The 57671-nt window shown below is 44.8% G+C and carries 52 protein-coding genes (2 of these 52 only partly in view); 28 read left to right on the forward strand and 24 right to left on the reverse strand.

The genetic code is table 11. The features are described 5' to 3' along the window. The 6 genes from R7Q39_RS04085 to pheT all read left to right on the forward strand — a co-directional run. Nucleotides 1-633, forward strand: partial view of a TetR/AcrR family transcriptional regulator gene (locus R7Q39_RS04085; protein WP_005377913.1) — the 3' portion only. It extends 156 nt beyond the left edge of the window; the window shows 633 of its 789 coding nt (coding positions 157-789); its start codon lies off the left edge, out of view; the stop codon is at nucleotides 631-633. A gap of 249 nt (nucleotides 634-882) precedes the next feature. After that, nucleotides 883-3261, forward strand: a complete 2379-nt coding sequence (locus tag R7Q39_RS04090; RefSeq protein WP_017634848.1) for an efflux RND transporter permease subunit — start codon at nucleotides 883-885, stop codon at nucleotides 3259-3261. A gap of 18 nt (nucleotides 3262-3279) precedes the next feature. Beyond that, a complete protein-coding gene (locus R7Q39_RS04095) occupies nucleotides 3280-4071 on the forward strand; it encodes an outer membrane lipoprotein-sorting protein (protein WP_025766823.1) in 792 nt (263 codons plus the stop codon). A 10-nt stretch (nucleotides 4072-4081) separates the two neighbouring features. Next, nucleotides 4082-5257, forward strand: a complete 1176-nt coding sequence (locus tag R7Q39_RS04100) for a hypothetical protein (protein WP_411979162.1) — start codon at nucleotides 4082-4084, stop codon at nucleotides 5255-5257. Between the two features lie 191 nt (nucleotides 5258-5448). Continuing rightward, on the forward strand, nucleotides 5449-6432 hold the full coding sequence (gene pheS / locus R7Q39_RS04105) for a phenylalanine--tRNA ligase subunit alpha (RefSeq protein WP_005385470.1): 984 nt from the start codon (nucleotides 5449-5451) through the stop codon (nucleotides 6430-6432). 18 nt (nucleotides 6433-6450) lie between these two features. Then, entirely contained in the window at nucleotides 6451-8856 is a 2406-nt protein-coding gene (pheT, locus tag R7Q39_RS04110; RefSeq protein WP_149191888.1) for a phenylalanine--tRNA ligase subunit beta, read from the forward strand. 213 nt (nucleotides 8857-9069) lie between these two features. Here the strand turns inward: pheT and R7Q39_RS04115 are convergent, their stop codons facing one another. Further along, nucleotides 9070-9951, reverse strand: a complete 882-nt coding sequence (locus R7Q39_RS04115; protein WP_149191887.1) for an AEC family transporter — start codon at nucleotides 9949-9951, stop codon at nucleotides 9070-9072. Nucleotides 9952-10485: 534 nt separating this feature from the next. On the opposite strand from R7Q39_RS04115, the gene ihfA reads away from it, so the two are divergent. Further along, a complete protein-coding gene (gene ihfA / locus R7Q39_RS04120) occupies nucleotides 10486-10782 on the forward strand; it encodes an integration host factor subunit alpha (protein WP_005377899.1) in 297 nt (98 codons plus the stop codon). A gap of 121 nt (nucleotides 10783-10903) precedes the next feature. Here the strand turns inward: ihfA and R7Q39_RS04125 are convergent, their stop codons facing one another. Further along, on the reverse strand, nucleotides 10904-11683 hold the full coding sequence (locus R7Q39_RS04125; protein WP_213972298.1) for a phosphoribosylglycinamide formyltransferase: 780 nt from the start codon (nucleotides 11681-11683) through the stop codon (nucleotides 10904-10906). A gap of 315 nt (nucleotides 11684-11998) precedes the next feature. Between R7Q39_RS04125 and R7Q39_RS04130 the strand changes: the two genes are divergently transcribed. Next, the gene (locus R7Q39_RS04130; protein WP_213972299.1) at nucleotides 11999-12649 is read left to right on the forward strand and encodes a thiopurine S-methyltransferase; all 651 of its coding nucleotides are present in this window, start codon (nucleotides 11999-12001) and stop codon (nucleotides 12647-12649) included. 72 nt (nucleotides 12650-12721) lie between these two features. On the opposite strand, the gene purT is transcribed toward R7Q39_RS04130, so the two are convergent. The 7 genes from purT to R7Q39_RS04165 all read right to left on the reverse strand — a co-directional run bounded on the left by purT (nucleotide 12722) and on the right by R7Q39_RS04165 (nucleotide 20310). Further along, nucleotides 12722-13897, reverse strand: coding sequence for a formate-dependent phosphoribosylglycinamide formyltransferase (gene purT, locus R7Q39_RS04135; protein ID WP_085569562.1), 1176 nt, complete (start codon nucleotides 13895-13897; stop codon nucleotides 12722-12724). 143 nt (nucleotides 13898-14040) lie between these two features. Then, nucleotides 14041-14928, reverse strand: coding sequence for a cytidine deaminase (cdd, locus tag R7Q39_RS04140; RefSeq protein WP_017633940.1), 888 nt, complete (start codon nucleotides 14926-14928; stop codon nucleotides 14041-14043). Nucleotides 14929-15358: 430 nt separating this feature from the next. Then, on the reverse strand, nucleotides 15359-16036 hold the full coding sequence (locus tag R7Q39_RS04145; protein WP_005377888.1) for an LrgB family protein: 678 nt from the start codon (nucleotides 16034-16036) through the stop codon (nucleotides 15359-15361). 1 nt (nucleotide 16037) lies between these two features. Further along, nucleotides 16038-16412: a CidA/LrgA family protein gene (locus tag R7Q39_RS04150; RefSeq protein ID WP_005397786.1), complete on the reverse strand. Its 375-nt coding sequence runs from the start codon at nucleotides 16410-16412 to the stop codon at nucleotides 16038-16040. A 55-nt stretch (nucleotides 16413-16467) separates the two neighbouring features. After that, on the reverse strand, nucleotides 16468-17889 hold the full coding sequence (gene sbcB, locus R7Q39_RS04155; protein ID WP_085569561.1) for an exodeoxyribonuclease I: 1422 nt from the start codon (nucleotides 17887-17889) through the stop codon (nucleotides 16468-16470). Nucleotides 17890-18046: 157 nt separating this feature from the next. After that, entirely contained in the window at nucleotides 18047-19420 is a 1374-nt protein-coding gene (locus R7Q39_RS04160) for an L-cystine transporter (protein ID WP_005377885.1), read from the reverse strand. Between the two features lie 200 nt (nucleotides 19421-19620). After that, the gene (locus R7Q39_RS04165; RefSeq protein ID WP_318075796.1) at nucleotides 19621-20310 is read right to left on the reverse strand and encodes an NAD(P)H-binding protein; all 690 of its coding nucleotides are present in this window, start codon (nucleotides 20308-20310) and stop codon (nucleotides 19621-19623) included. Nucleotides 20311-20558: 248 nt separating this feature from the next. Between R7Q39_RS04165 and cobT the strand changes: the two genes are divergently transcribed. The 8 genes from cobT to btuD all read left to right on the forward strand — a co-directional run bounded on the left by cobT (nucleotide 20559) and on the right by btuD (nucleotide 28626). Next, entirely contained in the window at nucleotides 20559-21602 is a 1044-nt protein-coding gene (gene cobT, locus R7Q39_RS04170) for a nicotinate-nucleotide--dimethylbenzimidazole phosphoribosyltransferase (protein ID WP_005377883.1), read from the forward strand. Continuing rightward, nucleotides 21602-22408, forward strand: coding sequence for an adenosylcobinamide-GDP ribazoletransferase (locus tag R7Q39_RS04175; protein WP_053306937.1), 807 nt, complete (start codon nucleotides 21602-21604; stop codon nucleotides 22406-22408). Before cobT ends, R7Q39_RS04175 begins: the two co-directional genes overlap by 1 nt. Further along, nucleotides 22405-22938, forward strand: a complete 534-nt coding sequence (gene cobU / locus R7Q39_RS04180) for a bifunctional adenosylcobinamide kinase/adenosylcobinamide-phosphate guanylyltransferase (RefSeq protein WP_005389806.1) — start codon at nucleotides 22405-22407, stop codon at nucleotides 22936-22938. Before R7Q39_RS04175 ends, cobU begins: the two co-directional genes overlap by 4 nt. 11 nt (nucleotides 22939-22949) lie before the next feature. Further along, the gene (gene cobC, locus R7Q39_RS04185; protein ID WP_017820880.1) at nucleotides 22950-23564 is read left to right on the forward strand and encodes an alpha-ribazole phosphatase; all 615 of its coding nucleotides are present in this window, start codon (nucleotides 22950-22952) and stop codon (nucleotides 23562-23564) included. A 128-nt stretch (nucleotides 23565-23692) separates the two neighbouring features. Next, nucleotides 23693-25489, forward strand: coding sequence for a M3 family oligoendopeptidase (locus tag R7Q39_RS04190; RefSeq protein WP_054729866.1), 1797 nt, complete (start codon nucleotides 23693-23695; stop codon nucleotides 25487-25489). Between the two features lie 274 nt (nucleotides 25490-25763). Then, on the forward strand, nucleotides 25764-26792 hold the full coding sequence (locus R7Q39_RS04195; RefSeq protein ID WP_005377878.1) for a succinylglutamate desuccinylase: 1029 nt from the start codon (nucleotides 25764-25766) through the stop codon (nucleotides 26790-26792). Between the two features lie 84 nt (nucleotides 26793-26876). After that, complete coding sequence (gene btuC, locus R7Q39_RS04200; protein WP_042521936.1) at nucleotides 26877-27872, forward strand: vitamin B12 ABC transporter permease BtuC; 996 nt, start codon at nucleotides 26877-26879, stop codon at nucleotides 27870-27872. Further along, nucleotides 27859-28626 carry a vitamin B12 ABC transporter ATP-binding protein BtuD gene (gene btuD, locus R7Q39_RS04205; RefSeq protein ID WP_082245220.1) on the forward strand — a complete coding sequence of 256 codons (768 nt, stop codon included), beginning with the start codon at nucleotides 27859-27861 and terminating at the stop codon, nucleotides 28624-28626. The genes btuC and btuD overlap by 14 nt, the downstream gene beginning before the upstream one ends. A 69-nt stretch (nucleotides 28627-28695) precedes the next feature. On the opposite strand, the gene R7Q39_RS04210 is transcribed toward btuD, so the two are convergent. The 3 genes from R7Q39_RS04210 to R7Q39_RS04220 all read right to left on the reverse strand — a co-directional run bounded on the left by R7Q39_RS04210 (nucleotide 28696) and on the right by R7Q39_RS04220 (nucleotide 31266). Next, nucleotides 28696-29271, reverse strand: a complete 576-nt coding sequence (locus R7Q39_RS04210; RefSeq protein WP_005377875.1) for a nucleoside triphosphate pyrophosphohydrolase family protein — start codon at nucleotides 29269-29271, stop codon at nucleotides 28696-28698. A 109-nt stretch (nucleotides 29272-29380) separates the two neighbouring features. Further along, complete coding sequence (locus tag R7Q39_RS04215) at nucleotides 29381-29953, reverse strand: DUF1415 domain-containing protein (RefSeq protein WP_017633946.1); 573 nt, start codon at nucleotides 29951-29953, stop codon at nucleotides 29381-29383. Nucleotides 29954-30042: 89 nt separating this feature from the next. Continuing rightward, nucleotides 30043-31266: an MFS transporter gene (locus R7Q39_RS04220; RefSeq protein WP_114322429.1), complete on the reverse strand. Its 1224-nt coding sequence runs from the start codon at nucleotides 31264-31266 to the stop codon at nucleotides 30043-30045. 106 nt (nucleotides 31267-31372) lie between these two features. On the opposite strand from R7Q39_RS04220, the gene R7Q39_RS04225 reads away from it, so the two are divergent. Then, nucleotides 31373-32242: a LysR family transcriptional regulator gene (locus R7Q39_RS04225; protein WP_136976270.1), complete on the forward strand. Its 870-nt coding sequence runs from the start codon at nucleotides 31373-31375 to the stop codon at nucleotides 32240-32242. 27 nt (nucleotides 32243-32269) lie between these two features. Here R7Q39_RS04225 and R7Q39_RS04230 read toward each other — a convergent pair whose 3' ends face one another. Further along, nucleotides 32270-32500, reverse strand: a complete 231-nt coding sequence (locus R7Q39_RS04230; RefSeq protein ID WP_005377871.1) for a glutaredoxin family protein — start codon at nucleotides 32498-32500, stop codon at nucleotides 32270-32272. A gap of 138 nt (nucleotides 32501-32638) precedes the next feature. Here R7Q39_RS04230 and R7Q39_RS04235 point away from each other — a divergent pair, with 138 nt between their 5' ends. Next, the gene (locus R7Q39_RS04235; RefSeq protein WP_005377870.1) at nucleotides 32639-33154 is read left to right on the forward strand and encodes a M48 family metallopeptidase; all 516 of its coding nucleotides are present in this window, start codon (nucleotides 32639-32641) and stop codon (nucleotides 33152-33154) included. Then, the gene (gene rlmF, locus R7Q39_RS04240) at nucleotides 33141-34220 is read left to right on the forward strand and encodes a 23S rRNA (adenine(1618)-N(6))-methyltransferase RlmF (protein ID WP_318075797.1); all 1080 of its coding nucleotides are present in this window, start codon (nucleotides 33141-33143) and stop codon (nucleotides 34218-34220) included. Before R7Q39_RS04235 ends, rlmF begins: the two co-directional genes overlap by 14 nt. Nucleotides 34221-34291: 71 nt before the next feature. Here the strand turns inward: rlmF and R7Q39_RS04245 are convergent, their stop codons facing one another. The 6 genes from R7Q39_RS04245 to R7Q39_RS04270 all read right to left on the reverse strand — a co-directional run bounded on the left by R7Q39_RS04245 (nucleotide 34292) and on the right by R7Q39_RS04270 (nucleotide 40821). Continuing rightward, the gene (locus R7Q39_RS04245) at nucleotides 34292-34612 is read right to left on the reverse strand and encodes a hypothetical protein (protein ID WP_318075798.1); all 321 of its coding nucleotides are present in this window, start codon (nucleotides 34610-34612) and stop codon (nucleotides 34292-34294) included. Nucleotides 34613-34682: 70 nt separating this feature from the next. Beyond that, nucleotides 34683-36278 (reverse strand): S41 family peptidase, encoded by a 1596-nt coding sequence (locus tag R7Q39_RS04250; RefSeq protein WP_042521927.1) that lies wholly within the window; start codon nucleotides 36276-36278, stop codon nucleotides 34683-34685. A gap of 365 nt (nucleotides 36279-36643) precedes the next feature. After that, nucleotides 36644-37408, reverse strand: coding sequence for a hypothetical protein (locus R7Q39_RS04255; RefSeq protein ID WP_005377865.1), 765 nt, complete (start codon nucleotides 37406-37408; stop codon nucleotides 36644-36646). 30 nt (nucleotides 37409-37438) lie between these two features. Continuing rightward, a complete protein-coding gene (locus R7Q39_RS04260) occupies nucleotides 37439-38113 on the reverse strand; it encodes a GntR family transcriptional regulator (protein ID WP_005377862.1) in 675 nt (224 codons plus the stop codon). 152 nt (nucleotides 38114-38265) lie between these two features. Next, complete coding sequence (locus R7Q39_RS04265) at nucleotides 38266-39798, reverse strand: aldehyde dehydrogenase (NADP(+)) (RefSeq protein ID WP_318075807.1); 1533 nt, start codon at nucleotides 39796-39798, stop codon at nucleotides 38266-38268. Nucleotides 39799-39819: 21 nt separating this feature from the next. Next, the gene (locus R7Q39_RS04270) at nucleotides 39820-40821 is read right to left on the reverse strand and encodes a 4-hydroxyproline epimerase (protein ID WP_017820891.1); all 1002 of its coding nucleotides are present in this window, start codon (nucleotides 40819-40821) and stop codon (nucleotides 39820-39822) included. A gap of 109 nt (nucleotides 40822-40930) precedes the next feature. Between R7Q39_RS04270 and R7Q39_RS04275 the strand changes: the two genes are divergently transcribed. The 7 genes from R7Q39_RS04275 to R7Q39_RS04305 all read left to right on the forward strand — a co-directional run bounded on the left by R7Q39_RS04275 (nucleotide 40931) and on the right by R7Q39_RS04305 (nucleotide 48739). Next, the gene (locus tag R7Q39_RS04275) at nucleotides 40931-42187 is read left to right on the forward strand and encodes an FAD-dependent oxidoreductase (RefSeq protein ID WP_318075799.1); all 1257 of its coding nucleotides are present in this window, start codon (nucleotides 40931-40933) and stop codon (nucleotides 42185-42187) included. A 123-nt stretch (nucleotides 42188-42310) separates the two neighbouring features. Then, a complete protein-coding gene (locus R7Q39_RS04280) occupies nucleotides 42311-43384 on the forward strand; it encodes a polyamine ABC transporter substrate-binding protein (RefSeq protein WP_033905158.1) in 1074 nt (357 codons plus the stop codon). 86 nt (nucleotides 43385-43470) lie between these two features. Continuing rightward, nucleotides 43471-44445 (forward strand): ornithine cyclodeaminase family protein, encoded by a 975-nt coding sequence (locus R7Q39_RS04285; protein WP_318075808.1) that lies wholly within the window; start codon nucleotides 43471-43473, stop codon nucleotides 44443-44445. Between the two features lie 56 nt (nucleotides 44446-44501). Next, the gene (locus R7Q39_RS04290) at nucleotides 44502-45416 is read left to right on the forward strand and encodes a dihydrodipicolinate synthase family protein (RefSeq protein WP_005377851.1); all 915 of its coding nucleotides are present in this window, start codon (nucleotides 44502-44504) and stop codon (nucleotides 45414-45416) included. Between the two features lie 73 nt (nucleotides 45417-45489). Continuing rightward, nucleotides 45490-46611 carry an ABC transporter ATP-binding protein gene (locus R7Q39_RS04295; RefSeq protein WP_005377849.1) on the forward strand — a complete coding sequence of 374 codons (1122 nt, stop codon included), beginning with the start codon at nucleotides 45490-45492 and terminating at the stop codon, nucleotides 46609-46611. Further along, entirely contained in the window at nucleotides 46608-47888 is a 1281-nt protein-coding gene (locus tag R7Q39_RS04300) for an ABC transporter permease (protein ID WP_318075801.1), read from the forward strand. The genes R7Q39_RS04295 and R7Q39_RS04300 overlap by 4 nt, the downstream gene beginning before the upstream one ends. Nucleotides 47889-47890: 2 nt before the next feature. After that, nucleotides 47891-48739, forward strand: coding sequence for an ABC transporter permease (locus R7Q39_RS04305; RefSeq protein ID WP_213872803.1), 849 nt, complete (start codon nucleotides 47891-47893; stop codon nucleotides 48737-48739). Nucleotides 48740-48859: 120 nt separating this feature from the next. On the opposite strand, the gene R7Q39_RS04310 is transcribed toward R7Q39_RS04305, so the two are convergent. Then, nucleotides 48860-49294: a hypothetical protein gene (locus R7Q39_RS04310; RefSeq protein ID WP_047100693.1), complete on the reverse strand. Its 435-nt coding sequence runs from the start codon at nucleotides 49292-49294 to the stop codon at nucleotides 48860-48862. A gap of 445 nt (nucleotides 49295-49739) precedes the next feature. On the opposite strand from R7Q39_RS04310, the gene R7Q39_RS04315 reads away from it, so the two are divergent. Together R7Q39_RS04315 and R7Q39_RS04320 are read left to right on the forward strand one after the other, a co-directional pair. Beyond that, nucleotides 49740-50273: a hypothetical protein gene (locus R7Q39_RS04315; protein ID WP_047100692.1), complete on the forward strand. Its 534-nt coding sequence runs from the start codon at nucleotides 49740-49742 to the stop codon at nucleotides 50271-50273. 351 nt (nucleotides 50274-50624) lie between these two features. Beyond that, the gene (locus R7Q39_RS04320) at nucleotides 50625-53069 is read left to right on the forward strand and encodes a collagenase (protein ID WP_318075802.1); all 2445 of its coding nucleotides are present in this window, start codon (nucleotides 50625-50627) and stop codon (nucleotides 53067-53069) included. A gap of 160 nt (nucleotides 53070-53229) precedes the next feature. On the opposite strand, the gene R7Q39_RS04325 is transcribed toward R7Q39_RS04320, so the two are convergent. The 4 genes in view from R7Q39_RS04325 to R7Q39_RS04340 are tightly spaced (at most 10 nt apart) and all read right to left on the reverse strand, a layout consistent with a single transcriptional unit that may run on beyond the window. Further along, nucleotides 53230-55026: an aminopeptidase P family protein gene (locus R7Q39_RS04325; RefSeq protein WP_017633962.1), complete on the reverse strand. Its 1797-nt coding sequence runs from the start codon at nucleotides 55024-55026 to the stop codon at nucleotides 53230-53232. Then, nucleotides 55026-56018, reverse strand: coding sequence for an ABC transporter ATP-binding protein (locus R7Q39_RS04330; RefSeq protein WP_017633963.1), 993 nt, complete (start codon nucleotides 56016-56018; stop codon nucleotides 55026-55028). The genes R7Q39_RS04325 and R7Q39_RS04330 overlap by 1 nt, the downstream gene beginning before the upstream one ends. 9 nt (nucleotides 56019-56027) lie before the next feature. Then, nucleotides 56028-57011 carry an ABC transporter ATP-binding protein gene (locus tag R7Q39_RS04335; protein ID WP_017633964.1) on the reverse strand — a complete coding sequence of 328 codons (984 nt, stop codon included), beginning with the start codon at nucleotides 57009-57011 and terminating at the stop codon, nucleotides 56028-56030. A 10-nt stretch (nucleotides 57012-57021) separates the two neighbouring features. Then, nucleotides 57022-57671, reverse strand: partial view of an ABC transporter permease subunit gene (locus R7Q39_RS04340; RefSeq protein WP_318075803.1) — the 3' portion only. The gene runs 283 nt beyond the window's last position; 650 of the gene's 933 nt are visible here — the last part of the coding sequence; the start codon falls outside the window, past its right edge; its stop codon occupies nucleotides 57022-57024.

The following is a 57671-nucleotide window of genomic DNA, read 5'->3' on the forward strand; positions in this document are numbered from 1 at the left end:
ATGGACAAGCTTACAGCGTCAAGCCCTTATTCTAAAGGGACGATCTACAATCATTTTTGCAGCAAAGAAGATGTGATTCTTGCGCTTTGTATTCATTCGCTGAAAAGCGAAGCAATATTTTTCGAACGTACCGCCAAATTTAATGGTAATACCAGAGAAAAAATCATTGCGATGCATGTAGGTTATCGTATTTACGCTCGTATGGAGCCAGTACTATCAACCTGTGCGATTGTTGCAAAGACGCCTTGGGTTCTAGAGAAGGCTTCGCCTAAACGTGTGAATGAACTGAATAACTTGGAAGAACAAGTAATAGATGGTGCTGATGCGCTGGTGAACAATGCGGTAGAATGTGGTGATCTTAAGTTTTCTCCCGCAATTGGTTCTGATGCTATTGTATTCGCCAACTGGTCTATTGCATTCGGTTCAAACGCTTTGGCGCAAAATGCATCGAACAGTCGATGTATTCAGCGAATTCAGGACCCATTCTCAGTACTGCACAACGCGAATATGTTACTTGATGGTTTAGGTTGGTCGCCTTTATCTACAGAATGGGACTACCGTAAAACCTGGCGTCGAGTGGAGCAGGAATTATTTAGTGAAGAGCTTGCTTATTTAGAGTCAGTGAATCGCTAATAAACTGGAAAGGCCAATCTGACGTTATGGTTGGCTTTTTTATCGCACTATTGTGACGAATCGTCATTAAATCTCGAAGGTTGGCGTTCAGCCAATGATCACGAGAAGCATAGGAAGTTACTAAAAACTAACTTATGTAGCCAAATTCATTCGATCTAAAGTTTGCATGTCGAGTTTGTCTGGTTATTTACAGCATTTGCTGTTTTTTTAGTTTTTAAATTTGACGAAACGTCACAAAAGGAGAGTGTGATGCCACATCACAACGTTCAACAATACGCCCGTTCAGGGTGGGGTAAGCTACCAACGAATTACAGTGTATTGGTGATGCTTGCTACCGTTTTATTGATTGTCATAGCAACTATTGGAGGAAAAAATCTTTACTTTAGAGGAGATTACGACATCTTCTTTGATGGAACAAATGAGCAGTTACTTGCGTTTGATGAAATTCAAACCACCTTTGCAAAATCTGACAGTCTTGCTTTGGTTATAGCGCCAAAGAGCGGCACTGTTTTTACTCCTAGCACATTATCTCTTATTCAGCAGATCACTGACGAGGCGTGGCAAGTTCCATACTCGACCCGCGTTGATTCCCTCGCCAACTACCAGCATACCGAAGCGTTTGAAGATGATCTTCTTGTCGAAGATTTACTGTATAGCGAATATGAATTGACACCTCAACGAATAGAGAAAGTCAAAAGTATTGCGTTGAGTGAGCCGGTTTTGAAAAGTTCACTGATTTCTGAAAAAGGAGATGTCACGGTCGTAAACATTACGGTCCAACTCCCTGAAATAGATAAAACTGCTGAAGTACAAGAGGTGGTTGCTTACATAAACGGAATGATTGAGCGTTATCAGCAAGTGTACCCAGACACGGAATTCCATAAGGCTGGTATTATTGCAATGAACTACGCGTTTATGACTGCAGCCCAAGATGATAGCGCAACATTAGTGCCTACTATGTTACTAGTGATATTGGTGTTTCTGACCATCATGTTGCGCTCATTGCTTAGCGTCATCGCGACACTCATCGTTATTATCGGCTCGGTTATGGTGACAATGGGCTTGTCAGGATGGGCTGGTATGTTCTTAAGCACGGCGACCGTTAATGTGCCTACCTTGGTGATGACGCTTGCCGTCGCAGACTGTGTACACATCATCGCGACAATGCGTCAGTCTATGCAAAACGGCTTTAGTAAAGCCCACTCTATTGAGCGAAGTATTGCGCTCAATTTCATGCCTATCTTGATTACCTCCATTACCACCGCGATCGGCTTTTTAATGATGAATATGTCGGATTCTCCAATCCTGAGAGATTTCGGCAACCTATCAGCCCTTGGCGTCATGGTTGCTTGTTTCCTTTCCATCACGTTACTTCCCGCCTTGCTTAATATCCTTCCGGTTACGGTGAAGTCGGATACTTCTGATGAAAGAAAGCACTTTATGGATCATTTAGGAGATTTCGTGGTGTCAAAGCGACATGCTTTATTGCCGTTGTCGGTGCTTGTTATTGTCGCGAGTGCGAGCTTGATTCCACTGAACAAAGTCAATGATGAATCCGTCGAGTACTTTGGCCATAGCAATGAATTTCGCCGAGCGGCTGATTTTATGGAAGAGCGAATCAGTGGCATGGCGAACATCAGTATCGCGATAAAAACCAACGAATCGCAGGGTATTGCGGATCCTAATTTTCTCAATACCGTGGGTAAATTTACTGACTGGCTAAGGTTGCAGCCAGAAACGGACCATGTTGCGACCTTGAGCGATGTTTATAAGCGCCTAAACAAGAACATGCATGGAGATGATCAGGCTTATTACTCGCTCCCTCAAGACAGAGAATTAGCGGCTCAATATCTGCTGCTTTACGAAATGTCACTACCGTATGGTTTAGATTTGAACAACCAAATCAATGTAGATAAGTCGTCGATCAAGATGGTTCTCACCGTGGAGAACTTGGGCAGCGTCGAGCTTGTTGATTTGGAAAATCGCATTTACCAATGGTTTAACGAAAACGCGCCTCAATATGATGTTGTTGCTTCTAGTCCTTCATTGATGTTTGCGCATATTGGTGAAACGAATATGGCCAGCATGCTGTCAACCTTGCCCATTACTCTTGTCTTAATCTCTGCATTACTGATCTTTGCCTTGCGTTCGTTCAAGCTTGGCTTAATTAGTCTTGTCCCGAATATTGCTCCTGCGCTTATTGGTTTTGGTATTTGGGCGCTGGTTTCTGGCGAGATTAACTTGGGATTGTCTGTCGTTGTGACATTAACGCTTGGTGTTGTTGTCGATGACGCCGTTCACTTTCTTTCTAAATATCAACACGCTCGTAAAGATGGCCACAGTGCGGAGCAAGCGGTTCGCTACGCCTTTCGCACCGTGGGGCGCGCGCTTTGGATTACGACTGTCGTGCTTGTTGCTGGTTTCTCTGTTCTGGCGATGTCGAGCTTCCGCTTAAATGCCGATATGGGACAGTTGAGTGCCATTGTTATCTTCATTGCTCTTGTTGTGGATTTCATCTTTCTACCGACTCTACTGATGTTGTTTGACAAAGGCGTTTACGACGAGGTGGAGCGCCGAAATAAGCTTAAATCAACTGACTCTCAAACCAAGACTGTTACTCAGTCATAACGAATTAAAGGATTGAACATGAATTTAGTAAAAAATGCCTTAAAAGTATCAGTACTTTCTGTCTCGCTTATTATGAGTCATGCGGTGTTGGCGGATGAAGCCAAAGGACTAGAAATTGCCCAAGAGCGCAAAGCCCGTGATGAAGGGTGGGGGGATTCTGTTGCTACGATGCAAATGATTCTGCGAAACGCGCAAGGAGAAAGCAGCACACGTTTAATGCGCTTACAATCACTCGAAGTTGATGGCGATGGTGACAAAGGGCTCACGATATTTGATGAACCGAGAGATGTAAAAGGCACGGCGTTTCTTAACCATTCTCATACGGTGGGTGCCGATGACCAATGGCTTTACCTTCCTGCACTGAAACGTGTGAAACGTATTTCCTCGCGTAACAAATCAGGTCCTTTTATGGGCAGTGAATTCGCGTATGAGGATCTCAGTTCCTTTGAGATTGAAAAATACCGTTTCAACTACCTAAAAGATGACAGCATAAACGGGCAAGATGTTTTCGTCGTAGAGCAAATTCCGACCGATAAGAACTCAGGTTATACCAAGCAAACGGTATGGTTAGATAAAGCGCATTATCGTCCACTTAAAGTTGAGTTTTACGACCGCAAAGGCTCTTTGTTAAAAACGCTTTCTTTTTCCGATTACAAGCAATATCTCAACCAATATTGGCGAGCGCACACTATGGCGATGACAAACCATCAAACAGGAAAAAGTACTGAGCTAACGACTAGCGAAATGCGTTTTAACACTGGATTACAAGACAATGACTTTCATAAGAATGTGTTGAAGCGAGTGAGGTAGTGGAGGAAAAATGAAGCGATTAAATGCTGGGTTGTTGCTTAGTGCAGCAGCTTTTTTTTACTCGATGCCTCTGACTGCCGTCGAGCTCGCAGGACAAGTCAATATTGAGCATCGTCAGTTTTTTGAAACGGGCTCTCAGGGTCAGAGCAAAGCGCAAACGTCATTGGTTTTGCAGCCAGAATTTTACTGGGAGATGCAAAATGGTGATGCAAACTTTACTTTCACACCTTTCTATCGTCTGGATGGTCTAGACGATGAGCGAAGTCATGGTGACATACGAGAGGCACTTTATCTGACTCATTGGGATGATTATGAGCTTCGAGTTGGGATTAGTAAGGTCTTTTGGGGAGTGACTGAATCAGCCCATTTAGTTGATGTAGTAAACCAAACAGATGCCATTGAAGCCGTCGATGGTGAAGATAAACTCGGTCAGCCGATGTTACATTTTACCTCTTTCAAAGACTGGGGCACCGTCCACGCAATGTTGTTACCTTACTTTAGGGAACGAACGTTTGCGGGTACAGATGGCCGCTTGAGAACCGACCCCGTTGTCTCTGATGATGCTATCTATGAGTCAAGCAGAGAAGAGAAGCACGTAGATGTGGCTTTTCGATATTCGAAAATGCTTGGCGATTGGGACGTAGGCCTGAGCTATTTATATGGAACAAACCGGGATCCTTACTTTCGTTTTGAGTACGGAGAATTAAAGCCTTACTACGCTCTGATGAGTCATGTCGGTCTGGATGTGCAAGGAATCGTTGGCGATTGGTTATGGAAACTGGAAAGTATTTATCGAGATAGTGCTGATAATCATGTCGGTCTTGTGACGGGTTTTGAGTATACCTTCGTCGGTGCATTTGACACGGTTTGGGATGTGGGGGTTATTGGTGAGTACCTCTATGACAGTCGTGGAAACAACGCACAAACTATCGGTCAAAATGATGTGTTTGCAGGTATTCGTTGGGCGCTCAATGATGAGGACGGAACGGAAGTATTGACGGGAATCACGAAGGATTTAGATAATGCTGATGTTTACAATGCTAAGTTAGAGGCGTCGAGCCGAATATCGAATCACGTTAAGTGGCAAATTGATGCTTGGTTGTTTAAAAATGAAACACCAAATGATTTGCTCTACTTCGCTAGAGATGACGATTTTATCGAGCTATCTATTCAATACTATTTCTAAAACAAAAGGGCACAACTAAACGGCAGATTAACTAAAGATGACATTTTTGACGTTTTTGTGCTCTTTTTATTCAATAACCTCTTCTTTTCGTAATTCAATTTGGCATTGGTGCCCGGTTTGGCTACTATGTACAGCTATCAAAAAACCAATCACTCCCTTATGGACACTACCTACAGGTAGATGAGGAAACGATGCAACATCTAGAAGAGATCATTGCTAGCGCGAGCACTGCAATTGAAGCTGCCGAATCGCTAGTCGCACTTGATGAAGTGCGTGTTCAGTATCTGGGTAAAAAAGGTGAGCTAACTGCTCAACTTCAAAGCCTAGGCAAACTACCACCAGAAGAACGCCGTGAAGCTGGTCAAGAGATCAACAAAGCGAAAGGCGTAGTTCAGCAAGCTATCGCAGCTCGTAAAGATGCACTACAACGTGCTGAGCTTGAAGCGAAACTAGCAGCAGAAACAATCGACGTAACACTACCAGGTCGTCGTATTGAAAACGGTGGTTTACACCCAGTAACTCGTACTGTAGAGCGTATTGAGAAGTTCTTTGGCGAACTTGGTTTTAACACCGAGGCTGGCCCAGAGATCGAAGATGCATTCCACAACTTCGATGCGCTAAACATCGCAGCTGATCACCCAGCGCGTACTGACCACGATACTTTCTTCTTCAACCCAGACTTGATGCTTCGTACTCATACGTCAGGCGTACAGATCCGTACGATGGAAAATGGTAAACCACCATTCCGTTTCATCGCACCAGGCCGTGTATACCGTAACGACTACGACCAAACGCACACGCCAATGTTCCACCAAGTGGAAGGCATGCTGGTTGATGAGAACGTAAACTTTGCTCAGCTGAAAGGCATCCTGCACGATTTCCTATGTAACTTCTTCGAAGAAGAAGTAGAAGTACGTTTCCGTCCATCTTACTTCCCATTCACTGAGCCTTCAGCTGAAGTAGACGTGAAAGGCAAAAACGGTAAATGGTTAGAAGTGCTAGGCTGCGGTATGGTTCACCCGAACGTGCTACGTAGCGTAGGTATCGATCCTGAAAAATACTCTGGTTTCGCATTCGGTATGGGTGTTGAGCGTCTAACAATGCTTCGTTACGGCGTGAACGACCTACGTGCGTTCTTCGAGAACGATCTTCGTTTCCTAAAACAGTTCAAGTAATCCAGAGGGTTCATCAACATGAAATTCAGCGAATCATGGCTTCGTGAGTGGGTAAACCCTGCGGTTACTACTGACGAGCTAACTCACCAAATTACAATGGCCGGTCTAGAGGTAGACGACGTTCTTCCTGTTGCTGGTTCTTTTACTGGCGTTAAAGTCGGTCACGTTGTTGAATGTGGTCAACATCCAGATGCAGACAAACTGCGCGTAACTAAAGTTGACGTGGGTGAAGAAGAGCTTCTAGACATTGTTTGTGGCGCACCTAACTGTCGCCAAGGTCTGAAAGTAGCAGTAGCAACAGTTGGTGCTGTTCTTCCAGGTGATTTTAAAATCAAAAAAGCGAAACTACGTGGCCAGCCATCTCACGGCATGCTTTGTTCGTTCACTGAACTAGGTATCGACGTTGAGTCAGACGGCATCATGGAACTAGCAGAAGACGCAGTAATCGGTACTGATTTCCGTGAATTCCTAGGTCTAGACGACGTAACAGTAGACGTAGACCTAACAGCAAACCGCGCTGACTGTTTCAGCATTCGTGGTCTAGCTCGTGAAGTTGGCGTACTAAACCGTGCTGACGTGACTGAGCCATCAGTAGAAGCAGTTGCCCCTTCAATCGACGATAAAGTGTCTATCGAAGTGAAAGCTCCTGCTGCGTGTCCTCGTTACCTAGGTCGTGTTATTAAGAACGTAAACGTTCAAGCTGAAACACCACTATGGATGCAAGAGAAACTGCGTCGTTGTGGTATTCGCTCTATCGACCCTGTAGTAGACATCACTAACTACGTTCTTCTAGAGCAAGGCCAACCAATGCACGCATTCGATCTAGCGAAGATCGAAGGTGGCATCGTAGTTCGTATGGCTGAGCAAGGTGAGAAGCTAACGCTTCTTGACGGCAACGAAGCAGAACTAAACGCAGATACACTAGTAGTTGCTGACCATAACAAAGCACTTGCAATCGCAGGTATCTTTGGTGGTGAAGAGTCTGGTGTAACAACTGAGACTAAAGACGTTCTACTAGAGTGTGCATTCTTTGCACCTGACCACATCCGTGGTCGCGCACGCAGCTACGGTCTGCACACTGACTCTTCAATGCGTTTTGAGCGTGGTGTGGATTACGCACTACAAGTGAGCGCAATGGAGCGTGCAACACAGCTTCTTGTTGAAATTTGTGGCGGTGAAGTAGCACCTGTTGTTGCAGTAGAGTCTGAAGCAGACTTACCTAAGCCAAACAAAGTTGCTCTACGTCGTACTAAGCTAGACAACCTGCTAGGTCACCACATTGCAGATAGCGACGTAGTAGAAATCCTAGAGCGTCTAGGTTTGACTGTTGAAGCTTCAGAAGAAGGTTGGATGGCAGTAGCGCCAACATGGCGTTTCGATATCGCTATCGAGCAAGACCTGATTGAAGAAGTTGGCCGTATCTACGGTTATGACAACATTCCTAACCAACACCCAGCAGCAGCACTTAAGATGCACAACCACGTTGAAGCGGATCTTCCACTGAAACGCGTTCGTGATCTTCTTGTTGATCGTGGTTACCACGAAGCAATTACATACAGCTTCGTTGAGCCTGAGCAACAAAAGCTAGTTGTACCTGGTGTTGAGCCTCTAGTGCTTCCAAACCCAATTTCTGCAGACATGTCAGCAATGCGTCTTGGTCTTATCCAAGGTCTGCTGAACACGGTTGTTCACAACCAGAAGCGTCAACAGCCACGCGTTCGTCTATTCGAATACGGCCTACGTTTCATCCCATGTGAAACTGCAGAAAACGGCATGCGCCAAGAGCCTATGCTTGCAGGTGTTATTGCTGGTACTCGCGGTGAAGAACATTGGGATATCGAAACTAACACGGTTGATTTCTTCGACCTTAAGGGCGATCTAGAAGCGATTCTAGAGCTATCTGCGAACGAAAAAGCGTACTCTTTCGCTGCACTGTCACCTGAAAGCAAAAAAGCTAACCCAGCTCTTCACCCAGGTCAATCTGCGGCAATCATCGTAGACGGCAAAGAAGTAGGCGTGATCGGTACCGTTCACCCTGAGCTTGAGCGTAAGTTCGGTCTAAATGGTCGCACTATCGTATTCGAAATCGAATGGTCTGCAATCAACAGCAAAGTGATCCCAGAAGCGGTAGCACTTTCTAAATTCCCTTCAAACCGTCGTGATATCGCGGTAGTAGTGGATGAAGCTGTTGCATCTGGTGACATCGTTAACGCTTGTCTAGAGCAAGGTGGCGAGTTCCTTAAAGATGCGAAACTGTTCGACGTTTACGTAGGTAAAGGCGTTGAAGATGGTAAGAAGAGCCTAGCAATCGCTCTGACTCTACAGTCACTTGAGCGTACGCTTGAAGATGCAGATATCGCTGGTGCGGTTGACGCTATCGTTGCTCACGTTTCTGAGAAGTTTGGTGCGTCTCTGCGTGACTAATCTCGCGTAACGTATCTTCTTAAGAAATGAAAACCCTGCCAGTTTGGCAGGGTTTTTTATTTTTAGGATTACCTTATCGTTGTTCAAGTTCCTTACTGCTCGCACCACCCCTCATTATTTTAAAATACTAGACCAAACTAGGGATGGCCCTTACCCGAGATTAGGAACGTATTGTTTTTCAGCTAATACACGCTAACGATAGCTTATTGGCGGTTAGGCAGCGAGTGAGAGGGTATAGCTAAGCAGAAGAGGCAGCGTAAGAATGCTGAAAAAGTTGCCAAATAGTACCATTGATGCCACCTTCATGGGTTCTATATTCAGTCTTTCCGCAAATAGGTAATTCATGACGGCTGGTGGCAGCATTGTGAAGAGCACCATCATTTGCAATTGCATCGTTGGAAGGGGAATTAACCAATAAATAAGTGCAAAAGCGACAGCACCAGTTGCCAGTGACTGCACGGTACACAACACACCAATCTTTAAACCGTCCAACCGTAAATGACACATTTGTGCCCCCAGAGATAAAAGCATCACGGGTACGGCCGCTTGCCCAAGTAGAGCAGTGGTTTCGTATAAAGGCGCCCATGCACCCACATTTGACACGTTGAGAAACAGAGCCAACGACGCTGCTAAAAAGATTGGCATCTTGACTATTTGCTTAAAAGGGTTGCCATGACTAAGCAGCATTACGCCTAAGCTGATATGCAAGCATGCTGACACGACAAATAAAAGCACTGCTGAGGACAGCGCAATTTCTCCAAACGTATAGGTAAACAAAGGAATAGCTAGATTTCCGCTATTGCGAAACATATGTGGTGGCGCCCAGGTTTTAAACGAGAGTGACGTCCATCGACATACCGGGAGCATGAGTAGTGCGGGAATTAAAACCGCGACAATTGCCGCCAAAAGAAGCGGCCCCTGATTTGAATCGAGCGGCATGCTAACGAGTGACGAAAATACCAGTGCTGGCGTAAATACCTCAATATTAATGCGGTTTATTGGGCGAAAGTCAGGCTTGATGTAACGACCGACCAAATAGCCAACTCCGACAAGAGCAAAAACAGGGAAAAGAATATTTATGATTTGATTAATCATGGTCGCCTAGAAGCAGTGTAAGAAGCTAATGAGGAAATACACGAACTTCCACATTATCAATCTTTGTATATGGCGTCATCGTTAAACAGCGAGAAGCGTGGGTTTAATCAAGCTTTCTAAGCACAGTTGCAAAGTACAGGTGGTCATACCTTTTAATCTAATTGTTACGTATCGAGTTACATACAAATCACTGAATTTACGACAAGTTCTATGTCAAGTGTCTGTTAAATAACCAATATCTGATATTTTTATTAAATAGTGTTTAATGTTGATATTTAAACTGATTTTAGTTTTATAGTCTGGATGTTTTTCCTGATAAAGATGAAACGAAAACAAAAATATCAAATTTCTGGCGTTTAACAATAATTTACGTAGTGCTATTCCTTTTGTTCGCCAAGAAAAAAGTTGGCGAAAATCATAAGCTTGTCATACACTTCCTGATGTAACCCCGATATGTTGTTGAATTGGTAGGGTAAAACTGCTCTGGCGCTACACTAACGTAGCATTGTTTAACATAGCTTTGAGGAAAGTTTTATGGCGCTCACAAAAGCCGAACTGGCAGAAAACCTGTTTGATAAATTAGGATTTAGTAAGCGGGACGCCAAGGAAACGGTGGAAGTGTTCTTTGAAGAGATTCGTAAGGCACTGGAAAGTGGCGAACAGGTAAAACTGTCAGGTTTTGGTAACTTTGATCTTCGTGACAAGAATGAACGACCTGGTCGTAACCCGAAAACTGGTGAAGATATTCCAATTACTGCTCGACGTGTAGTGACTTTTCGCCCGGGTCAGAAGTTAAAAGCTCGTGTAGAAAACCTGAAGAAAGTACAGTAAGCCGAATAAATGGATCACGCTAAGGCGTGGTCTTTTTTTGCGTAAAATTCGTGTGCATACAAATGAAAACCACCGCAATGCGGTGGTTTTTCTGTTTATGAGAGACGCTTAATGATATCGGTTACGCCGCTTCTAGATGCGTTGTTAAGTATGGTTGCCATGCTTGTTGGTACAAGTTCTTAGACTGTGTACGCATGTTGTGAATAGAGGCAAGCTCTATTTCGCTTAGCTCACGTTTTTCCAACATCGCTTGACGTTCTAGTTTCTGGATTTTTTCGTATAGGTCGTGTTCGGGACCGCTTTTTACATCTGCGATTGCTTTCAAGTGCAGTTGAACTTCGGCTACTAGGTTTGTTTTTGGTAAACGAACGAGCAAGTTCAAGTCTCTATATCCTGAAGGGCCAGGTTTTTTGAATCGATTTTTTACTTTCACAATCGTTGTTTCACGCTCTAACGTTTCATAAATGGAGACTAAGCTCGCGACGTCTTCAGCAACAATCGTTGCACGTGCTAGGTCAGTAATACGTTCAACTTTCCCATCTAACTCTAAAGCTATCTTTTCTTCTGCTCGTTGTTTGGATTTCACGCCTGCGAAGTATGGCTGAGCGTCATTAAGAAGTGCGGTACTCTTACAGATAGTTTCAAGTTCAAATTGTGCTTGGTGAGCTTTGCTGTAAAGAATGTCGAAGTCAGAATATGGCTGAGTTGGCGTGATGTCGATTGACTGAATGCCATATAAACCGCTAAGGCTGTGTTTAAAAAGTTTCGAACAAACTTCGTTTTGGCTGGTTGAACGATTTTGTTCGCCACTAGGCGCAGGGGTAATTGGAAGTGCGGCAAATGCCGGTGCACGGCTAAGTACCAAAAGCATCAATGCTGTAGTACGAAGAAATAAGCTCATTCACTCTCCTTAACTTGCTTGTACTTAGAAAATAGGGAACATAAAGGTCGCTAAGTTCGGCAAATCAGGTACTAACTTATAAATGGGGCCATTACGAAAGATTCCAAGGTTTTAGTTTTATCTTGAAGTAGAATCGTGCGTTAGATCACCATTTCTCTTTTCTTTATTCTGATTATCAGATAAAGGCGCGTCTCCTATGAGACCGATTACATCCTATCACCGCAGTATTAACCAAAGATGAACGGCATAGACAAATTGAAAAAAAACGTTAGTCTTACCTCTCAAAATGAAAACAGCCGACAAGTAGAAAGTAAAATGAGAGACCAAGAATTTTGGCATAACAAATGGGCCAGCAATCAGATCGGGTTTCACTTGGAAGATGTAAACCCGCTATTACCAGTATATTGGAAACACACTAATCCAAAGCGTGAAGATAAAGTGTTAGTTCCTTTATGTGGAAAGTCAGAAGACTTGATTTGGCTAGCGATGAAGCATGATTCGGTTGAAGGCGTTGAGCTAAGCCATATTGCTGTGCGTGCCTTTTTTGCTGAACATTTTTACACGCCAACGGTAACGCCTCTTAATGGCATGCACGAGCTTTATCAATTTGATGAGCTCTCTATTTATACTGGGGACTTTTTCACTGCACCAGTATCTCAAGCCGATATCATTTATGATCGCGCCGCGTTGGTTGCTTTACCGCAAGATATGCGAGAGGAGTATGTAGAGCGTCTCAAGCAACTTTTGAACCCAGGCGGTCGTATTTTGCTTGTTACACTCAATTATCCTCAAGAAGAGATGGCGGGGCCTCCATTTAGCGTGCCGGTCGGAGAGATTGAGCAGTTATTTTCAGGTTACAAAGTTACTTGTTTGAACGTAGATGAAGCTGACGAGAATCATCCTAAAATTGCGAAAAAAGGCTTAAGTCGCTTCTCTGAAGAAGTGTACTTAATCGAGAGTGAATAGGCTCTCTTCGGTTTGGAACACGAAATAGCGCAGCAATTTGAGCTGCGCTATTTTTGTATGAGTGGTTCGTATTTAATAAATGATATTCACTTTTGAAGCACTTTCAACAGCATCTTGAACGGCTTCTTCGGTGGTTTTTCGTCGCGTAAGGACAACACCTAAACGGCGGCGACCATCGATTTCTGGCTTACCGAATAGACGAACTTGTGTTTGAGGTTGAGCTAAAGCTTTGCTTAGGTTTTCAAAGCGAATGTTTGTGGAAGTCCCTTGTCCAAGAATAACAGCAGACGCAGATGGGCCATGTTGCACAATATTATTAATTGGCATTCCGGTAAACGCGCGCACGTGGAGAGCAAACTCAGACATTTCCTGCGAAATCATTGTAACCATACCCGTATCGTGAGGGCGAGGAGAGACCTCATTGAAAATGACTTTATCGCCTTTGACAAACAGCTCTACACCAAAGATGCCGTAGCCACCGAGCGCGTTTACCACTTTCTCAGCCGTGTATTCAGCTGCTTTTACTGCGTTTTCTGACATAGCTTGCGGTTGCCATGATTCGCGGTAGTCGCCATCTTCCTGACGATGACCAATTGGAGCACAGAAATGCACACCGTCAACGGCTCTGATGGTCAATAAAGTGATTTCGTAATCGAAGTCGATAAAACCTTCCACGATAACGCGACCTGCACCCGTACGTCCGCCTTCCTGAGCGTAATCCCATGCTTTTGTAACGTCGTCTTCGGTCTTGATAACACTTTGCCCTTTACCTGAAGAGCTCATCACAGGCTTCACCACGCACGGAATACCCACATGCTCAACCGCGGCTTTGAAGTCTTCAAAGTTATCTGCAAAACGATAAGGTGAAGTCGTCAATTCCAGTTCTTCTGCTGCCAAACGTCGGATACCTTCACGATTCATTGTTAGCCTGGTTGCCTTAGCGGTTGGAACAACATTCAGTCCTTTCTCTTCAAGCTCTACCAGTTTGCCGGTTGCGATGGCTTCAATTTCTGGTACGACGTAAGTAGGTTGTTCCTTCGTAATAACTTCTTCTAAGGCGTTCCCATCTAACATGTCGATAACATAACTACGGTGAGCGACTTGCATCGCTGGAGCATTGGCATAGCGATCACAAGCAATCACTTCTAAACCAAGTCTCTGGCATTCAATGGCGACTTCTTTACCGAGTTCGCCAGAGCCTAAAAGTAATACACGGGTAGCATTTGCGCTAGTTGCAGTGCCAAACATAGTGTTCCCTTACAAAATAGAGTGATGAGACAGAAATTGCAGGAGATCATACTGAAGTTTTATGACAAAGCAAACGTTTGCTTTTGGTTTTTAGGTAATAAAAAAGCTCTACATGTTGTAGAGCTTTTTGTTGAATTTGTCGTTTATACGTTGACAAAACTAAGCGGAATATCTGGATTCAACGCTTCCAACGTTGATTGCGTATCGGCTAAATGACTGATCTTACCTTCTGAGTTCTCTACCAATGCAGCGGCTTTGATGCTGTCAAAGGTTTCACCCGCAAGTAAAACTTGGATTAGCGCAACTTGTAACGGCGGCAAGCTAGGATTGAACGCTGCATTTTCTGCATAAGCGCCTTGGAATACACGGCCGCTAGTCATCTCTAATGCTAAACCACTCAAGTTGTTGGTGTATGGTGAGTGGCTCATGTTCATCGCTTCAACTGCACTTTGGATGAGTGCGCCTTCATCATCACATGAGAACTGGTGTTTAACTTCTGCCATTAAGCCGGACTCGATACCGAGATCGTTTGGTCCAAAGGCTTCAGGCAGGTATTCATGAAGTGACTTTTCTTCGCGTTCTGGGAGCTGGATTTTAAGCTCGTTTGCGGTAGATAACTCATTCATGAACTGGCGGCAGTGACCACATGGGCTGAAGTTGATAGTGATATCCTTAACACCACGTTCGCCTTTCATCCAAGCATGGCTAATCGCAGACTGCTCTGCGTGAACCGTTTGACCCAACTGTACACCAAAGAATTCCATGTTGGCACCGAAGTAAAGGCGACCTGAAAGACCACGAACGATAGCGCCGACATAAAAGTCAGAAAGGGGAGCATAGGAGTACGCTGCGGCAAAAGGAAGTAGCGCAACACGAAGCTCTTTGTCTGATAGACCGGTAGCTGAAAGCAACTGCTCAAATTGTTGAACTGAAAGCGTAGCATCAAAATCATCAGCTTGGATGATAGGAGCAAGTTGTTTGGAAAGTGCTTCTGGAGCGCCTGCTAGCGCCTGTTCAATGCGACTTTTCATGTTGAATCCTTGTTATTGCATGGACAGTTATTCTATGTGAAAGATAGAAATGTTCCGTGCGTTAGATCACGATAAATAATGCAATTGATAATTCTGTTACATAATTAGAGTGAGCTCACACATGTATTCGATTGCACAGGTGTGAAGCGTTATCTCCGTCTCACAATTAACCATATCAGTATATATTCATATGACCAAGGAGCAGGAGTATGTTACTAACGCGACTTTTACCGCTATGCTATTTTATACCTACGTAATCTAGAGCGAGTGGTAGCACCTAGAATGCTAACGCTATGAATGTATATCTCGATCAAGTCCCTTCACGATATTACTGGGTGAGGTTGATAGATAAGATAGGGTTTTGAAAAGGGTAAGGAAGAAGCGGAAAGGCTACGGCCTGCCGGAAGGAGGGCAGACCGAGAGCGCTTAACTATTGATATAGCCAGACAGCCAAAGCAAAAAAGCTTGGAGCCAAAATAGAAGTTATGATCCCACATAAAACCAATGCGAGTGATGAGAACGCGGCATCTATGGGCTGTTTCTCTGCACAAGTAGCGGTGCCTAAGGCATGAGAGACTGTACCCATTGTCAGACCACGTGCAATCGGGTGTTTAATTCCAATCAAATTGTAAATTGGGTATGCCAAAATTGCGCCCAATAAACCGACAATCAGAACCAAGATCGCTGCAACGGCGGCTTCACCACCGAGGTGACTCGATATTTCCATCGCTATTGGTGTAGTGACGGACTTACCCACTAGACTCGCGATTAAACTGATATCCGCTTTGAAAGCGACTGCGATCAAGGTGGTTGTCATCATCGACATCACACTGCCTACTGTGCAAGCAAAAGTGATGATTCGCCAGTTTGCTTTAATTTGTGGTAGTTGTTCATATAGTGGATAAGCCAGAGCAACTACGGCTGGTTGAAGTAAAAAACTGATCCCTTCGTTATCCGCATAATACGTTTCAAACGGTACATTTAAGTAAGTAAGCAAAGGAATGAGCACTGCAATACTGATCAGCAAAGGATTTGCTAGAGGATTATTCACTTTGATTGCAATTTGGCGCGCGACAAGAAAAACCGCAATGGTAACAACTAACCACATATCAGTGCTTCTCCTTTAACAAGTAGTCCAGCAGCCAAGCGAGGCTGACTAGTACAATGAGTGAGCCTCCAACTGCGCTAGCAATGATAGGGAGGGCATTAGCGAGTAGCATATCGAAATGTTGCATTAATCCCACGCTAATAGGAACGAACAATAAGATCATATAGCGGATAAATAGCGTGGCGCCCGGTTTGACCCAGTCGACTTTTACAAGCCCAAGAGTCATGGAGAAAAACAGTACGAGCATACCGATGACACTTCCTGGAACGGAAACGCCAGTGAACTTTTGAATGGTAATTCCGATGCCAAGTGCTCCCATGATGAGGAAGATTGAAATGAGCAGTTGGATCAGTTGTAAGAATCGTTCTTTAATCATTTTGACAGTATATAAACAACAAGCACACCATAAGGTGCGCTTGTATTAGGAGGAGTTAGGAAGCTAAGCTCTCTACATAACGGTACACGGATTTTAATATCGCAATCTTCTTTTCGTCACTTTCATGTTCGTGAACTAAGTTTTCTAAATTCAGCATGTACTCTTCAATTTGGCTTTCAAACACTTCTCGACAGTGTAGTGCCCAGCGTCTTTGTTCTTGCTCGTCTAATGTGCCTGGGAAGTTACGCGCACGATAGCGGAACAATAGAGGTTTAATACGCTTGTCATCAAATTCAATGTCTAATGCAGCAAGATTATTCGGGTCGGTTTCTCGAATGATATCCATAGCTGCGCGATCAGCCGGAGAAAAGAACCCGTCGTAAAGCTGTGTATCGACGTCATCACTTTTATCGAATTTACGCTCGACTGAAAAGAGGCTAATCAGCTTTTCTCTAATTTCAGGATGTTGGCGCAACAAAGCGAGATTAGCGAGACATTGCTGGCGATCAATGCCAATAGACTCCGCATTTTCAGCTGTTAACGTTTTTGCAGGGGCGAGAATAGGGCATTTGTTCAAATGAACTAGTTTAACTGGCACTGGTAGCAATTCACCAAGATCTTCGCGCTTAGTGTAGAGTCTTTCGTGCAGCTCTTCTGCGGATAGCTCAAGAATAGGTTGAGGGTCTTTCGCTAAATCGATGGTGATAACGGCGTTATTATTGGTTGGATGCCAAGCAACAGGCACAATCCAGCTAGTGTACTGGCATTCGCGCCCTAGCATGCCTGAAACGTGCATCAACGGTGTCATGTTGACGATGTCGACTAAATCATTGAGCTTGCGCTTTTGGCGCATAGAAAAAAAGTAATCAAACAATTTTGGTTGCGCTGCTTTTACTTTCTTTGCCATTTCGATAGTCGCAACCACATCTGCCATGGCATCGTGCGCGTTACTATGCTCTATGCCGTTAGCCACAGACAAGTGTTCTAATTTAAAGCTAGTGAAGCCATCTTCGTTTTCTGGCCATTCTACGCCTTCTGGGCGAAGGGCATGGCACGCGCGTAGTACATCGAGTAAATCCCAACGTGAGTTACCGTTTTGCCAACTCCATGCGTATGGATCGATAAAGTTGCGATAACAAGTATAACGGGTCACTTCGTCATCAAAGCGAATGCTGTTGTAGCCTAAACTGGTAGTATTTGGTTTCGCGAGTTCAGCGTGAATCTTAGCGATAAACTCTGGCTCAGAAAGGCCTTCTTGAACCGTTTTTTGCGGAGTAATACCAGTAATAAGTGCAGCTTCAGGAGACGGAAGATAATCAGCAGGTGGCTGGCAGTACATGACTAAAGGCTCGCCGATGATATTAAAGTTTTCATCTGTACGAACACCAGCAAACTGGCTTGGGCGATCTTTCGCGGGGTTGGTTCCCCATGTCTCATAATCAAAGAAGAAAAAAGTGGGCTGATTATCTTGGTGCATTCTGCTTACCGTTTACAAAACCGATGACAGTATTAGACCATTCAACGCCTTGACTAGCAACGAAAGATGCAAGTTGAATTTTTGAAAATGAAAAAAGCCGATGGCGAACCATCGGCTTGATATTTTACGTTTTATCGCTTTGGAAGGAATTTGAGTTCTATGCTCGTGTTTCTTCCAATGTTGCTTCACTTTCTGGTGACTTCAGCACTCGGCTAGCAATTGTACCCGCAGTCATTGAGCCTGAAACGTTTAGTGCGGTACGTGCCATGTCAATCAATGGTTCAATAGAGATAAGCAGCGCTGCGATGGTCACAGGTAAGCCCATTGCAGGAAGAACAATCAAGGCTGCAAACGTCGCACCGCCGCCGACACCTGCAATACCAAATGAGCTGATGGTGATAATCGCAATCAATGACAGGATAAAGTGTAGATCAAGTGGGTTGATGCCCATTGTCGGAGCTACCATCACTGCAAGCATTGCAGGATAGATACCCGCACAGCCGTTTTGGCCGATAGTGGCACCAAACGATGCTGATAGGTTTGCAATCGCTGGTGGTACGTTAAGCTTCGTGATTTGCGCTTCTACGTTTAGTGGAATTGTTGCTGCTGAGCTACGAGATGTAAACGCGAAGGTCAGTACAGGCCAGATTTTCTTAAAGTATTCCGCAGGGCTAACGCCGACAAAAGAGACTAATACGCCATGAACAACAAACATCAGTGCGATAGCAACATAAGACGCCACAATAAAGCCAAGTAGGTTTAGGATGTCGCCTGCGCTTGATGTCGCTACCACTTTTGCCATCAGTGCTGCGATGCCGTATGGCGTTAGGGCCATGATCATCTTCACTAGTCGCATAACGATAGATTGAGCAGCTTCTACGAAAGTACGAATCGGTGATTCCAACTCTGCTTTTTCCATCATCACTTTACGAGCGGCGATACCAGTTAACACGCCGAAAATCACAACAGCGATAATTGATGTCGAGCGAGCACCTGTTAGATCAGCAAATGGGTTGGTTGGAATGAAGCTAACTAGCATTTGAGGAATAGTTAAGTCACTTACTGTACCGGCACGGCTTTCTAAAACGGCGATACGAGCGGTTTCACGCGCACCTTCAGTTAACCCTTCTGCTGACAGGCCAAATGTCGTTGTCACCAAAATACCGATAAGTGCAGCAATTGCAGTCGTTACTAGAAGAACAGAGATGGTCAGGCCAGAAATTTTACCTAAAGATCCACCTTTCTCCAACTTAACAACTGCAGAGATCATCGATACCAATACTAGTGGCATGATGACCATTTTCAGTAGACCAACGTAGCCACTGCCTACAATGCCTACCCATTCAAGTGTTTGAGCAATTGCGCTGTTGCCTTCACCGTGAATGAGTTGCAAAGCAAGACCAAAAAGAGAACCGGTAACAAGACCGATCAAAACGAGACGTGAAAGAGTGTGTTTCTTTTGTTGCTGATTAAATAGAAAGAACAATATTCCAACAAAGACGGCTAGAGAGGCTATCACTGCAAAATTCATAATTTGACCTTATCAACCAGCCGAAGTGGCGGTTGTTTTTTATACGGGTTTTTATACGGATTTATTTATGGAGCGTAAGATAACGCTCGTGATATAACTTTAAAAATGACAAACGGGTATTAGCTAGATCTAAAATGAATATAAAAACGAGATCTAAGTCGCGTGAGAGTGTGAATTAGCACGTTAATTGTACAAAATGGTTATTCGTAGTGATGCAGTAATTCACGCATTTCTTTCCTTTGTAAGTAAACCACCGAGTCTTCTTGATAACTGAAAAGTTGATAAATCATCGCTTTGGCGACATCTTCTGCTCGAATAGGTAAAAAGTTGGACAGTTTGCCTAGCATAAGTGGGCGAATTACCTTAAACAGAGTTTGTACTAACTTCTCGTCCATTCTTGGGTTTTGACGTTGACCAACAAGCGGGCTTGGGCGAACAAATACGATTTCCTCAAAATCCATAGCTTCGATTCGTTGTTCCATTTGTCCTTTACAAGCTAAGTAATGGGATGGCGATTTACTATTTGCACCGAGGCTAGAAACAACCGCAAGGCGTTTGACTCCGATTGTTTTCATTTGTTGGGCGACTTTGCACACCAGATCAACATCTACTCTACGCAAATTATCCTTACTGCCTGCTTGCTTAAGGGTCGTGCCTAAACAGATAAAGCCGATGGTTGGTGTTGGTTGGTTCTCATCCCATTGGTGGATAGAAAGGTCTGCATCAATGAGAGGAATAAGCTTGTTGTCCACATCTAGGACGCCATCGAGTGGGCGGCGAGAAAGATAATATAATGTTCCAACACCTGATTGATTTATGAGGTTTGCAATGACTTTTGAGCCTACTAAGCCAGTTGCACCGGCGATGATTGCGCTGGTGTTGTTATCCATATCTTTTCTCCTATATGGGAACATAGTCTAAGCTATTGTAGCGGATTTCAACGAGTTACTTATAATCTCGTGCAAGAAAGGTGAGACGCACTGCGAACTCGGCAGACTATCCTGAGATAAACTTGATTAGCGCTGCCCCAATTGGATGCAAGTGTATACAATAGTGGGCGCGCAAAAACTGTCGCTGAACAAGACCTCTTGAACAACAGAACACCTCTCACCCAGACAACATCAAAGGAACGTAAAAAATGGATGACTCTTTTGCTGCGGAGATACAAGCACGCATAGATAACAAAACCAAACCCGTCGGTTCTTTAGGCTTATTGGAAAAGGTGGCACTGCAGTTAGCTCTTATTCAAAGTCAGAATAAACCTCAGCCAGTTGATTCCATCGCTATCTGCAAACCGAGCATGCTGGTATTTGCTGGAGATCACGGCGTTGCAGAGGAGGGTGTGAGCATTGCGCCAAGCGAAGTCACTCAGCAAATGGTGGCTAACTTTCTCGCTGGCGGCGCAGCCATCAACTGTTTTTGCGACATTAATGGCATTCAACTCAAAGTAATAGATTGCGGCATGTTGGCTCCTATTGATGTGCTGGTTCCAGAATTTAAATCCCATCCCAACTTGGTTGAACAACGGTTGGGTAACGGTACGGCTAATTTTTCTAAACAATCCGCGATGTCCCCAGAACAAGTGGCGTTAGGTTTAGAATATGGTGCGAAGATTGCTGAGCATACCATTTTGCATGGTTCAAACCTCTTAATGTTCGGCGAGATGGGCATCGGTAATACCAGTTCGGCCTCAGCACTGTTATCGGCGCTGAGCTCATTAGATATTGATTATTGTGTTGGCGTTGGCACCGGAATCAATCAACAGCAGTTGAGCCGCAAATATAAACTGGTAGCACAGGGGGTAAACCGATGTCGAGGTCTTGATACCAAAGCGATTCTCGCACAGGTTGGGGGTTTTGAAATCGTACAAATGGTGGGCGCTTTTTTAGAAGCCAAGCGGCTTAAAACTCCAGTTTTAGTGGATGGGTTTATCGTATCGGTAGCGGCTTATATTGCGACGTTGCTAGATGAAGAAACGCGTGAATACATGTTGTTTGCCCATCGCTCTGAAGAAAATGGACATAAATTTGTATTGGAACATCTTAAAGCAGAACCTCTGCTCGACCTTGGTTTACGGCTAGGGGAGGGAACAGGAGCCGCTCTTGCCTTACCCTTGTTAAAAGCTGCCGCTCAGTTTTACAACAAAATGGCGAGCTTCGAGAGTGCAGGAGTTACAGTATAGTGTCAGTCCCTGATAATTCTGAGAAAGTCACGCCGTCATCGTTAAGATACCAGTGGGAGTTATTTCTATTAGCTACCAGTTTTTTTAGCCGCTTACCCGTGCCCCAAGCGTTGCCTTACAGTGAAGAACGCATGAATCAGGCAGGCCGTTACTTTGCGTTAGTTGGTCTCGTGCTTGGAGCACTTTGCGCTTTGGTATTCTCGCTCACCTCAATTTTTTTCCCAGAGTCGGTTGCCATAGTATTAACGATGGTGTTTAGCTTATTGTTAACTGGGGCTTTTCACGAAGACGGCTTGACCGATATGGCGGATGGCATTGGCGGTGGCATGACCGTAGAGCGACGCCTCTCTATTATGAAAGACAGTCGTATTGGCACTTATGGTGCCGCCACTCTCATTATGGCGTTATTGGCTAAGTATGTTTTTTGGAGTGAACTGGCTAACTTGCCGCACTTTTGGTTGGTCATTGTCGTCGCTTACACCGCAAGCCGAGCACTAGCAGCGACGCTTATTTATGACATGCCTTATGTCAGTGACAGTGATACGTCGAAAAGTAAACCGCTAGCAAGTCGCCAGTCTTCTCTAGAAGTCTCCATTTTGTTGTTTACTGGTGGCGTAACATTGCTTGTGCTTGGTTTCGCGGATGCGATCTTGATATCGCTTGTTCTCGTGGTATTTCGTTTGATGTTCAAACGTTGGTTAACCAAGCGAATTGGCGGCTTTACGGGGGATTGCCTTGGCGCAGCGCAGCAGCTATCGGAACTGCTTGTTTATCTCACTATGATTGGGTTGTATCACTCCTCATGAAGCAATTGATACTCGGTGGCGCGCGCTCTGGGAAGTCGCATTTGGCAGAAAAAACAGCTAAGCAATTATCGGTCGCTTCTCAGCGAGCATTACACTATGTTGCAACCGCGCTGCCATTTGACCAAGAAATGCGAGAGCGAATAGCGCATCATCAAAAGCAACGCGGGGGCGAGTGGCAAGAGCATGAATGCCAGCTTCATTTATCTGAGTTACTGACAAATTTCGCTACCACCGATGTTGTATTGGTCGATTGTTTAACCTTGTGGCTCAACAATTGGATATTTGAGTTAGGTGATGAATGTTCCAATGAGAAGCTAGAAGCAGAAATTGAAAAGCTTATACAGGTGGTGCGTGGCTCAGATGCGACGTTAATATTCGTCTCTAACGAGGTTGGAATGGGCATTGTACCTTTGGGGGCGGTTAGTCGTTATTTTGTGGATAATGCAGGACGGATGAATCAAAAACTAGCCAGTGTTTGCCATCGCGTTACCTTTGTTGCTGCTGGTTTGCCGTTGGTTCTTAAAGAGTAGGATGGAACAAAATGAAAACACTCAATATCTATCTTGTGCGTCATGGAAAAGTAGACGCTCCACCAGGACTCCATGGCCAAACAGATGTAAAAGTTACGCCTGCTGATCAAGAGAGTATTGCTCGGGCTTGGGCCGAGAGTGGACGAGGTGTGGGAGGAATAATTTCTTCTCCGCTTTCACGCTGTCAAGAACTGGCAAACATCATTGCTGAACAGCAATTATTACCAGTAATGACGGATGAGTCTTTACAAGAGATGGCATTTGGTGATTTTGATGGTATGCCTTTTGATATGCTCACTGAGCAGTGGAAAAAGCTAGATGCTTTTTGGCAATCGCCAGCACAACATACGTTGCCGAATGCTGAGAGCTTAAGCACATTTTCTGAGCGCATATGTCGCGTTTGGTCTCAAATCATCAACGATATCAATGACAATCTACTTATCGTCACGCATGGTGGCGTCATTCGTATGATTCTTGCTCATGTATTGGAGTTAGATTGGCGTAACCCAAAGTGGTATTCGACGTTGTCGATAGGAAACGCTTCTGTCACGCATGTAACAATTACCATAGATGAGCAAATTTACGCCTCGGTGCGTTCGATTGGCGTACCTCTTTTAACTCGTTAATTTATAAATATTAAAATGCCCAGAACGATATTGCTTACGGGCATAGTCACGGAAGATGTCAGTGGAAGCCCATCTGCTAGGTGCAGGAAGCGAAAATTGACTCAGTTACATAAAAAGGAAATATAGAAATGACAACGCCGAGTTGGGATTTGTCCATCGTTTATAACGACCTTTCTGACCCACGAATTCAAGACGATATTGCTCTTGTGGAACAATGTATTGATCTTTTGAATAAACAATCAGCAGATTGTGGCAACGTAGAGATCATGCAAAATGCGATTTTAACCAATGAAGCCGCGAGTCGTTTAGCGGGCACAGTTGCAAATTTTGCGAGTTGTTATGCTTCTGTTGATGCAACAAACGCCGAAGCGAAATCGTTACTTGGTAAAATGACCCGCATCTTTTCGGAGCTTTCCCAAGCGTTCAGTCCCTTTGATTTGACGCTAACGCATGCCGACGAAGAGTTTATCTTGCGCGTGTTAGACCATGAGAATCCTGATATCAGTGGGCAAGCTTTTTCTATCTTGAATTCTAGAAAGTTGGCGGATACTCGTCTTAGCAACGCAGAAGAACAGTTACTGGCTGCGATGAGTGTGGATGGCAAATCGGCTTGGGGTAACCTATACGATAACCTGACTGGCTCATTGAAAGTGAAGCTTGAGTACACAGATGGTAATAGTGAAGAGCTTGGGTTTTCTCAAGCGGCAAGCATTCTTTATGGTTCTGAATTCGAGCGTCAAGAAGCCGCGTGGCGAGGCGTACAAGATGCAATGCAAACGCACCAAGAATCATTCGCTGCGATTTTGAATGCGTTAGCAGGATGGCGCTTAACTGAAAACAAAAAGCGTTCTACGAAGCGTGAAGTTCACTTCCTAGAGCCGAGTTTGCATGGTAGCCGAATCCAAGCTGAAACTTTAAATGCGATGATGACAGTAGCCAAAGACAGTCGAGCTATTGGTCAGAAAGCGGGTTTATTGATGGCGCAAGTACATGGTCTGGATGAGATGAAACCTTGGAATCATCTGGCGGCTATGCCTGCTTTGAGCGGTGAAGCGAAGGTTTACGACTTTGATGAAGCGATTGATGTTATTTGTGAAGCATTTGAAACAGTAAACCCTGAGATGTCGGAGTTTGTCCGTTTGATGGTACAAAATGGTTGGATTGATGCCGCGCCAAATGCTAACAAGCGTCTTGGCGCATACTGCACCAAACTGCCAGCAACGCGAACACCACTTGTGTTTATGACTTGGAGTGGCAGTCGGTCAGACCTTATGACTCTGGCACATGAACTTGGCCATGCGTTCCATAACTGGGTTATTCGTGATTTGCCACTTTGCCAAACTTACTACCCAATGACGTTAGCAGAAACCGCCTCTATCTTTGCAGAAAACATCGTTCGTGATCATTTGATTTCGAAAGCGGAGAGCGTTGATGAAAAGCTCGAGATGTTGTGGGAAGAGTTGTCATCTGCGCTAGCTTTAATGATCAACATTCCGGTTCGCTACGAGTTTGAAAAATCGTTCTATGAACGCCGCCAGGATGGAGAGTTAACCGCAGATGAATTCTGTGAGTTGATGTCAGAAACTTGGAAAGAATGGTATGGCGACGTAATGAGCGAACCGGATCCGTACTTCTGGGCAAGCAAGCTGCACTTTTCTATTGATAGCGTGAGCTTTTATAACTACCCATACCTATTTGGTTTCTTGTTTAGCAAGGGTATCTATGCACAGCGAGAAAACAAAGGCGAAGCGTTTTACACCGATTACATCAATTTGCTGCGCGATACAGGCTGCATGATGGCGGAAGATGTCGTCGAAAAGCACCTGTCGATGGATTTAACCCAGCCAACGTTTTGGCAGCAGAGTGTTGAGCTAGTGCGTGAAAAAGTCGATGAGTTTGAGCGTTTGCTCGCACAGCGCGGCTAAGTTTTTCGCAGTGTTGATGCATAATCTGCTTTATAGCTACAAAAATTTGATCAAATCATAATGATCTTAATCAGGGCTGTGGTAAAGTTCACAGCCCTAACACTTTGTAATTGTTTGAAAATTAAACGCCTCAATGCTTGATTTGAGTGCCTGGCGCGAAAAGGCATCGGATTTTCGAGGGAAATAGTGATTTCTACTCATAAGTGAGATCGCAGCAACAAAAATCCTTTGTACAATTTATTAACATATCCGCCGTGCTATTAAGGAGTAACGCATGACGAAGTCTCTCTTTCGCCAATCGTTTTTAACTGACACGTTAGATGTTCATATTGATGTTGCACCAGCGGAGCAGGTGCTTTCTAACGGTGTAAAACTTAAACTCTATCAGCGTGGTGTATTAGAAGTAATCCCTGCGAATTATACTCAGGATACGAAGAACATCATCATCTCTTGTGGGGTTCACGGAGATGAAACCGCACCGATGGAGCTGGTGGATTCCATTATTCAAGACATAGAATCTGGGTTCCAGACGGTCGATACCCGTTGTCTGTTCATTATCGCTCACCCAGAATCCACTCTGGCGCACACGCGATTCCTCGAAGAAAACCTCAACCGTCTGTTTGACGAAAAAGAACACAAACAGACAAAAGAGCTTGTTATCGCCGATACACTTAAGCTGCTTGTTCGAGATTTTTATCAGGATACCGACCCGACAACACGCTGGCACCTTGATTTACACTGCGCGATTAGAGGCTCGAAGCACTATACGTTTGCAGTAAGTCCTAAGACTCGTCATCCAGTGCGCAGCAAGGCATTGATCGATTTCTTGGACAGTGCACACATTGAAGCTGTGCTCCTGTCAAACTCACCATCGAGTACGTTTAGCTGGTACAGTGCTGAGAACTTTGGTGCGCAGGCTCTCACGATGGAGCTTGGACGTGTGGCTCGTATTGGTGAAAATGACCTCGATAAACTGACCGCGTTTGATTTGTCTTTACGTAATTTGATTGCGGAAACGAAGCCAGAACACCTACCAAAACCATGCATTAAGTATCGCGTAAGTCGCACAATCGTTCGTTTGAACGAAGACTTTGACTTTATGTTCGACGACAATGTTGAAAACTTCACCTCATTTGTTCACGGCGAAGTGTTTGGTCATGATGGCGACAAACCATTAATGGCAAAGAACGAAAACGAAGCGATTGTCTTCCCAAACCGCCACGTCGCAATAGGTCAACGCGCAGCTCTGATGGTTTGTGAAGTGAAAACCCGTTTTGAAGAGGGTGAGTTGGTTTACGATTAATCCAACATTTTGCTTTGAGAAGTTAATTGCAATTTACCGAGGCTTAACTGTAAGGTTAAGCCTCGTCTGTTTTTATCGGCTGCTATGGATTTTCAACAACTTATCCTGAACAAGGAGCGACGCTGGCAACGTAACCTGATGGTTATGTCGATCGTGCTCGCTGTACTCTCTGCCATTCACTTGATGGTCGGAGAAATTTTCCTTTCTCCTTTTCAATCCTTATCTGCATTTGAACAGAAGTTATTGGTGGACTTGCGTTTACCGAGGTTAGTGTCTGCGGCAATTATTGGTGCTGCGTTAGCGGTATCTGGCGCGACGTTACAAGTGTTGCTTGGGAACGTGTTGGCTGAACCTGGCGTGCTTGGTATCTCTGGTGGTGCAAGCTTAGCAATGGTCTTAATCATGTTCGCGTCACCTGTTCTTCCTACCCCGATTGTTTTTATGTTGGCAGCGATTGCAGGCTCGATGGTATTCACGTTTGTTTTGGTGGCGATAGCAAGGGCAATGCACCTGACGACGGCTCGATTGCTTTTGGTTGGGGTCGCATTGGGTATTTTATCGAGCGCGATTGTGACGTGGGCTTTTTACTTTAGTGATGATCTTAGCTTACGCCAACTGATGTATTGGTTAATGGGCAGTATTGGCGGTGCAAGTTGGTATCAACATACCGTTACTTTAGTGATGTTACCGGTGCTTATCTGGTTATGTTGTAAAGGCAAGTCGCTTGATAAATTGATGCTGGGTGAGATTCATGCGACCCAATTGGGTGTCGATGTGCATCAAATGCGTTGGAAATTGATCCTCGCCATTTCTGTTTTGGTGGGTAGTTCAGTCGCTTTGGGTGGCATCATCAGTTTTGTTGGTTTGGTGGTGCCGCACTTGTTGCGTTTGGCTTTTGGTACGGAAAACCGTTATTTATTGCCACTTTCTGCAATATCTGGTGCTGCGTTGCTTGTATTTGCTGACATCGGCGCAAGACTGTTATTGGACTCCGCAGAGTTACCTTTAGGTGTCATGACAACATCGATTGGCGCACCTATTTTCATCTGGATGCTGGTGAAGAGTCATGATGCACGTTAAACATATGTCGGTTGGTAGTCGATTATTGCCTCTTTCTTTTGAATGCAAAGCTGGCGAAATCGTACATGTAGTTGGGCCTAATGGTTCCGGTAAGAGCACTTTATTGGCTGCGATTTCTGGTACGTTAAGTCACCGAGAGGGTATGAGTGGTGAAGTGTACGTTGGCAACAAAAACTTGCTTACTTTACCGTTGTCAGAGCAAGCTCATGTTCGAGGTTATTTGTGTCAGCAATCGCGCCCAGCGTTTAATGTTGATGTGTTTCAGTATCTCGCTTTATCTCTGCCAAGTGGTGCTGAGATTGCGGATATCAAAGTGCGTGATGCCGTGAATATGGTGGTGGAGCTGGTACAACTGCAAGATAAGCTTCATCGCAGTATTCAAACATTATCCGGTGGTGAGTGGCAGCGTGTCCGATTAGCAGGTGTATGTTTGCAGGTGTGGCGTACCATTAATCCTTTTTCGCAGTTTTTAATTTTGGATGAGCCAGCAGCACCGTTAGATATTGCGCAAGAGGGTCTGCTCTATCAATTGATTAACGCTATGGCGGCGCAGGGGATTGGAGTATTAGTTGCTAATCACGATCTCAATCGCACATTAAAGCACGCAGATAAAGTATTGCTGCTTAACAACGGTGTGCTGCACTCATCAGGAAATGCCGATACTGTGCTAACGGAAGAAGCTCTCGGGGAAGTGTTCAATACTCAAGTCAAAAAGGTCATCGTAGATGAGCAACCTTATTTAATCTTTGATTAGTATTTAGGGACAACAAAAAACGACCTACTTGAGGTCGTTTTTTTTAATCGAGATAGCCAAACTCAACGCTTATTGAGTTAACGGTTTTAGATCTGCTGGGCGGTAGTAAACAGATTTGAGTACTTTGCCTTTACGAATGGTTTTACCTTCCGATACGAAATCTTCGGCGCATTTCGCGATGATGTATTCACCTTTCTGCACCGCCATCAACTTGATGCCTTGTTCCGCGTAGAATGCTTCTGTTTCTGAGTACTCTTGCTCGTTACGGCATACTTTGCTCATGTTGCTTGAATGGACTTCATCCCAGCAAGGAATAAATTCGATACCACGGTTTACCGCAACGTTTAATAGAAGATCAATTAAGTAGCTGATCGCCAGGTTGTCTTCTACTTTGCTGTGGCCAAGATGAACGAGACGGCCCATTAATACATACACGCTGTCTACGATGGCATCTGCTTGCTCAGTTTTACAATCTGCTTCTGCTAGCTCTGTTAGTTCTTCGATCGCCAAAGAGGTGTGTAGTGTGTCTGCTTGCGTATCAAGGCTTGCAGCGTCTGCGACTGGTAAGTCGAACGTACTACGGAACTCGGTGATATCACGGTATAAGTGATCAAAAATCTCTTGGGTTAGCTTTGACAGTTGCATTCTAATTTCCATTGAATCGATTGAAGCGGCAATGATACCAAACCGCACTTTGAACCCCAAGGGCATTGCATCTAACTGGTGATAAATCTGCCTTTGGGAATGGTGGTGCTTAACGAAATAGGTAAGGGAACAGCTTTTTACGTTCTTCCTCTGAAAGGGCGGAAACACGAGCGATGTTCGTATCGGGAATGGATTCAGGATCAGGATAGTGTTTTAGTACCTTTTCCATACTCTCTTCGCGAATCAAATGGAAGATCGGGTAAGGAGAACGATTGGTTAGGTTTTCGTCGTCTTCAGGCCTAGCGCCGCCAAAACAGTAATCAGGATGGAAAGTCGCTACTTGGAAAATGCCTTCCCAGTTCTGCTGCTTAATTAACCCTTCAACCCAATCGATACAAAAATTGTAGTCCCAGAAATCTTGTAGCATGTTGGGAACCACAACCAACGTGGTCTCAAGTTGTTCGGGCTCTGTGTTACTCAGCTCAATCAGTTGCAATAAAATATCTTCAAGAAGCGTTTCTTCTTGAGTCGCTTCACTAACAAAGATTTTGATTTGTTTATTACGTTGCGGCTTGGCAGCAAACGGACAAAGGTTGAGTCCGATTACCACATCGTTGAGCCATTGATCGACCTGTTGAGTGATCGCTTCGATATCTGTGTTTTGTGTTGAACGCGTTGACATACGACTTTCTGGTTTTTATTAAAGTAGCCCAAGCATAGCAGAGTTGGTTATCCAAGTAACCAGAGAGGTATTACGCAAATGAGCGTACCTTAGCTACTCTTTAAACTCGCAGCGTCAGGTGTTTGGTCAGTATGCTTTCTTTCGGCAATGTGTTTCAAATACGCAATCGCAGCAAACATCGCTAGGTAGACTGCACTTCCCCCCATAAGAACACTCGACCAACCTCCATGCTGCCAACAATAAAGAAGTAAGAATCCTCCCAAGCTACCGCCTACGTAGTAGTGTACTAAGTAGAGCGCTGTTGCGGTGGCTTTGGCGCGAGTGGCATTCTGACCGACCCATCCGTAGGCGAGGGTATGAGTAAAGAAGGCACCAAAACTTATCAGCAACAACCCAACTAGCATTGCAGTCAGGCTTTCAACCGCAGCAATCCACATTCCCGTCATGCTTACTATCGCGCCTAAGAACATACCTAGGATTGAGGAATAACGTTTACTCCAGTGGCCTGCGCAACGAGAGGAGAAAGTTCCTCCCAAGTAACAAATAAAGATCAGTGAGGCCAACCCGACGGGCACATTGTGAGGTTCACTCACCAGACGGAACCCCATTACGGAGTAAAGGTTGACGAACAAAGCAAAGTTGAGTCCTCCTATCAGCATCGCGAACCACACGCGTTGGTTTTTAAAATGACCAATAAGCGCACGATTTTGATGGCGCAAGCTGCTTGATGACGGGGTGAAGTTGCGCTGTGTTGGCAATAAATAGTGAACGCCAATGACACCAAGAAGAGTGAACACCATCATAACCTCAATGGCGACATCAACACTGAAATTGTCCGCCAATAAGCCGCCGCTAATACGCCCTGCAATACCGCCTAATGAGTTAGCCGCAATGTACGTTCCAATTGCCATCGAGAAAGCGTGCTTGTCGAGCTCTTCTGCCATGTAAGCCACGGCGACCGCAGCAAAAGCTGCGAGCGCGACACCGATCAGTGCTCGACATACCACCAAAAACAGAAATGAGTCACCAAACAGCATCAAAGCGGAAAGGGTAGGAATCGAAAACAGACCAGCCATCATGACTGGTTTTCGTCCCACTGATTCTGACAACACAGCCATCGGGACGAGGCTAAAAGAGAGAGCGAGTGTTGAGGCCGCAAATAGCCAGTTAACTTGCGTTTCTGAGATCGTGAAAATTTGGGCAAAAGTGGGCAGCATTGGCTGTAGTAGGTATAAATTTGAAAAAACCAAGAAGGAACCAAGCGCAAGCGAGAGCGTAATGCGTTTGTATTCCGGTGTGCCAAAACTGACCATGAATCCTGCCTAATGTGAGCAAATGGAGAGACTGTGATCAATCTATCAGTTCGTTATAAATTAAAAAAATATATTAAAAATATGGACACCATATATTTTTGATCTAATGGAATCGAAACAACTTAAACATTTTCTGGCGGTCGCTGAACACGGAAACATTACCCATGCGGCGAAAGCCCTGCATATTGCCCAGCCCGCATTAAGCATTTCTATCAAAAAGTTTGAGCAGTCTTTGGGCGTTACCCTATTTCGCCGTGATGATAAAAAAATCAGCTTAACGAAAGAGGGCGAAACGCTACTTGTACATGCTAAGCGGGTGATTCAACAGTTGCACGACGCGCAGCTCGCGATTGATGAGTTGAAAGGTTTAGCGAAAGGCGAAGTAAGGCTCGGGACGCCATCAATGATGGGCAGTTATTTCTTTCCACGAATTGTGATGGCGTTTAAAAGCCAGTTCCCGGAGTTAAAATTGACCTTGGTCGAAGCTGGGACTCAATCGATTCGTCGTATGCTGCTTAATGGTCAACTCGATATCGGTGTGATCAGTTGTGATAATGTGCCTGATGACCTAGAAACTGACCATTTATTTACTAGCCAAATGGTCGCCGTTGTTTCACCTGAGCATGAGTTAGCCCAACGAGACGCTCTTACTTTTGATGAGTTCTTTGAACACGATTTGGTTATGTTTCAGCATGGCTATTTTCACCGCGAATTTTTGGATCAGGTGAGTGAGGAGCATGGGTTTACCATGAAGTCATCATTCGAGACCAACTTACTGCCTTTGATTTTGAGTATTGTGAAACAAGAGTTTGCGATTACCGCGTTACTGGAATTGGTGACCCAACATGAGTCAGGCGTTGTTGGCGTGCCGTTTGAACCACCAGTGACGCTGGATCTGGCACTTGCTTGGCGCAAGCAGGGGTATTTATCAATAGCAGATCGAACGTTTATCGACTTTATCAAGCGCTACGTTTAAACGCAGCGCAGATTCATTGTTCGAGCACTAGTCGCCTTTGTACATCTTCTCGAAGTTCTTTGGGTTCCAGCCAATCATTACCCGATCACCAATTTTTAAAACTGGCACTGAACGAGCACCAAGCGCATCAAGTTCTTTGCGACCGCGTTGCATCTTAGCATTGCACAAACGATAGTTAATATTTTTCGAATCCAGATAACGTTGAGCATCTTTGCAGTGAGGGCATTTGTCTTTGACGTAAAGGACGACACGTTTCATTGAGTTTCTCTCCATTATCATTGGGAGGCGAAGTTTAACGACCTTTCACCATAAATGAAAGGCGAAAGCTAAGGTGAAACTGTCCTTTATCTCAGGTATATTGAGCGCCTTTATTTTGTCATAACAGACGTTAATTCTATGCATCCGTCACTTCGATACATTCAAGGCTACCCACAAAACATCGTAGAGCAGGTGAGCTCATTGATAGCGAGTGGCAAGTTTGTTCCTTGGTTCGAAAAGCGTTATCCCGATAGGCACCAAATCAAAAGCGAAAGGGCGCTCTATGAGTACGCCATGGCAATCAAAAACCGCTACATGAAGAAAGCCGCGCCAATCAGTAAAGTTGTCTACGATAAGAAAATTCACGCGGTAAACAACGCGCTTGGTTTGCACAGTGTAATCAGTAGAAACCATGGCGGTAAGCTGAAGTCGAAAAACGAGATTCGCATTGCCAATGTATTTAAAGATGCGCCCGAGCCACTATTAAGGATGCTGGTGGTACATGAGTTGGCGCATACTCGTGAGAAAAACCACGACAAGGCGTTCTATCAGTTATGTTGCTACATGGAGCCTGAGTATCACCAACTCGAATTTGATGCTCGTTTGTTTATGATTTACCTCGATTTAAAAGCGAATTTGAATGAAGAACAATAATCACAACGCGAATAAAGCCAAGCCGAAGCGTGTTAAAGACAAAGTTGCGCGCAAATCCTCGCAGCCTGCAGGAAAGAGCGAAGTCGAGTTCATAAAAATAGCGAAGAATGGTTTGCATGAGCGTAATGTTCATCGAGGTCGTTACGATTTTAAAAAACTCGTGGAAAGTGAACCACAGTTAAAGCCATTCGTTATCAAAAATCCGAAAGGGGAAGACTCCATAAACTTCTCTGATCCTAATGCTGTTAAAATGCTCAATAAAGCATTGCTTGCTGCGTATTATGGTATCGAGTTCTGGGACATTCCCGACACCTACCTTTGCCCACCGATTCCGGGCCGCGCTGATTACATTCACCGAGTGGCAGAACTACTTGATGGTGAAGTAAAAGGTCAGTACGCGCACCAAAAAGTGAAAGCGTTGGACATTGGCGTGGGAGCAAACTGTATTTATCCGATTGTTGGTGTAACAAAATACGGTTGGCACTATACGGGCAGCGATGTCGATCCAAAATCCATCCAATCGGCTCAAACGATCGTAGAGCACAATCGTGTTTTGACGGGAAAAATTGCACTGGTACAGCAATACAATGATGCCAATATTTATCGAGGTATCATTCAACCGAATGATCGTTATGATGTGACGACATGTAATCCGCCATTCCACCGTTCGGCGGAAGATGCCGCTATGGGCAGCCAGCGTAAAATCGATAATCTAAAAGCAAACCAGCGCAAGAAAGGGCTAAAACCTCAAACCGCACAAGTAAAGACAAGTAAACCTGCGTTGAATTTTGGCGGTCAAAACGCTGAATTGTGGTGTGAAGGCGGAGAAGCGGCGTTTATCCGAAAAATGGCGAATGAAAGCCAAGCTTTTGCCGCGCAGGTCTTGTGGTTTACAACACTTATATCCAAAAAAGACAACGTTCGCCCGATGCGTAAGCAGCTTGAAAAATTGGGTGTGAAAGCCGTTCGTGTGGTTGAAATGAGTCAAGGGCAGAAAGTGAGCCGCTTTGTAGCTTGGTCATACATGGATAAGCAACAGCGCAGAGCATGGATTGAACTCAAGTAACGTTGACCGTTTCACACTGAACAATAAAGTAGGAAGCCCGCTGATATCAGCGGGCTTCTATTTTGGGAGATCTAAAACTTAATGATGGGCTCACAATCTAGTGAACTGAGAGAGACAAAAGTATCTGTTTTGGCATAGTACAAGCCACAGGTTTCACCTCTTATCTGCAACGTATATTGGTCTGGAAGATCCGCATAGCTGCCATCCAACAGTTGATTGTTGTTCCCTTTTACTCGTCCTTTTTCAATCAACAAATGCGGTAAGGATTCAAATACGTTATTTGCGATTCTAGGTGCTGGTGTCCCTTGGATTTCTGCGATCGCGTTTTGAATCTCTATGACTGTTTCCGGAGAGTTCTTTTTACTCAATGCTTCAACGGGTTCTTGTGACATAGCTTGGCATCCTATCAAAGAAATCGAAGTGCCTAAGAAAAGCGCAACCCGAATCAGCATTCGTAAAAAGTTAGTTGATCTCAACATGAATTGCCTCTGTTCGTAGCGGAGAGCGAAGATCGCTTAACTCCGGAGATGAAATGTTACGCGGCATGGCGTTGAAACTTGAAGGGGATACTGGCGGACAGGTTCCAGTTTCCATGTAGTTTAGTGCCGCAGAAAGCATACCTTCAGATGGATCGCCTAATGGTTTTGTTAGGTCGTCATTGACCCAGCAACCTTCCACTCTATTGTCTAAGCCTAGCTCGGTATTGATTTGGCTCTTTGGAGTAGGAATAAAACCATCAGCGAAGTCGCCAAATTTTTTCTCGTTCGCCGACTTGAACTGAATAGTGTAGTACATAGTGCCGCAGTTTTGTTCTGGTGAGAACCCGTACGGTTTACCTGTGGTTGTTGAACCTATTTGGATAACCTCCACATCAATGCCGCGCAAAGCGTTGATTAGCAGTTCACTTGAGGAAGCCGTGCCTCCTGAAGTCAGCACATATACGCGCTTTTTGTTCAGTGTCGGAAGCACTTGATCCGAATATTTCTGTGCTGCCCAGTCTATTGCTAGATTCGTAAAGCGATAGATGTTATCCCCATCTTTAATGGTACGCATCACTTTGTCATTATGAATCAACTCACTGAAGACTCGGTTCTGACCAGCACCGCTTAGCATGTAGCCTACTTGCGAGGACTGAAGGACTAAGCCACCGCCGTTGTAACGTAAATCAACGACGATCTCGTCAACATTCTCTGCTGAGAGCGTACTGAACGCCTCAATAAGCGGGGCTTGAGCGCTTGGTTCAAAGGAGTTGTATTGCAGATAGCCGATCCGCATACCATTTTGTGTAATCACTTTGGCATTTTTAACTGGAGAGGTCATGACATCAGAGGCGGTAAGCGTCACGGTTTTCTCTAGACCGCCAACACTCTCAAATGTGAAGGTGTAATCTTGATTGATGTCAGGGTTAAAGAGCGTTTTATTAATAAAATCAATGTCGGACTGACTACCGGTGTTAACCACATCAATATTATTGATTTTCAGAAGCTTATCACCACGAGCAATGCCGCTTCTATCAGCTGGCGAGGCTTCTTCAGTGTAGGAAATACGAACGTCTCGAGGTTGTACGCCACGTAGGAATGCCCAGTTAAAACCAAATCCAGCAACTAAACCGGATTGCGATGATTTCATATCATCCTCATAAGGGACGGTAAAATGGAAGCGATCTTTTGGTTTACCCGTCGCGGTAGTAGCAGAGGTGACCAGCGTATTGAAGTAATCAGTAACAGTTTTGTAGTTTGCTGGATTATTATCAGGAACCTCGTCATACCATAGATACGTTTCGTTAGTAAAAGCTCTTAAAAAGAGTTTTTCGTGTAATGCAGAGCCCAATTTATCTGGATAGGCGGCATAGTTGTCATATGGGTCCAGTCCGACGCGGGGCGTTTCACATTGGTTGATAAACGTTTTCGACGGTTGGCTAAAATCATGAACTTTCCACGTTGGACCGTTTGCACTGCTAGTGGACGGAGTAGGTGATGAGCTATCACCGCCACCACCGCCACAGCCTTGTAATAATGCGAGAGTGACTGCCGTTGCTAAAGAATACTTAAATTTCACTTTTCTATGTCCTTATAAATAATAGAATTATAATTATGTGTTTTGCTTTTGTTTTTATTAGCTAGGTGAATGTATTAATTTAATTTGTTCGTCTGCAAATTTATAGTTAAATAGTGTGAGGTAAATAACGTAAAAAAGTTGTCTTTTATACTTAAGCTAAATTAGTCATTACTTAAGTTTTCTGTCTATTTCAAAAGAGCTAACAAGACAATTAATAAGTGTGAAATTAAGACAAGTTCTTAGTTGACTAAGCGACGCTTGCTAAATAAAAAATCAGAATTAGATTCAGGAAACGCTTTGAATCAATAGTTTGGTAGGGATATATGATGTTATCTCGGGGGTGTTTGATTTATTTATCTGATGCTTTAACTTAATTTAGTGAGTTGAGCGACGTGCTTTAATAAGCTTCCGTCAATGTTAGGTAAATCATCAGCGAAAAATATCTGAGCACCGGGAGTGCAGCGCATTAATATATTTGTTAGTTCACCTTCATTGTTGGAAGTGTTAACTGCGTTAAGTTTCGCTAATTTATTACAAAGCTCGTCCTCTATTTGCACTTTCTGCTCTTCGGTGAGCCTAATGCGACCTATACATACGCCTGGGTTGATATCATGAGAAAGCGAATCTTGTTGAAATCGCTCTTTGAATAAGGTGTCTAATGCCGTACCTTCTTCCATAATAAATCGACGACCAGAACGGTAAAACAAGCCGTCTCCGAAGTTTTCGACATATCCTAGAATTTCCGCGATACGCAAATAGAATCGTAAGCTTGTATCAGAAAGTCCGTAAGTTTGGGCTATCTCTTGCGGTTTAATATCACGAGAAGTCAGCATATAAATAAAATCAAGTAAATAAGGATGCTCAACGAAAAGGGCGCTCTCTTCATCTGTTAGCATTTGCTCGTTTTGGTGCTGAAGCTCGTTGGCTAAGGTTGCGAGTTCGATGAGATCGGTATTCAGGTAGTTCAGATAAATAAGTACTTTATCCAAACCTAAAGCTGGATTATGTAGGTGGCGTTTAATACTAGATAAAGGGATGCCACTTTTCTCTGACAAGGAATTGTAGCAAAGCCCTTCTTCTTTAATCTTTTGTCGTAGCGCTGCAAGTAAAAACTTTGGTCCAACATTCATCCTTGAATATCACCTTATTCGTTATTCCGTTTACTGGCTGATATTTTGCCTTTCAAGCAGCAGGTTTCGAATCGCTGTGCCTGCTTCTAGAATGTGCTTTTTCAGTAGGTACTTGGCGCCTTCGATATCGCGATTTTGGCACATTTCAAACAAGCTTAAGTGCTCTTCTTCTGCCTTTTTAATGCCTGTAGTAAACAATAGCTGCATGCGTATGTATCGGTCACACTTTGTGTTCAGGTTGTAAATGACGTCCATAGTTTCAGGCATGTTGGCTGGCGCATATAGGGCTTTGTGGAACTCGTAGTTGTAGTTGCTCCATTCTTCTACTTCGTCGCCACTGTTCACTACTGACTCGAAACGTTCGCGAACTTCGCGCGCGCGTTCAAGGTCAGCGTCTGTCATATTTTGAATCGCGCGCTCTAAAATGTGGCATTCCACGACAGCGCGCAGTTCAAATAGCTCATTGATTTTCTCTGGAGATAGCTCAGTGACCGTCGCACCTTTGTGAGGTTCAAAGCTAACGAGTCCTTGTGCTTCCAATTGAACTAACGCTTCACGCACAGGAATTCGGCTAACATTAAACTCTTTTGCTAACGCATCTTGACGTAAAGGTTGACCAGTTTTTAACTCGCCCTTCAAGATCTGAGTTCGAATTGCTTCCTCAACGAGCTGAGTACGCGTTTTAAAAACAGGTTTCTGTGACATTGAAGTCTCCCGTGAAATTAATATTGTATCCAATCCATTTTACTTTAGTAGTTTATTGTTTTTCTGGCACAAACCAACTAGGAAAGAAGGTTTTGAGAAGTAGAGTGAAATAAAAGGCATCAGTTGATGCCTTTTTGAGCCATTTGGTGATTTTATTGGGACACACTGCCATCTATGGCGCGTTGAATACCCAGTGGGTTCGACGCTTTTAATGAATCCGGCAATAAAGATTCTGGTAAAGCTTGATAAGCGACGGGACGCAACCAACGATGAATAGCCTCTGCCCCGACAGATGTTGAGGCAGAATTGGTTGAAGCCGGATAGGGTCCACCATGAACCATAGCGTAACCAACCTCGACGCCAGTTGGCCAACCGTTGAATACAAGGCGTCCGGCGATTTCTTCCAAACTTGGAAGCAGTTGCTTGGCTTGTTCTTCGTCTTCAGCGGTAGCGTGAAGGGTTGCGGTGAGCGAGCCAGTCAGTGAATCACTCAGTTTCAACATGTCATCGAAATCTTCACAGATTACGATCAACGATTGAGGACCGAATATTTCTTCTTCCCATTGCGGGTTTTTACGCCAGTTTTTACTGTCCGTCACGAACAGTGCTGGTGCGACATTGGTCACTTCTGCTTGTTCAGAACGAGTTACGTTAATGCCTGTTTCGGAAGCTCGCTTATCCACTTCGGATTCATACGTTTCTCGGATTCCTTGCGTTAGCAAAGTGGCCGTTGATTGTTGTCGAATTAACCCTTGAGCGATTTCGATAAAGGCTTGCGTTTCTGGGCTATTCAAGACAAATACAACGCCTGGTTTTGTACAAAATTGTCCACAGCCCAAAGTCATAGAAGCCACAAACTCTTCAGCCAATGAGGCGTTTGCTCGTATGGCTGAAGGGAGAATAAATGTTGGATTAATCGCCCCTAGTTCACCATAGAAGGGGATTGGCTCTGGTCTTTGCTGAGCTAGATTGAACAGCGCACGGCCACCACCGACGGAACCTGTAAACCCAACCCCTTTAATTTTTGGATGGGTAACGAGTGCTTGGCCAAGTGCGCGTTTGTTGCCTTGTAATAGCGTGAAGATGGCTTGCGGTAAGCACTCTTTCTCAAGTGCAGCCTCAATACACTCTGCAACAAGTTGACTGGTGCCAGGGTGGGCGGTATGGCCTTTTACAATCACAGGACAGCCAGCTGCCAGTGCCGAAGCCGTATCACCACCTGCCGTAGAAAATGCGAGCGGAAAATTAGACGCACCAAACACGGCGACAGGGCCAATTGCGATTTGCTGACGACGAATATCTGGTTTCGGCAGTGGTTGACGGTCTGGGTTTGGCGTATCGAAAATTGCTTGATGGTGATTACCCGAGCTCACAACCTCGGCAAATAGTCTTAATTGGCTCGCTGTACGTCCTATTTCACCGCTTAAACGTGCTTCGGGAAGGGCAGTTTCTAAATGAGCACGAGCAACGATTTCTTCACTCTTCACTTCCAATTCAGAGGCGATAGAGCAAAGTAAGCTCGCTCGCTTTGCATTGCTTAGTTGGCGAAACTCACGCGCAACGTTTTGGGCGGCTGAGGCGGCTTGATTAACTTCTTGCTCTCCATGTACCGTAAACGCAATAGGTAGAGGCTCACCAGTAAAGGCGTTGACTGCGTAAAAAGTGGTTGGTTCTTGTGGGTTCATCATTCTTCCTTACTATCCTTATTACTTCACTTCAAATCCGTACGCATATGGGTCTTCATCGTCTACCCATATTGTGTTGTGACCGTATACTTGTGCCCATCCTTCAATACTTGGCAAAATAGCGGCTTTGCCATTCACTTCGGTAATGCCTTCTATACGTCCTTGAAATAGGCTGCCGATGATACTTTCGTGAATAAAGTCTTCTCCTTGATTGAGTTTGCCTCTTGCATGCCATTGCGCCATGCGTGCACTAGTACCCGTACCACATGGCGAGCGATCCAACGCTTTGTCGCCGTAAAACACAGCATTTCGAGCGGTGGCGTTTTCTTGAGTGGGCTCTCCGGTCCATAGCACGTGAGAAACACCGCATACTGTTGGATCTTCTGGATGTACGCACTCAACCGCTCGAGATACCGCTTCGCGAACTTTTGGTGAAAGCATCAAAATTTCATCTGGAGAGTAGTGTTCAAGTCCGGCATAGTTTTCTTGAGGATCGACGATTACGTAATAGTTTCCGCCATAAGCAACATCGACAGTGAGCTCACCTAAGCCCTCTATGTCCACGGTTACGTCTTGGTGGGCAAGGTAAGCTGGTACGTTAAATATCCTCACTGACGTGACCTTGTCACCTTTTGTTTGGTAGTGCACTTCGATTTGTCCTGCTGGGACATCAAGTATCAAACGGCCTTCTTTTTTGGGAGTGATAAGGCGATTCTCGATAGCGGTAGTGACGGTTCCAATGGTGCCGTGGCCACACATTGGTAAGCAGCCACTGGTTTCAATAAACAGAATTGAAGCGTCTGCGTTATCGCTGCAAGGAGGCAAGACAACTGACCCCGACATCATTGAGTGTCCGCGAGGCTCAAACATGAGTGCCTGACGAATCCAATCATAATGCTCAAGAAAGTATTGGCGCTTTTCGCTCATGGTATTGCCTTCGAGTGGAGGCACACCGCCTGCGACCAGCCTAACTGGGTTGCCGCAGGTGTGGGCATCAATACAGAAAAAAGTTCCTTGTCTCATTTTTCGCTCCTTGCTGAAAAAATGGTTGAATTAAACAATAGTGATGTTAACGTAATGTAAAATATATTGTATACAATCTACGTTTTCAAGTGTGACTCGGAGCATATTTATGTTGGTCAAGGATGAAACAAAAAAGGAAAGGATCGCCGTGATAGGTGCGGGGATTATTGGCTTATCAATTGGATTGAAGTTGCAGCAGCAAGGTTATCAAGTCACAATTTTTGATCCCAATGGCGTGGGGAATGGATGCTCTAAGGGAAATGCAGGTCATATCGCGACTGAGCAAATCTACCCTCTTGCAACGCCAGCGCTGCTTCCACAATTACCTAAAATGCTGCTAGATCCCAAAAGTCCGGTTTCGATCCGTTGGCAAGATATTCCAAGCACTATCGGGTGGATGATTCGTTTTCTATTACAAACAAAGCCATCAGCCGCGGAGCAGGCAAAAAACGCGATTAAAACTCTTAACGAGCGGTCAGTGGCAAGTTGGCGTGGCGTGCTTGATTCAATCGGAAAAGCGCATCTAATAAAAATGAATGGTTCATTGCTCACTTTTGAAAACGAGAAACTGTTTAAAGACTACCAAAGTACGCTTAACTCACTGGCCAAAAACGGTGTGGCGTATCAAGTTTGGACGCAAGAGGCGATTCGAAAGCGGATACCTGATCTCAGCCATAAGGTTCGTGTCGGCGTCTTTTTTCCCGATACAGGACATACGCTAGACCCTTATCAGATCTGTGTTGAGCTAAGTGAAGCTTTTGAAGCTCTTGGCGGTAAGATTTTACAAAAAGGTGTATCTGCGTTGGAGAAAAATGGTGATGTGTTGGTTGAGTCTCAAACACATTCATTTGACCGAATCATTGTTGCCGCTGGTGTACATTCTAAGCCTTTGATATGGCAGCTAACCGGAGTCAAAGTGCCTATTCAAGCCGAGCGTGGTTATCACCTAATGGTGGATGACAAGCGTGATGTACTGCCATTTCCTATTAGCTCTGCCAATAGAAAATTCATCATGACTCCGATGTCTGGCGGGCTACGCTTGGCAGGCACTGTTGAGTATGCCGATGTAGAATCACCACCCAATATGAAACGTTCAGAAATGCTTTTTCAGTTAGGTGATGAGATGTTTGAATCGGAGTTAAATCCACTCAAGCAAGGAGAAAAGTGGATGGGTAATCGGCCTTCAACAGTCGACTCGTTACCGGTTATTGATAGCATTTGGGATGGAAATGTATTACTGGCATTTGGCCACCAACACCTTGGATTAACTCAAGCGGCGATTACGGCAGATCTCCTTTTAGAGCTTATCGAAGGAAAGCCGACATCGATTGATCTATCACCTTTTTCATTACAACGATTCGCCTGAAAAATTTAATATTAAATATTGTATAAAATATATTAAATGCTAATGTTAACTTAATTTTAACAAAAATGGTGTCCAACAGCCGTACTCGGATGCCTCCAGAAAAACAACCAAAAGGAGTAAAACATGTCACGAATGACCAAAGCACCATTGGCGCTGTTGATTTCAGGAATGCTGTTGGGGGCCTCTGCTTATGCTGAAGACAAATTGACGGTCGTATCTTGGGGTGGTGCATTCACCAAGAGCCAAGTGGAGGCATATCATAAGCCTTTCATTAAAAGAACAGGTGTTGAGATCGTATCCGAGGATTTCAGCGGCGGATTAGCTGAAATTAAAGCACAGGTGGAAGCGAACAACGTGCGCTGGGATTTGGTTTCTCTCGACAAGCCAGACATTGTTCGTGGTTGCGCCGAAGGGTTACTAGAACCAGTGAACCCAAGTATTTTGCCTCCGGGCGCAGATGGAACACCAGCACAAGAGGATTTTATTGATGGTGCGATTCACGAGTGCGCAATCAATACCATCGTAGTGTCCACTGTATTAGCGGTGAACGAAGACGCGTTTAAAGGTAAGGCTTTGCCAAGCAAGTTGACCGATCTTTTTGACCTAAAAACTTTTCCAGGTCGACGTGCATTGCAAAAACAACCTCAGGGCAATCTTGAGTGGGCACTATTGGCTGATGGTGTAAAGCCAGAAGAGGTCTACAGCCTGCTCGAAACCGAAGCGGGGCGTGAGCGTGCTTTTGCTAAGTTGGATACGATCAAATCAGAAGTACTGTGGTGGACAACAGGTGCCCAGCCACCTCAAATGCTTGCAGACAAAGAAGTGGTGATCGCCTCGGCGTTTAACGGCCGAATCCACAATGCCCGTAAGGATGAAGGTCAACCATTTCGGATTATATGGGACCGTCAAATGGGTTACATGAATGGATGGGCGATACCTAAAGGGAGTGAGAACACAAAGCTTGCATTGGACTTCATTGCTTTTTCTTCAGGAACAAAACCATTAGCTGATCAAGCTAAGTACGTTGCCTATGGGCCTACGCGTAAGTCGTCTTCGGCGGAGGTGAACCCAGACATTTTAGCGAACCTTCCTACCGCACCTCAAAACTTCCAAACCGCCTTCCTGATTAACGATGAATGGTGGTCAGACTACGCGGATGAACTCAATGAAGAGTTCAATACCTGGCTGCTTAACTAGGCGTTAATTTGTGTATGGGGTCGAGTTTTCATCCATAAGCGAGGTTCCGTACTTTCCTCAACTGTATTTATGTTTTCGGAGAAATGATGAAAGTCATCGAAGCACAGCAAGTCGCGCAATGTTTAACAATGAAGTCTCTTATTGAAACGATGCGTGAAATGTACTCGCGGCCAGCAACAATACCTCAACGCCGAGTCATGCCCTTAGAAGAGGGAGAATACGAGGCGTTTGCGCTACTTCCAGCTTGGAACCAGGAGTTGATTGCGGTGAAAGCCTTTACGTATTTCCCGCATAACCCTGAGCAAGGCAAAGATACGCTTGCATCTAAGCTGCTTGTTTTTAGACGAAACGATGGTGAGCCGCTCGCACTCGTGGACGGTAAAGTTTTAACGTTTTGGCGCACCGCCGCAGCTTCTGCGTTGGCAGCGGACTATTTGGCGCGTCCCGATGCTGATCGTCTGTTGATCTGCGGAACGAGCAATCTTGCGCCTTATTTTGCGTGGGCATACGCTGCGGTTCGCCCACTTAAGCAGGTTTATATTTGGGGGCGTAACTCAGATAAAGCCGAGGCGACGGTAGATGCCATTGTGTCATCTTCAGAGTATCAGTCGCTTCCTGATGAGCGTCGGTTTCGCGTTTCAGTCGTAGAAAAAGTGGACCACGTTATCAAACACGTTGACATCATCAGCTGTATTACTGCATCAGCAGAGCCTTTGTTTAATGGCGCAGACGTGCAGCCGGGCACCCATATTGATTTGGTCGGTAATCATGACTTGGACAAGCGTGAATGTGACTCCGAAGCAGTGCAACGAGCACAGGTGTATGTTGATAGCCGTATTAATGTATTAGCCGAAGCGGGCGATCTTCTCATTCCAATTCAAGAGGGCGTATTCACGTCAGACGATATCAAAGGGGAATTACCGCAGCTTTGCGCCCAACAAATCTCAGGACGTCAAAACGATGAGGTCATTACTTTATACAAATCAGTTGGCAGTGCTTTGGCTGATTTGGCCGCTGTAAAGGCGGTGTTGTTAGAAAATGGCATAGATAGCCATGTCTGAGCATTTTCGCTCGTTCATTTAAATTGCATACAATATACATATAAGGAAAGTAGTTCATGAAAATTGATTGGAAAGGTGTTTATCCGGCGGTCAGTACGCAATTTCGTCAAGATCAGTCAATTGACTTAGACGCAACGCAAACCGTTATAGACAACCAGATTAAAGATGGTGTGAATGGCATTATCTGCTTGGGTACTGTCGGTGAGAACTGCGCGTTGTACCCGGAGGAGAAACGCCAGGTTTTGCAAGCGGCAAAAGAAGTCGTAAATGGCCGTGTGCCTTTGATTGCTGGTACAGCAGAGTCTATTACCACAGCAGCTGTTGATTACATGCAGGATGCGTACAAAATTGGTATCGATGGTTGTATGGTGATGCCTGCCATGGTTTACCGCACGTCTGAGAGCGAAACGTTCGAATATTACCGCACGCTAGCAGAAGCAACGCCAGAAATGCCAATCATGATTTACAACAACCCGGTTGCTTATGGTGTCGATGTAAACCTCGATATCATGGCGAAACTGGCTGAGTTTGAAAGTATTGTAGCTATCAAAGAGTCGACCACTGATACTCGTCGTATCACCGAGCTTTACAATAAATTTGATGACCGCTTTACCGTGTTCAGTGGTGTTGATGACATCGCTCTTGAATCATTGATGCTAGGTGCGACCGGCTGGATTTCTGGTTTAACCAACGCATTCCCAGAAGAGTCCGTTGCGATTTATAAACTGGCAAGCCAAGGTCGTTATGCTGAAGCGTTAGAGATCTACCGTTGGTTCTTACCCCTACTGCGTTTAGACACCATTCCTACGCTGGTTCAGTGCATAAAATTGGCCGAGCAAGTCTGCGGACGTGGCTCTGAACAAGTTCGTGCGCCACGCCAACTCTTACAAGGTGAAGAGCGTCAACAAGTCATTCAAATGGTTGAACATGCGTTAGAAACCCGCTTAGACCTATCCAAATACAATCTGTAATTGTGCTGTTTAGTAGAGCGTTAACTGACGCTCTACTCATTCGTAATATTCAAAAAATGAGAAGAGGGAAGTCATGAGCACGGAAAACAAGGACTATGTCAGCTTTCAACACGTTAAGAAAACCTACGATGGCACGAATTTGGTGGTGAAAGACTTCAACTTAGATATTACTCCTGGAGAGTTCGTTACTATGTTGGGGCCGTCAGGATCGGGCAAGACCACTTGCTTGATGATGCTAGCAGGCTTTGAAACTGCGACCGGTGGAGACATTTATATCGATGGCGTTCCTGTCAATCATCTCGCGCCGCACAAGCGCGATATTGGTATGGTGTTTCAAAACTATGCGTTGTTTCCACATATGACCATTGCTGAGAATCTTGCGTTTCCTTTAAAGGTGCGAAAACTCGACAGTGACACGATTCAAAGCAAAGTTCAGAGTGTATTAGAAATGGTCGAGCTTGAGCATGTTGCGACTCGATACCCGAAGCAGTTATCAGGTGGTCAACAACAGCGTGTTGCGTTAGCGCGAGCATTAGTGTTTGAGCCTAAACTCGTGTTGATGGATGAACCACTAGGCGCGTTAGATAAGCAGCTGCGTGAGCAAATGCAGATGGAAATTAAACATTTGCATGAAAAGCTTGGCATTACCATTTTGTATGTGACGCACGATCAAGACGAAGCTCTCACTATGTCCGACCGTATTGCGGTTTTTAATCACGGCGAAGTGCAACAACTCGCGACACCAACCGAGCTTTATGAATCTCCGAGTAATACGTTTGTTGCGCAGTTTATCGGAGAAAACAACCAACTCTCAGGTTTAGTCAAAGAGTGGAACGGAAAGTATTGCCAAGTGCTCGTTGGGAAAGAGTTATTTACTGCGAAACCTGTCAGAGTCTCTGAGCAAGGGCAGAGAACAACACTTTCCATTCGACCAGAAAAGATTGTTATTCAACCAGAGAAAGCGTCTTGTGAGAACCAAGTCTCGGGCGTCCTACGAGAATTGATTTATCACGGTGATCATTATCGTCTGGTCGTCGAAGTAGAGAGCGTTGGTCACTTCATCGTTAAAGTACCTAACGATAATCGTAAACACTTGCAGTTAACGCCTGGCTCAATTTGTCGTATTGGTTGGCAAAGTGACGATTGCCATGCTCTTGATGGGACACAAACTCAAAGTAGCGAGGTAGCAGCATGAGTCGAGAGCTAACCGCATTAGATTCTGTATTGGAAATCGAACGCCAAGTTCATCAGCAAGAAACCAATCTGAAAGCGCAGTTGCAAAAGGCCGAGCGCCGAAAAAAGCTTCGCTCCATTATGCTCACAACGCCATTAGTGTGTTTTATTCTGCTTACGTTTGCTTTTCCTATCCTCGACATGCTTTATCGAAGCGTGGATAACCGAGAAATATCCCTGTCACTCCCACAAACTATTCAAGCTTTAGAAAGTTGGGATTATCAAGGTCAGCCTCATCAAGAAGTCATTGAGGCATTCTCTGTTGAGGTACTTGCGCTTTATCAAAGCAAAGAGCTACCGAAAATAGCCAACCGGATGAATATTGAAGAGTCTGGTATGCGCAGTTTACTCATGAAAACCGGCAGAAAGTTGTCTCGGTTGACGTCGCTGCCGATCTCGGTGACACAGCTAGCTAAGCTGGATAAGCGTTGGGCTAATCCTAAATATTGGGCCGCGTTTAAGAATCTTAGTGGCGCATTAACATTCAGTCATTATCTTGCAGCGCTAGACTTGCAAGTGAATGAGTTTGGAGACATTGAACCCCAACCAGAAAAACGCCAAATATACGTCGACCTTTTCTTTAAAACTTTTTGGATGTCTATTTCAATCACCTTAATTTGTTTGGTGATGGCGTACCCCGTTGCTTACCTGCTTGCCAATTTACCTGATAAGCGCGCGAACTTACTTTTAATTATTGTGCTGCTGCCATTTTGGACATCATTGTTAGTCAGAACCACGTCTTGGATTGTTCTGCTGCAAAACCAAGGGGTCATTAATGATCTCCTTATTTGGTCGGGTTTTACTTCTGAGCGAATTCAGATGATTCACAATACCTTCGGAACGGTGGTGTCTATGGTTCACATTCTGTTGCCGTTTATGATCCTGCCTCTGTATAGCGTAATGAAAGGAATTAGCCCAACTTATTTCCGTGCCGCTCGTTCTCTAGGCGCGACGCCTTTCATTGCGTTCATCAAAGTTTATATGCCGCTTACGTTACCGGGTATAGGTGCGGGGGCCTTGCTTACTTTCATTCTTTCTATTGGCTTCTACATTACGCCCGCTTTGGTTGGTGGAAGAAGCGGACAGATGATCTCCAATATGATTGCCTATCATATGCAGACATCACTGAACTGGGGGATGGCTGGCGCATTGGGTGGACTGCTTTTGTTCGTTGTACTGGTTCTGTTTTATATGTTCAACCGTGTGCTTGGCATTAACAACCTTAAGGTAGGGGGATAACCATGGCATTACCAAACTATGCATCAAAAGTAGAGCGAGTTGCTTACGCAGGTTACTTAGCTTTTTGTGGGGTGGTGCTGTTCTTTTTAATCGCTCCAATTCTGACCATCATCCCGTTATCGCTTAATGCAACGCCTTACTTTACTTTTACCGAGGGGATGTTAAACCTTGACTCGGCAGCGTATTCTACTCGCTGGTATCAAGAAATGTTTACTAGTGATCAGTGGCTGTTGGCGCTGAAAAACAGCACGTTTATTGCTTTTATGGCGACACTCGTTGCAACAGGGCTAGGAACTCTGGCGGCGTTGGGTTTAGCAAGTAGTAATTTGCCTTTTCGCAATACGATTATGGCGCTGTTGATCTCACCCATGATCGTACCAGTCATTATCTCTGCTGCTGCGATGTACTTTTTCTACACACGCTTTGGCTTATCACAAACTTATTTAGGCATCATTTTGGCACACGCTGCGTTAGGTACGCCTTTTGTCGTCATTACCGTTACTGCGACGTTAAGCGGCTTTGACCATAGCTTGATAAAAGCGGCGGCTAGCTTAGGCGCAAACCCTGTTTATACTTTCAGACACATTACCTTTCCGCTGATTCGTCCGGGGATGATATCTGGCGGCTTGTTTGCTTTTGGCACCTCGTTCGACGAGGTTGTGGTGGCGTTATTCCTGACTGGGGCAGAACAAAAAACCGTTCCGAGGCAGATGTGGTCAGGAATTCGAGAGCAAATTAGTCCGACCATATTGGCGGTCGCTACGTTGTTGATTTTTATGTCGGTGTGTTTGCTCGTGACATTAGAAGTTTTGCGTAGACGTAATGTACGCATTCGAGGCATTCAAGAGTAACCAAACTTTTTCTTTGTTGGTCACTTTGCACTTTTGTTTAGGGGCACCTCAATTTTTGACCAAATGCGCCTCATTGTAGGCGCTTGTCTTTTTTGTGTATCTTCAGCGATGACTGACATATCACTCTGGTAGCTTAATGCCAGCTTGCTCGAAACGTGCCAAAGGCGACTTGTTTGATCGCTGATACCAACTAGCTGGCATGTTTGATTTAAGTCGCGCTTTTTCTTCCTTGCTAATCACAACATAATGCAAAAACGTATCAAGTGTGGTTCCCATCACGTCGAATGTCATTTCCCCATCTTTGCTGATGGCTTTCAATAACCCAGCGACGGTTTCCTCAGAAATTAACGGTTCAACCACCGCGTTTTTTCGCTCTTTTATTGACGTTGAAGCGGGCAGGTTTGCACGTGCCGTCTCCCAGCAAACTTTGTTGGTTTTACTGATAAGGTTGTGCTTGTAGCAGTAGTAACTGAATAAAAAGCGTGGCAGGTTTTGCCAGCGTTCGGCTTGGACTTCTAACCAAAGGTGTTGTAGCTCAATATCAGCGTCGGTCATAAATATTATGGAAGATTATTAAAGTAGTGGCATTCTAACGTTTCATCAGCGATGCCGTCTATGATTCGGTTACTTCCCATCTTTATGTTGACACTTTGATTTTCAATGAAACAGTGACTTCTTATTACTGTAAATAGTGAGTGATTTGTCCAGTTTCTGACATTAGTGTTTGACTTGGGTAGTAGAGTGTGGGCGTTTTTTGTTTTGAAGCGTCAATATACATCATCACATACTTACGTCTTACTCTTTCTGAAATAAATACTTTTATCAAAGTAACTGTGTGATTTTCATTCAAATAGTATGTGTTTCATGGTGATGAAAATTCTGTTTATTGCGCTACAATCGAGTGTCGTTCGTAGAATGTAGCCTAATGACGAAAACCTTGCGTCTTCTATCTGGCTTTTTGTGTGCTACTTTTTAATAAGTATCTTTTGGGTGGGTTTTTATGTTTGGAGTTAAAAGAAATGCTGCTATCTCTGGCTTGTACCAAGCGAGTGAACTTAAAGCAAAGCTGTTCTCCAAGGATTTGGAAATCTTAAGACTTAGAGCTGAAACTGAGTTTAATAAAGTGCTTGATGAGCTACTAAGAATTAAAGATAACAATTCAAGGCTTCGTGAAAGTGGGCTTATTGATAAGCTTGAGCAAGAGAAGTCTAAATGGAACAGTGATCAGCTCAAAGACATCGAGCAACGTATAAGTAATGTCGAGTTCTGTATTAAGGATTGTGCTTTATATGTCAGCAACATTGAGTCCCAATTCGCTGAGGATAGCGATTTAGGATATGGTGAATTGAGCAGTCGTTCCCTTGAAGACGAGTTGGAAACACTATCTTTTAGTAAGATCCTTAATGCATCTGCGCATGAGTACTTTTATAACTCTAAAGAGTATGAAATGTACCTTGAAAACACACCAAATACCGAATTTTTGCACGCGTTAAAAGAGCAAATTACCGCACTCTTCGACCACAAAGCAGCCTAGAGCCTACAAAAGTATTAGCCCATTGTCCGATTCCTTCTTTAGGGGCTTTGATTCGCGAATTTTTATCGACCCACTTTGGAGTATACCTAGCCATTTAACGTGCTGGGTATACTCGTATAACTAAACGTTTCTTCTCTAGCTCATCTCTATTTTTTAACAAATACGAATTTTTAAAGTTCACTCCGTGTTCCTTCTAGTACCAAAAACTGATACCGCCACATCTAGTTGTTAACAAAATGTTTCTTCTTGTCTTGCGAGTAGATTATATGGAGATGCTCTTGCAGTAATAAGGGCAGTGGCGATGCAAAAGACGTAATGCATCTAAGGAAAACTCAATATAGAAGAAATTAGATGGAACTGAAGACTTTGAGTGTCGCGATTGCGACAACATTAACCAGCACTGGCGTATTTGCGTTAAGCGAGCCAGTTTCTCAAGTTACAGAGCAACATGCACATTCGGCTCATACACACGGTGTTGAATCCAATCGAGTTGAATACCAACCAACCGCAACTCTCCCTATTCAGCCCTCCAAGGCAACTCGAGTACAGTCACTTGAAAGCCTTGATGAGTCGAGCACTGCTTGTGATTTGGAAGCATTGGTTACCGAAAGCAGTAACCAATTGATCAGCGAAATTTTAAGTCAGGGCGCGACGTGCGTGAACCAGTTATTCTCTGCTGAAAGTCGGATTCAGGAGTCGGTATTTAGCTCCGATCATATGTACAACATTGCGAAGCGCACTACGACATTGGCGAAGGGGTATACAGGTGGCGGGAGCGATGAACTCGAAACGTTTTTCTTATACTTGCGCGCGGGTTATTACGCCGAGTTTTACAATGACAACATCTCATTTATTGAATGGGTTACCCCAGCGGTGAAAGAATCCGTGGATGCGTTTGTTAATAACGCAAACTTCTATGAGAACAGCGACCGTCACGGCAAAGTGCTTAGTGAAGTCATCATCACTATGGATAGTGCGGGCTTGCAGCACGCGTACTTACCGCAAGTGACCCAGTGGCTTACACGTTGGAATGATCAATACGCCCAGCACTGGTATATGCGCAATGCAGTTAACGGTGTTTTCACTATTTTGTTTGGTGGGCAGTGGAACGAGCAATTTGTGCAAATAATTGGCAACCAAACGGACCTTGCCAAAGCTTTAGGCGATTTTGCTCTGAGGGCATCATCAATCGGTGCTGAAGATGAGTTCATGGCCGCGAATGCGGGGCGAGAGCTCGGGCGTTTGACCAAGTATACGGGTAACGCGAGTTCTGTTGTGAAGAGTCAGCTGAGTCGAATCTTTGAACAGTATGAAATGTATGGTCGGGGTGACGCGGTTTGGCTTGCGGCGGCGGACACTGCCTCATATTACGCAGATTGTAGTGAGTTCGGAATTTGTAATTTCGAAACTGAGCTAAAAGGCTTAGTGCTATCGCAAACTTATACTTGTAGCCCGACAATCCGAATTTTGTCTCAGAATATGACGCAAGAGCAACACGCGGCCGCATGTTCTAAAATGGGTTACGAAGAGGGTTACTTTCATCAGTCATTAGAAACTGGTGAACAGCCAGTAAAAGATGACCACAATACTCAGCTCCAAGTCAATATCTTCGATTCAAGCACCGATTATGGTAAGTACGCAGGGCCAATTTTCGATATTAGTACTGACAATGGCGGTATGTACTTGGAAGGCGATCCTTCCCAGCCGGGGAGTATTCCCAACTTTATTGCTTATGAAGCCTCTTATGCGAACGCGGATCACTTTGTCTGGAACTTAGAGCACGAATACGTGCATTACTTAGATGGTCGATTTGATCTCTATGGAGGGTTTAGTCATCCAACTGAAAAAATAGTGTGGTGGAGTGAAGGCATTGCAGAGTATGTCGCTCAAGAAAATGACAACCAAGCAGCACTTGAGACGATTTTAGACGGCTCGACATATACCTTAAGTGAGATTTTCGAGACTACTTATGATGGGTTTGATGTCGATCGAATTTATCGTTGGGGGTACTTAGCTGTACGTTTTATGTTTGAAAATCATAAAGATGACGTAAACCAAATGCTGGTGGAAACACGCCAAGGGAATTGGAGCAATTACAAAGCAACGATCACCCAATGGGCGAATTTATATCAAAGTGAGTTTGAGCAGTGGCAGCAAGCCCTTGTCTCAAATGGTGCACCTAATGCAGTCATAACCGCAAACAACAAGGGGAAAGTCGGTGAAAGCATTACATTTAGCAGTGAAAACAGTACAGACCCAAACGGGAAGATCGTCAGCGTCTTATGGGACTTCGGTGATGGCTCGACAAGTACACAAACCAAGCCGACGCACCAATATGGGAGTGAAGGGGAGTATTCGGTCAGTCTAAGTGTGACAGACAGTGAAGGCTTGACGGCAACCGCCACTCATAGTGTTGTTATCTCAACGTTGGGCGGTAATGACACATTGCCACAAGACTGCGCGGTGCAAAGTAAAGTAAGCGGTGGGCGCCTAACAGCAGGAGAGCCTGTTTGCTTGGCAAATCAACAAACCATTTGGCTGAGCGTGCCAGCGGTGAATGAGAGCTCAAATCTGGCGATAACGACGGGGAACGGTATGGGCAACCTAAAGCTTGAATACAGTAACTCTGGTTGGCCGGATGGTGCTAATCTTCACGGGTGGTCAGATAATATTGGTAATGGAGAGTGTATTACGTTGTCAAATCAGAGTAACTACTGGGGCTACGTTAAAGTCTCTGGTGACTTTGAGAATGCCGCCATCGTCGTTGATTTTGATGCTCAGAAGTGTCGTCAGTAGGGCATTTTAACTGCATCATTTTAATTTAATTGATCGCCTCGCTAACATTGCGGGGCGTTTTTGTTTTTCACGCCGTTATCTCTATAAAAAAACCAGCCCGAAGGCTGGCAAACAAGGAGTTTGAGATGAAAATGAAAACGTTATAAAGCTTGCTGATATCCTATTTCTCAATAAGTTGGGTTGTGCGTTGAAGCCAGTTTTTATCTTGCGTATCAAGAAAAGGGCTAAGTGCTTGATAGACTCGTGAATGGTAATGATTGAGCCAGTCTAGCTCTGCTTGATCTAGCATTGATAAATCAAGGGCGTTGGTCGCAATTGGAGCAAGAGTGATGGTCTCAAAACCGTAAAACGTGCCGAACTCATTTTGTTCTACTTCTACAACTTTAAGAATGTTCTCTATTCTTACCCCGTACTCACCTTCGCGATAAACGCCTGGCTCATTAGTAATGACCATACCCGGTTTTAGTTCAACCTCGTGGTGGCTTTGCGAGAAATTTTGTGGGCCTTCGTGAACATTCAAGCAAATGCCCACGCCGTGTCCAGTGCCGCACTTGTAATCAATACCATGTTGCCATAAGACGCCACGCGCCATGATATCAAGATTGGCACCCGTAGAGCCTTTCATGAATCGAGTCTGAGTCAGTCGGATGACCGCTTTGAGCACCAAGGTATAATCTTTGCGCTGCTTAATGGTCGGTGACCCGAAGTGGAAAGTACGGGTGATGTCTGTTGTCCCGCCAAGGTATTGGCCACCAGAATCGACGAGAAAGAAGTTGCTTTCATTGACTGCCGCATTGCTTTCTTCATCGGCGGCATAATGCATTTTTGCCCCGTGAGCTGCGAAGCCTGCGATAGTGCGGAAACTGTCACTCACATAATGTCGGGTTTGACGGCGATAGTGATTCAGTTGTGCCTCAGCAGACAATTCTGTAACGAGTCCGCTTGGAACTTGCTCTTCGAGCCAGTTCATAAACCTTACGATTGCCACACCATCATCTGTTAATGCCTGTTCTAGGCTAGTTAGCTCGGTCGCATTTTTTATGGCCTTCATTGCCGTTACAGGGCAAGCCATTGGCTTTAGATTCACATTCCCTTCAATCGAACTCACCAATAAGCTGTCTGTGTGGGTCGGGTTAAAAGCGAGCGATAATCCCTCACATTGCTGATTCAAATACTGACTTACGTAGTTGTAATGGCGAATGTGTACACTCTGATCGGTCAGCGCTCTTTCAACGTCTTGAGGCAGTTTGGCTTTATCAATAAACAGTGTCGCAAGTGATTGCTCTACGACTAGATAGGCTTCAGAAACTGGGCAGTAATTCGTATCACCACCTCGAATATTCATTGTCCACATGACATCATCTAGCGTTGACACTAATAAGCTATCTACTTGGTTCTCGGTTAACCAAGAACGGATTCTCGCTAACTTATTTTCAGTGTCAACGCCAGCAAAAGCGGTGGGGTGCTCGAATACGGGTGCACTTGGGCGAGGTGGTCTTTCAAGCCAAATCGGTGTGAGTAAATCCAGGTCGAGAATGATCTTAATGTTTTTCGCTTCAAAGGTTTGTTTGAGGCCTTGATAAAAAGCGTAACTGATGGCGCGCCCGTCAACCGCGATAATACTGTTTTCTGGTAGCGTGGTAGCCAGCCATTTGGCAACTGTCGGCGTTTCTGGTTGTTTGGCTTTAAACAGTTCAAGTCCTGTGCCGTGTAACTGTTCTTCAGCTTGAATATAGTAACGACCATCAGTCCACAGGCCACCACCTTGTTGGGTAATGACGACATCGCCTGCTGAGCCGGTAAAACCTGAAATCCAGCTTCGCGCTAACCAATGATCCGCTGAGTATTCACTGTTATGTGGGTCATTGTTGGTCACGATATATGCAGACACGTTGTGAAAGGACATTGCCTCACGCAATAACGTAAGGCGTTGGTTTACTGAGTTAGTATTGTTCATTAAATGGTTCCTAAAGTCATATTTGAGCAATAGATATGATGCTGCTCCGAGCCTGTTTTTATTGGGTTCTGTTGCCCGCATACTTCTGTTGCTTCTGGGCATCGAGTACGAAAAACGCAACCGCTCGGTGGGTTAAGTGGAGAAGGAAGATCGCCGGGCAATAGTTGTATTTCACGGTCACGTGCTAATTGCGGATTAGCTATCGGGACAGCAGATAACAGTGCTTTGGTGTAGGGGTGTTGAGCATCATCAAATACTTGATCGTAACGTCCTACTTCCATAGGTTTACCAAGATACATCACCATAACGCGGTCGCTGATATGGCGCACCACGCTTAAGTCATGCGCAATCATCACCAGTGTTAACCCCATTTCTTGTTTAAGATCATCTAGAAGATTGATGACCTGAGCTTGTATGGAGACATCTAGTGCACTAACGGGTTCATCACACACGACCAAATCTGGATTGAGAATTAATGCTCTGGCAATGCCCACACGCTGGCATTGACCTCCGGAAAATTCATGTGGATAGCGGTTTCGCTGGCTCGCCAAGAGACCCACTTTATCCATCATAGCGATGACACGCTTTTCTACCTCTGCCCGTTTAAGCTTTGGCTCGTGGGTGAGCAGTGGTTCGGCGATGCATTCTGAGATGGTTAACCTCGGATTCAAACAAGCGGATGGGTCTTGAAACACCATCTGAAATTCTCTGCGTCGAGAGGAAAGCTCTTTTTTACTAAACCCGAGCATGTCTTGACCTTTCCAAGTCAACTCGCCATGTGTAGGTTCAATTAAGCGAAGTAAGGCGCGAGCAAGTGTTGATTTTCCGCAGCCTGATTCCCCCACAATGCCAAGTGTCTCACCTCGGTAAACATCTAAGTCGATACCATTGACCGCTTTCACGATTTTACGTCGACTTGGAATAAGATGACGTGAAACAGGAAAGTGGACGTTTAAATCACGAGCAGACATGAGGACTTCTTTTTTATTCATAACGCCTCCTTAAGCTTTTATTTGAATGGGAGTGATAACACTGGGTGCTTTAACGTGACAGGCAATGGACTGGCTCGTGTTTAATGGAGAAAACCGTGGGGTTTTGTATTGGCAACGCGTCTCTCGATGCTCGCACCGCTCTTTAAACGGACACCCTTGATGGTTAATCAACGCACTTGGTGGGTTACCTGGGATGGTTGGTAAACGCGGCATATCTTCAGTGATGGAAGGAATCGCCTTTAGCAGGCCTTGAGTGTAGGGGTGCGCAGGTTGAGCGAACAATGTCTCGGTATCTGATTGCTCCATTTTTTGACCACCATACATGACCAATACGCGATCACACATCTCGGCGACGACGCCCATATCGTGAGTGATCAGTAAAATAGCCGTATTGAACTCTTGTTGTAAGTCTCGTAATAGCGTCAAAATTTGAGCTTGAACGGTTACATCTAACGCGGTGGTTGGTTCGTCTGCAATTAACAACTCGGGCTTACACAACAAGGCCATCGCTATCATGATTCGCTGACGCATTCCGCCAGATAATTCGTGAGGGTATTGATTCATCCTAGTTTCGGGAGAGGGAATACGCACCGCATCCAACATGTGAATCGATTCAATTTTTGCTTGTTTTCGGGTCATTCCTTTATGAATCATGAGAACTTCACAAAGCTGTTTGCCAATTTTCATAAATGGGTTGAGTGACGTCATCGGATCTTGAAAGATCATTCCGATTTTCTCTGCACGGATGCGGTTGAGCTGCTTTTTAGACATCGCGAGTAAATCATCACCGTGGAACATTGCGCTTCCAGACACGGCGCCGTTATCCGCGGTTAACCCCATTAATGCGAAAACAGACTGGCTTTTTCCCGAACCTGATTCCCCAACAATCCCAAGAGTTTCGCCCGCTTTAATCGAGTAGGAGAGATTACTGACCGCTTGCACTTGCCCATCTGGCGTATCGAAGCGCACGTTCATGTTTTCAATAGATAGCATGGGTTTGTCCTTATCGGTCTTTCGGGTCAAGAGCATCACGCAAGCCATCTCCGATGAAGTTAAAACAAAAGAGGGTGGCAACTAAAAACAGAGAGGGAAAAAGCAGCATCCACAATGCAACGTCAATCGTTTTTGCGCCTTCGGAAATTAGGATTCCCCAGCTCGTGTCTGGTGGTTGAACACCAAGCCCTAAGAAGCTCAAAAACGATTCGAACATAATGAATCCTGGTACCATTAAGGAGGAATAAACCATCACGATCCCAAGCACATTAGGCAGAACATGGCGTCGGACAATTGTCAATTTAGAAACCCCAATAGAGTGTGCGGCTTCGATGAACTCTCGCTTTTTTAGACCGAAGGTGACACCACGTACAACACGGGCAATGCCCAGCCAAGATACCATTCCGATCACGATAAAAATCAGGTAGATGTTGTTGCCAAAAAGGGTAACAAACAGGATAACCATAAACATAAATGGCACCGAATCGAGCACCTCAATAATGCGCATCATTACGCTATCGACAACGCCGCCAAGATAGCCGGAAATACTTCCCCAAATCGTACCAATAACAATGGCGACTAAGGCGCCAACAAAACCTACCAAAATAGAGAGCCTGCCACCTTGCATCGTGCGAGCGAAGACATCTTGCCCGAGATCAT

The organism is Vibrio sp. 947, assembly GCF_033339115.1.
Lineage (GTDB): Bacteria > Pseudomonadota > Gammaproteobacteria > Enterobacterales > Vibrionaceae > Vibrio > Vibrio alginolyticus.

Excerpts from the sequence above, each read along its gene's own strand:
- R7Q39_RS04090 (WP_017634848.1), top strand. The coding sequence starts at position 883 with ATGCCACATCACAACGTTCAACAATACGCCCGTTCAGGGTGGGGTAAG.
- R7Q39_RS04095 (WP_025766823.1), top strand. The coding sequence starts at position 3,280 with ATGAATTTAGTAAAAAATGCCTTAAAAGTATCAGTACTTTCTGTCTCG.
- R7Q39_RS04100 (WP_411979162.1), top strand. The coding sequence starts at position 4,082 with ATGAAGCGATTAAATGCTGGGTTGTTGCTTAGTGCAGCAGCTTTTTTT.
- pheS (WP_005385470.1), top strand. The coding sequence starts at position 5,449 with ATGCAACATCTAGAAGAGATCATTGCTAGCGCGAGCACTGCAATTGAA.
- pheT (WP_149191888.1), top strand. The coding sequence starts at position 6,451 with ATGAAATTCAGCGAATCATGGCTTCGTGAGTGGGTAAACCCTGCGGTT.
- R7Q39_RS04115 (WP_149191887.1), bottom strand. The coding sequence starts at position 9,951 with ATGATTAATCAAATCATAAATATTCTTTTCCCTGTTTTTGCTCTTGTC.
- ihfA (WP_005377899.1), top strand. The coding sequence starts at position 10,486 with ATGGCGCTCACAAAAGCCGAACTGGCAGAAAACCTGTTTGATAAATTA.
- R7Q39_RS04125 (WP_213972298.1), bottom strand. The coding sequence starts at position 11,683 with ATGAGCTTATTTCTTCGTACTACAGCATTGATGCTTTTGGTACTTAGC.
- R7Q39_RS04130 (WP_213972299.1), top strand. The coding sequence starts at position 11,999 with ATGAGAGACCAAGAATTTTGGCATAACAAATGGGCCAGCAATCAGATC.
- purT (WP_085569562.1), bottom strand. The coding sequence starts at position 13,897 with ATGTTTGGCACTGCAACTAGCGCAAATGCTACCCGTGTATTACTTTTA.
- cdd (WP_017633940.1), bottom strand. The coding sequence starts at position 14,928 with ATGAAAAGTCGCATTGAACAGGCGCTAGCAGGCGCTCCAGAAGCACTT.
- R7Q39_RS04145 (WP_005377888.1), bottom strand. The coding sequence starts at position 16,036 with ATGTGGTTAGTTGTTACCATTGCGGTTTTTCTTGTCGCGCGCCAAATT.
- R7Q39_RS04150 (WP_005397786.1), bottom strand. The coding sequence starts at position 16,412 with ATGATTAAAGAACGATTCTTACAACTGATCCAACTGCTCATTTCAATC.
- sbcB (WP_085569561.1), bottom strand. The coding sequence starts at position 17,889 with ATGCACCAAGATAATCAGCCCACTTTTTTCTTCTTTGATTATGAGACA.
- R7Q39_RS04160 (WP_005377885.1), bottom strand. The coding sequence starts at position 19,420 with ATGAATTTTGCAGTGATAGCCTCTCTAGCCGTCTTTGTTGGAATATTG.
- R7Q39_RS04165 (WP_318075796.1), bottom strand. The coding sequence starts at position 20,310 with ATGGATAACAACACCAGCGCAATCATCGCCGGTGCAACTGGCTTAGTA.
- cobT (WP_005377883.1), top strand. The coding sequence starts at position 20,559 with ATGGATGACTCTTTTGCTGCGGAGATACAAGCACGCATAGATAACAAA.
- cobU (WP_005389806.1), top strand. The coding sequence starts at position 22,405 with ATGAAGCAATTGATACTCGGTGGCGCGCGCTCTGGGAAGTCGCATTTG.
- cobC (WP_017820880.1), top strand. The coding sequence starts at position 22,950 with ATGAAAACACTCAATATCTATCTTGTGCGTCATGGAAAAGTAGACGCT.
- R7Q39_RS04190 (WP_054729866.1), top strand. The coding sequence starts at position 23,693 with ATGACAACGCCGAGTTGGGATTTGTCCATCGTTTATAACGACCTTTCT.
- R7Q39_RS04195 (WP_005377878.1), top strand. The coding sequence starts at position 25,764 with ATGACGAAGTCTCTCTTTCGCCAATCGTTTTTAACTGACACGTTAGAT.
- btuC (WP_042521936.1), top strand. The coding sequence starts at position 26,877 with ATGGATTTTCAACAACTTATCCTGAACAAGGAGCGACGCTGGCAACGT.
- btuD (WP_082245220.1), top strand. The coding sequence starts at position 27,859 with ATGATGCACGTTAAACATATGTCGGTTGGTAGTCGATTATTGCCTCTT.
- R7Q39_RS04210 (WP_005377875.1), bottom strand. The coding sequence starts at position 29,271 with ATGCAACTGTCAAAGCTAACCCAAGAGATTTTTGATCACTTATACCGT.
- R7Q39_RS04215 (WP_017633946.1), bottom strand. The coding sequence starts at position 29,953 with ATGTCAACGCGTTCAACACAAAACACAGATATCGAAGCGATCACTCAA.
- R7Q39_RS04220 (WP_114322429.1), bottom strand. The coding sequence starts at position 31,266 with ATGGTCAGTTTTGGCACACCGGAATACAAACGCATTACGCTCTCGCTT.
- R7Q39_RS04225 (WP_136976270.1), top strand. The coding sequence starts at position 31,373 with ATGGAATCGAAACAACTTAAACATTTTCTGGCGGTCGCTGAACACGGA.
- R7Q39_RS04230 (WP_005377871.1), bottom strand. The coding sequence starts at position 32,500 with ATGAAACGTGTCGTCCTTTACGTCAAAGACAAATGCCCTCACTGCAAA.
- R7Q39_RS04235 (WP_005377870.1), top strand. The coding sequence starts at position 32,639 with ATGCATCCGTCACTTCGATACATTCAAGGCTACCCACAAAACATCGTA.
- rlmF (WP_318075797.1), top strand. The coding sequence starts at position 33,141 with ATGAAGAACAATAATCACAACGCGAATAAAGCCAAGCCGAAGCGTGTT.
- R7Q39_RS04245 (WP_318075798.1), bottom strand. The coding sequence starts at position 34,612 with ATGTCACAAGAACCCGTTGAAGCATTGAGTAAAAAGAACTCTCCGGAA.
- R7Q39_RS04255 (WP_005377865.1), bottom strand. The coding sequence starts at position 37,408 with ATGAATGTTGGACCAAAGTTTTTACTTGCAGCGCTACGACAAAAGATT.
- R7Q39_RS04260 (WP_005377862.1), bottom strand. The coding sequence starts at position 38,113 with ATGTCACAGAAACCTGTTTTTAAAACGCGTACTCAGCTCGTTGAGGAA.
- R7Q39_RS04265 (WP_318075807.1), bottom strand. The coding sequence starts at position 39,798 with ATGAACCCACAAGAACCAACCACTTTTTACGCAGTCAACGCCTTTACT.
- R7Q39_RS04270 (WP_017820891.1), bottom strand. The coding sequence starts at position 40,821 with ATGAGACAAGGAACTTTTTTCTGTATTGATGCCCACACCTGCGGCAAC.
- R7Q39_RS04275 (WP_318075799.1), top strand. The coding sequence starts at position 40,931 with ATGTTGGTCAAGGATGAAACAAAAAAGGAAAGGATCGCCGTGATAGGT.
- R7Q39_RS04280 (WP_033905158.1), top strand. The coding sequence starts at position 42,311 with ATGTCACGAATGACCAAAGCACCATTGGCGCTGTTGATTTCAGGAATG.
- R7Q39_RS04285 (WP_318075808.1), top strand. The coding sequence starts at position 43,471 with ATGAAAGTCATCGAAGCACAGCAAGTCGCGCAATGTTTAACAATGAAG.
- R7Q39_RS04290 (WP_005377851.1), top strand. The coding sequence starts at position 44,502 with ATGAAAATTGATTGGAAAGGTGTTTATCCGGCGGTCAGTACGCAATTT.
- R7Q39_RS04295 (WP_005377849.1), top strand. The coding sequence starts at position 45,490 with ATGAGCACGGAAAACAAGGACTATGTCAGCTTTCAACACGTTAAGAAA.
- R7Q39_RS04300 (WP_318075801.1), top strand. The coding sequence starts at position 46,608 with ATGAGTCGAGAGCTAACCGCATTAGATTCTGTATTGGAAATCGAACGC.
- R7Q39_RS04305 (WP_213872803.1), top strand. The coding sequence starts at position 47,891 with ATGGCATTACCAAACTATGCATCAAAAGTAGAGCGAGTTGCTTACGCA.
- R7Q39_RS04310 (WP_047100693.1), bottom strand. The coding sequence starts at position 49,294 with ATGACCGACGCTGATATTGAGCTACAACACCTTTGGTTAGAAGTCCAA.
- R7Q39_RS04315 (WP_047100692.1), top strand. The coding sequence starts at position 49,740 with ATGTTTGGAGTTAAAAGAAATGCTGCTATCTCTGGCTTGTACCAAGCG.
- R7Q39_RS04320 (WP_318075802.1), top strand. The coding sequence starts at position 50,625 with ATGGAACTGAAGACTTTGAGTGTCGCGATTGCGACAACATTAACCAGC.
- R7Q39_RS04325 (WP_017633962.1), bottom strand. The coding sequence starts at position 55,026 with ATGAACAATACTAACTCAGTAAACCAACGCCTTACGTTATTGCGTGAG.
- R7Q39_RS04330 (WP_017633963.1), bottom strand. The coding sequence starts at position 56,018 with ATGAATAAAAAAGAAGTCCTCATGTCTGCTCGTGATTTAAACGTCCAC.
- R7Q39_RS04335 (WP_017633964.1), bottom strand. The coding sequence starts at position 57,011 with ATGCTATCTATTGAAAACATGAACGTGCGCTTCGATACGCCAGATGGG.